This window comes from Ochrobactrum sp. CGA5 (genome assembly GCF_006345815.1).
Taxonomy (GTDB): Bacteria; Pseudomonadota; Alphaproteobacteria; order Rhizobiales; family Rhizobiaceae; genus Brucella.
In genome coordinates this window covers 1-45,552 of sequence record NZ_VCIG01000010.1, presented here as the reverse complement: position 1 = coordinate 45,552, position 45,552 = coordinate 1, and the positions used below count along the sequence as shown (strand labels likewise).

Here is a 45,552-nt window from a genome sequence, read left to right as displayed (position 1 = left end):
GCTCGCCAGGACGTGTTCGACTACATCGAAATGTTCTACAACCCGAAACGCAAGCACGTCAGAAACGGGATGCTGTCGCCCGTCGAGTTCGAGAAGCAGCAGAGAACCTAACCCGAGGGTGTCTACAAAACTCGGGGCTATTCAAGACGATATCGAAATTCAGGAACCTGATGTCGACGTAGAGGAACCCGAAGTCGAGCTGGAAAAGCCTGACGTCGATACCGAAGAAACGGAAATCGAGACTGAAGCAGAGGCAGCCGTCGAAGTTGAAACCGAACAGCCAGATCATGACATCAAGACTGCTGAGGTAGATGCCTCCAGACCTGCATCTGAAATTGAGGATACGAGTGCTGCCAGCGATGTTGACGATTTAAATCGCCAGGCTGAATCTGAGGCATCGGCCATCGATGACAGGATTACGTCTGATTTTAAGCAGGCATCAGTCAGCGCGGATCAGCAATACGAGCAAGCCACGGAATCTGGTGACATTGATGCGATCCTGGAGGCTGAGGATAGGAAGATGGCAATCAACCAGGAATTCAACGATTACATGAATGATCGTAAGGAATTCGACGGCCAGATGTCGGCAGTTCGTGAAGCGGCGGCCGACTACGCCAAAGCGGAAACCAGTGAGGACAAGACGAAGGCCGCTGATAAATATGCTGAAGCCCATGATCAGGCACAGGCAACCGTTTCCAAAGCTAAGGCTGGCGATAAGAGCTACTCGGACACCATGGAACTACAATTCAATGCCGAGGTGGCAGACCAGATGGCAGCGATCCGCAAGTCGGAACCCGATGCTGAAATGACGGGCATCGAGAGGGCTGTTGAAGAGAGACAATCTGAGGGTCATTCCGTCCGCGTGACAATGCAAGACGTCGAAGAAACCAAGGCTATTGCCGCCCATTCTCAGTCTCAGGTAGCTCAGCAGGTAAGCACGTCGTCAGCGACAGGATGACTCTGGGATTTAACATGCTGAGCGATTGCTTCGCTGAGTTAACTTGAAGTTGAACCAAACCGACAAAGATTGGTGGGAATGTTAGGGCATTTCCCACTGACATTCACGGCAATGGTGCTTGTGACGTCAGACAATTTTTGATGTACTGGCACTTGATATTGGTAAAATTCGCGGCTGTCTCATTGACTAGGGAGACGTTCTGAATTTATCGCTTGCGAAGGCATAAATCACGCAGAATGACAAAATTTATGATTACTGAACAACGTCTATATTGAGGGTGGTTATGGGGGAGGCTAAGCGAATGCAATTAACGCACGCACAAATCATAGAGCGCGCGACAGGCTGTATATACTGTAATAAGTTTAGCAAATTCTCTATCGAGCATATGCCTCCCAGGAACATGTTCAAGAATGTTCGACCTAACGGCTGGGTATTTGCGTGTTGCAATACTTGTAATCAAGGTTCTAGTGGAGCTGACGCGCTTGCTGGCATGATGGCACACTTAGAGGCTGTAGCAGATGATAAGTGGAAGGTAGATCGTATAAGAGACCTACTTCGCTCGGCAAAAAAAAAGAATACCGGGTATTGAGCACGAAATATTCGGTACAGATCTTGAGGATTCATACGTCTTACACAACGGATTATTGCGACCCATAAAAAAAATAAGAGCGAACGGTCCCTTAACGAGAAAATACCTAAATATTTTCTCCGCAAAACTAGCGATGGCAGGTTTCTCACATTTCACAGACCGCCCGATTAAGCAGACGGGACTGATTCACACTGAGTGGTATTTAAATGGCGGTATATCTGAGGCTACATACAGGCATATAATTTCAGTAATGCCGGGATACGCTCAACTTGTTCAGGGGGTACAACAGTCAGGAAAACAATTCCATTTGAGATTTAACACCAATAAAACTGACATAGTCGCCGCAATGGTGTCATTTAATGACGCCTTTTTTGTTACCTTCATTGCGACAGACAATGTCGAATTCCTGCAGCCCTTACGACAAATGTTCGGAAGAATATCGAAAAGTGATAGGCCAACGGTGAACCTGACGACGCCAGGTCTTCCTGAGATAGAAGAACAAGGCCTATAGAATTTCTTATAATAGGGCCAAATATTGCGAATATTGTCGAAGATTAAACCGCGTTAATCGAAATTATATGACCTCAAGCCACTCTACTCTATCAACTCCAATAAATATGCGGCAACTGTGTGGGCGCTATGGATTGCCAAACGGGCATGTCGGGGTTTGATTATGTATATTTTAGCCTGCTCTGCAGACCTCCCATGTGCAGCACTCTTCCTGTTGCGAATATACATGATCCCTGTAACAATGTTTGACAGGCCGGATCCTATCAGTTTTAAGTCTTTATCATTCCATTCCTCTGAATTCAGCCCCATTTGATCCGACGCCATTTTCCATAGCGTTGAGAGCGTGTCTTTGTCTGTGAAGGGCACATGCTTATTGTCCAGATAAGCTTTGATTGTGGCCTCTAAGACGTTTCCGGCATAATGTGCAGCAGCATGTGGGTCTTGTTCTATTTGGGCAAGTGCACGTTGAATTTCTATCTCGACAGAAGCGAAACCATGCCTCTTGACGTTCTCATAGAGTGAGACCGTGGAGCTGGTTCCTGCTTTATTGATTGAGCCACCTTTTACGTAGGAAAGCCCTTCTCTGTTAAGTGTTTCACGGATGTTCGTCTTATATTTTTCCAGTGCAATTTCATGCTCAGTCGGTGTAGCTGAGTCCCATGTGTGAATTTCGTGGATTTGCTTTTCCATAAAGTCATCTAGGATTATTCCCAGCACCTTCAACGGAAACTCATTTTCGATATTAGTCGCCCTTAAACTGGACTGTACGGCCATCATTTTATTGACGTCTGGAGAGCTGGGAGGTGTCCCAGCATATAGAAACAGCGCATTAATTTGAGCGCGAGTGTAATAATCGGGTATTATCTTTGAAAGCAATCCAATCAAGCTTGTCGGAATTTTATCATCATCTATCATATCGCCCCCTATAATATTCAAGTATACCGATTTCCCCGAGTTCAAAACGGGAGAAGTCAATGAATCCAAGCATATTTGGGTCAATGCCTGGTTTCAAGTTTCATAGCTACATACTACTGAGAAAAAATCACTTTCAATTGAGAGCGCTATCTTTCTGACTAAAGCTGGTGCCTTGCGCCGACAAGTGGTAACAACTATAATTATGCTTAATTGCATATTATGCTATTTGTTAAAGGAGATAGGCACAATGAAATTATTAAAAGTAGCTACACTTATATTAATGGCATCGGCGGTCAGTGTATCGTCGGTGCCAAGTGCGTTTGCTGGAGGTGGCGGTTGCGCCATTGGTGGAGCCGTGGGAGCCATAGCAGGATCGTTTGTTGGCGGTAACGCACGCAAGTTCGCTCAAATCGGGGGCGGTCTTGTCGGTTGTGGTGCTGGTTATGTCATTCAAAATAAATCCAAGCAGAAGTCTGCAGAGTCAAAAGCGAAACAGAAGGCTCCGGCATCACGTAATAGTGGCAAGGCAACGTCGGTTGCGAAGTCGAATACAGGTAAAGCGGGAGCCGTCGCAGGTGCGGCCGTTGTCGCAAACCAAGCTGTTAAACCTGTCGCCGATCCATCTATCCTGACTGCGCAGGAGCACTTGGTAGCTCTCGGATACAATCAAGTTGGAAAGCCTGACGGTTTTGTAGGCAAGGCGACTTCTGCTGCTGTTGTCGCATTCCAGAAAGACAAAGGACTTCCTGAAACCGGTGCTTTGGACGCCACAATGATCGCGTTGATCGCTCAGGCGGCGACAAAGGATGAGTCCGGTAGTCAATTGGCGTTGAAGCCTGTTGATGCGGGGATCGAGAAGGAGATAGGCAAGAATTCTGTCAGTGAAGTGACCGAGACGGCAAATGCCAGCGTAGAAGATACTGCGGCTGATGAAATGTCACACGAAGAATACGTGGAGGCAGAACGCGCTGCAGGACCAATTGTCGACGAAGTAGAGCCTGAGATCGCACCTGTTCAGAAATCGGTGCCTTCAAGTGAGACCTCGGTAGCCTCGATAACAACGACTGCATCCAATCCGAAAGACATATCGCCAGCCGCACCAACAGAAGCGAAAGCAGACGTTAGTTCACACGTTGACGACAGTTTCTAAGGAGGGATGTCAGTGATGATGCCACAAGGAAAACCGTTATCAAAGTCACAGATAAATAGTATAGCAGCAGGTATTGGATTCCTTTTTGCTGTTGCCATATTCCATCTTCCGCTGATAATCGCCGAACTCGTCTATTATACCTATTTCGGCAGCGATGGTATATCTGTAAGAGGGCCTATGCTTACCATATTGGGTAGCGAGAAAGGTGGATTCGTCTACTATTTCATACTCTTAGCTGTCCTCGTCTATAATGTGCCGAATAGAAATGGATGGAGTGAAGCAATAAGGAACAGCGGTCGCACCTACAGCAAGACAAGGCGTCGCATCACCATTGCCGTCACTATTCTGCTTTGGTATGCGATTGTGTGGTTGCTGAGCTGGGCGTTTATTTCTGGCTTTAGCGCTCTATCCGTGCATTTGCCGCCATATACCTAATACAGACATGACATTTGAACTCGATGCCAAACCCCACTCAATAGTGGGGTTTTCGTTGTCTCACTCGGTTTCCTTATCAGTAATTGTCTTAAGCTGATCAGGTGAAAAATCGGCACCATATTTGGCAACCTTCGCCGCCCGTTTCTCTGCCCTCGCAGCCTTTACCAACCTCGTTGCCTCTTCCAACTCATCGAGTTCTGCAATCTTGGGGTCATCATCAGATTTTGATGTCATAACAAGCCTCCTGGTGACGACCTGAACATCATGGCCGCCAGCTTCCGATAATATTTATCAATTCGGCTTCTTCAGAAATGAGAAGTCGACAGTCTCATCGGCTTCGGAATTGGTTTCCTGCATGGTTGACAGCCCATGTGTCTGCAGGGCATCTCTGAGTTGCCGTGAATCGAGGTCGAGCACGATTTTAGCGGTGGCCTCACCAATGTTGCCACTGACGTACCGCTTCAGAACCTCGTCGACGGGTGGTGTGCGAAATCCACCAATCTGGAGGGCTGCGTAGACTCTTTCAGTTTCGGTAGTCAGTCGGCGAGCGACTTCTTTGGCTTTGCCATCTTGGAATTCTCGCACCTGGGCATTCAGGGCATCGAGGAATGGCAAAAAGGAATCCAATTCGTCGTAAGATAGCCAACCTTTGATGGCTGGAGTCATCTTCATCGAGTTAAGTGTCGCCGCCCAGTTAAGCATGCGAATTCGTTGCACCACATCGCAGATGTCTGTGTAGTCGATGGGCGGAAAGATTTCATTCACATCGGTCATTTGAAGCCCTTCAATTCCCGATACCGCTTAAGCATCGCCTCGGTCTTGTCTGCGAGATCACGATATACCTTGATGGCATCCGACATTGCACCCTCAGCTGGGAGCGAGAGTTGTCCCCACGTCTCGGTTTCGATCAGTCGGATTTCCTTGGTGTCATTCAGGCGCACGATGGCAAAATATCCGGCTCCGGTGTTGCCCCAATCGAGCCTTTTGACGGCATAAAGCACCGTTACATCATCGAGTTCATGTTGCTCTCGCAGGTTTCTATGAATTGCCCGGACTTCCAGATCCGTAAGGCCTTCGACTTTCTCAAGAATGCTTGGGACTTCGACCATTTCATCTTTGTTTGGATCGTATTTCAGTCGTCGGCCGTCAATGCGTATGATGGAATGGTTATCGACGACGTCGGCAATTTGGCCGTCTTTTTTTGTCGCGTGCTCGTCGCAAGCGGTGAAATAGTAGCCATCACGAACGCGTAAACGCCCAGGTTGTCCGCAACGCTCGCAGACGAAATACGACCGCTGTTCCGCAAGGGTTTTTGCCATCTGGAGTTCCAGTTCCCAACGTTCCAGCTTCCGAGGTTGATGACTGACTATGACGTCATCGTCCGCCTGTTTTGTCTTCATTTGCGGAAGAACTGGTTGGCAATAAAGACGGAGACCTCCGAATTTCTCTTTGATCTGCACTACCTTGAAACCAACGTGTTCGGGAACGACGTGGTCAACCACGTCGAAATATCTATCAACGAGGCCAATCCAGCCAACACCGATCTCCCATCCGTGGAGCCTAGGTCGCGACAGGCGAGGGTGCTTGCGGATTAGCTTGGCAAACTGCGGGCGCTCAAAAATCTGATAGGCAGCCCCACTAATACGCATCGTGTCCATGAAATCTTCTTCCATGTCGCCATAGTCGGATGTCCGGATCGGCACGCCGTATTGGTCACCAATCTGTTTTGCTCGTTCGATGGCCTGTTCGCGCTCGGGGTCATCGAAATCCACGACTACCCATAGCTGATCCTGCGGCGGTCGATCATCCAGCGAGCGGACATCCATTAGAATAAAGCTGCCATCAAGGTTTTCAGCCACGATACCGAGTTCGCCCGCGATTTTGTGCAATTTTCCAGACATTCATTTATCTCTTCAATGAGATTACGCCTGAGGCAGGAAGGGCGAAGGGTTGCGTGGATAACGAACGAAAGTGGGGCGTTCACCAGTCACTGTGATGATCCAGTTTTCTGTCCAGGCAACGAATGGATGAAATCCGGTCTCATATGGCTGGAAGTTGTAATCCAGATATTGGCGAGCTTCATCCAGCGATAACGGCGTATCCGCTTTCTCTTTTGGAAGTGCAGGAAGATTGTCGGGCAAAGATGCAAGGTTCATAGAGACCAGGTTCATCGCCGCCCATGACAGCACAATAGCTTGCACAGTCTCACCATTCGCGAGCCACTGGATCTCCCTGAAAGCGTTCAGTGCATCAGATTTCACAGCTATTGTTCTTCCTGCAGATCGACCACAAGATTGTCTTTGAACCCGTTGCCTGACCGCTGTTCCCACCAGTAGCCGAGCGGATTGCAGACCACATGCGTGCGCCCAATCTGGATGTCGATTGCATGGTGGGTGTGACCGCATATCCATAAAGCTGGGGCATGTTCACTTTCAAAGATGTCGCCAAATGCTTCCGCCGAGGATGCGAACAGGTAATTGGCCTCTGAGCCTCTATAGATTTCCGGCGTGCATGCTTCATGCGGCAAGTGATGACTGACAACCACCGTTTTGCCATCGAAAGGCTTGGCCAGCTCGCGCCGTATATATTCCGCATTCGAATGATGAAGTTCCAGCATGTCAGAAGGCTCGAAGCGTAGTCCGCTGCGCATACGAATGGATTCAAAGTCATTGAGCATATGGGTGGCCTGTCTCATCCGCGTTGGCAACAGGTTTTTGTCTTTCAGCGACATCAGGAAATCCACCCAGAGAGTTGCCCCGATGAACCTTACGCCATCGATGATGACCGTATCTTCATCCAAGACATACAGGCGGTGATCCCATACTTTCGATTTGGCTTCAGCAAGCTTCAGGATTAGCTGATCGGTTTCAAACGCTGAGCGACGCCCCAAGCTGTCATAGAATTCGTGATTGCCAGCGACATAGACTACTGTCATCTGAAATCGCTCAATGAATGCCTTCGCCGTCTCTTCCAGTTTATCAGCATGCGTCCAATCACCAGCCATGACGGCCAGATCAGCATCAGGCTTCCGGTCTGGAAAATCTCTGACCGTTCCTAACTCTTCATGCAAATCGCTGAAAATCCAAAGGCGCATCACAAGCTCCTGCTGGGTTGGGGGCGGAGATCGTCAGTGTCGATGACCTTGTCCCATGTGAAGCCATTTGTGTAAGCTTCGTGGTCGTATCCGTGCGGATTGCAGACGATCCGCGTCCGGCCTACCTCGATGTCGAAGGCTTCATGCGTATGGCCACAAATCCAAAGATCGGGTGCCATATCGCTATGAAACAGTTCACCGAATGGCTTCTCTGATGACGCAAACAGGTAGTTGTGCTTGTTATTCTTATACATTTCTGGAGTGCAATCCGGATGGGGCATGTGGTGCGTCAACACGATGGTGTTGCCATCGAACGGCTCCTCAATCTTTGACAGAATGTGATTTCGGTCTTCTTGGTGAAGCTGAAGCATTCTTTCCGGACTGAACACAAAAGGAGCTAACCTTCTCCAAATCATCTTGAAATCATTCAGAATATGCGGAGCCTCATGGAAACGATGAGCGATCTCCTTCTCGAATTCGGTATCATCAAGGCCTTCTAGACCGTATGCAAAATCGACCCATCCCGTGGCACCGACAAAACGAACGTCGCCCAATACAAGGGTCTTGCGCTGGAGCACATAAACAGGGTGAGCCCAGTCTTCGTCAATCGAGCGTTGAGCGACGTCAAGCATCAGATGAAGCGCACTCTCGAATGAATCCTGAGAATAGTATTCGTGGTTTCCAGGAACAATCAGCAAAGGTATGTCAAACTTCTCCACTATATGCCTTGTAAGACGAGGATAGTGGCTTGCCCAAGCAAGGTCGCCCGCACAGACGATGATGTCTGCGTCAGCAGGCGGTACAATATCGTCGAGAGTTCTAAAATCGGAAGAACTGAACTCAAGGTGCAGGTCAGACCATACCCATAGTTTCATCTGCTGCTCCTAAAAGTTGGTACTGGGCTTGCAGACGGGATATCAATCAGACCGCCCTGCCAGCTGAAATTCGGATTGCCAGTGCCTTTCGGATGGCAATAAATGCGTGTTTTGCCGACCTGATAATCGTATGTCTCGTGAACGTGCCCGTGGATCCAGAGCTCTGGTTTGAAACCTTCGATGATGTCAGTCAGGTCAGATACAAACCCCGGCGTCAGATTATTGCGACCGTGAAAGGTCGATATCGAATTGGGATGCGGTGCATGGTGAGTTACTACAACTGTCGTTTTATAAAACGGCTTTGATAATTCCTCTTTCAGATACCTACGGCTATCGAGATGAAGCCAGTAAGCATCCTTGGGCGACATCAGTTTGGGAATAACGCCACCAACGGCTTCGTTGACATAGACTGCCTGATATTCCGGCATCGCGCCTTTCATATTGGCCAACGCTTGGTTTCTGTATTTCTCAACAGTATCGGCATCGGCATTGTCAGGCGCGAGGATAGCGAAATCCGTCCATAACGTGCTTCCAATGAAACGTACGCCGTCAATGACTAGGGTCTCGTTATCCAGTACATGGATTGGATGCCGTCCGTGTGCATTACCGCTACAATGCGCTGCAATACTCTGCGCTTCAGGCACGGTACCGGTGAGACTTCGACCGATGAAGTCGTGATTTCCTGGCACAAAGATGACAGGCATGTGTGTGGCAATAATCGTTGCCACCCATTGCAGACCAGCTTCGAGGTCATCACAGATATCACCTGCGAGCACGCAAATGTCAGCCTCTGGAATTCGAAGTTTTGATCCAAATTCGGAAGGCTCTGTTTTCAACAAATGAAGGTCGGAAATCACCCATAATCTCATTATACCGTTTCTCCTTTTCTGGTATTGGTCCCGACTAGGCTGAACTGTCGGCTTGCATACCACCAGGGGTTAAGGGCGGAATGGACTTGAGGACTCCTCTTCATTGATGCGACGGCGGTTTTGTTTGATGGCCTTCGCCTGTTCTTTCCAGACGTCTGTAAGGCCAATCAGGCGGTCGGAAATGGTATTCACGATTTCCTCGGCATTGATGATGCTTTCTTCGGCCTGCCTGATGAATTCTTCGACCGAGATCGGGCGCAGACTCTGATTGTCGACACCGACGTCGATAGTTCCAGGCATGCCCAGAACCTGACCATGACTATGGCCAAAAGCTGCATATGCACCCCGATGAGCTTGATTCCAGACGTAAGGGGCGTAGTGGCTCAGCATGATCCTCTGGCCGTCATGCTTGATTTCCGCAAAATGGGAAACCGAGACCCAATCCAGTCGCGACAGGGCAGGGAGCAGATCTCCCTTCTTATCGACATCATGATTGCCAATGATCAGGTACTTGCGGCCGTTGAGCGCGTGCCAGATTTCGGATACCCGACGCTGTTCGTGCTTCATTGAGAAGTCGCCGAGGTGCCAAACGGTGTCCTTTGGATGAACTACGGCATTCCAAGCGGAAATCATGGCCTCATCCATCTCGTCCACGTGAGGGTAAGGCCTGTTTAGCGCGGTCAACATCAATGGGTGACCAAAATGCGTGTCGGCAGTCAAAAATGTACTCATCCGTCATCTCCTTTTTGCAATCGGAGATGAAAGAGAATGCGCCCCCACTGCGATTACGTTGCTATCCTTATAATTCATAATTGCTTATTGTCAAGTCGTTTTGAAACTGATACGAGGAGCCCAATCCTCTCTCCTCCCAATCTTGATTGGCGCATGGCAGATGAGGTGAAAAGGGGTTTCCAATGGTTAAGAAGGCAGACGAAAAGCTAGGGCAGAATGAGGTCCTCGATCCCTCTATCTGGCTTGCAGATCCAGAAGATCCGTCTCGTGCGATGGAAATCGCAAGCGTGCTCAGTATGGAAATTACGGATGGAGCCTCCGCTTTCAACATGGCGAAGGTCCACCTTGCTGAATCCCTGATTTGTGACAGCGATTGCAAGGCTGAGGCATTGACTTCTTATGCTCGTTTCCTGCTGTGGGTCGCTGCCTGCTTCGGAAATACTGAGGCGCTCTCGCTGTATCTGAGCGAAATCAACGCTTTCTTTCAGATCTGGAAAAAATCAGATGCCAAAGTCGGTCTGCAAATGGTGCCAGACTTCACCAACACCATCAGGCGTTGGAAGGATAAGGAACGGGAATTGGCAAAAGGAATCCGACTGCGGCCAACACATCGCGTCGTTCATGATAGACACGACGAGTCCGTGGAGGCAATTCTGGCGGCAATGGATTTCAATGAGAACCCTTTAAAGCCCAAGCGTCGCCCAATTAGGAAATCATATAAAAGTTCGCCGCAGAAGCATCGCGAAGTCTGTGTTGTGAGGGACATCGGAGATGCCGACTCAGGTGAAGGTAAAAGTATTCATAAGCGTTTTGTCAAAACAATCGGGATTCCGCTTCCATTGAAGGGATCAATGCCAGAAAGAGGTGCATTCCAGGCTGCAATTGAGAGGGAGTGGCCATGGGCATCAAAAATCGCAGAGACCATTGAGGTTGCCCTCGAACTGCAGAGATCGCTTGGTGTGTCTGTTCCAAAGCTGAAGCCGATGCTGTTTGTTGGCGAACCAGGTACCGGAAAAACGTCGCTGGCTCGTCGTGTCGGCGAAATTTTTGGCCACAAGCCAACTCTGATTTCAGTTGGGGGAAGTGCAGATAGCGCAGGCATTGCGCCCGTAAATCGCGGTTGGGCGGCATCGCGGCCGTCTGCACCATTTCTTGCTATCCATGCTAGCGAAAGCGCGGATGCCTGCCTTATCATCGATGAAATCGACAAAGGGGTTCGCGTCGGCGGTCAAAATGGATCGGCAGCGGGTGCCTTGCTCAGTATGCTCAGTAATCCAGAAATGTGTTTCGACGGCTGTCTGATGGCTAATGTCGATCTCTCTCATGTCACCTGGATTGCGACGGCGAATAGTCTGGATGGCCTACCAGAGGCATTGATCGACCGCTTCCAAATCTTCGTCGTTCCGAGGTTATCTGTCGAACACTTCAACATGATTTTGATGTCAATGCGGAAGAGGCTGGCAATCGAAATGGCAACGGTACCGGAGTTCCTACCAACACTGGATGGCGACGAATATCGCGCTTTGGAGAACTTCTTCACGGCCAAGGGCGGCTCCCTGCGCCAGTTTGACCGCATGTATCGGTTCATTTTAGGCGAAGCCATGAAGCGCGAAAATATGAATTCGATGGTGATGTGAAGGGGAACGGCAATGGATATCGAAAAACTGCTTCAAGAGGCCGTTACCAAGCCATCAGATGAAGTGCTTGCATCCGCTCCGTTTCTCGACGGCTGGTGGATTATTCAGGCAGGCCATTTTTTGCGCGCACGAGGTCAAGTTGATGGGCATCCTTCTATCGATGATCCCTATGTCACAACAAGTCCGATAATGGGCTTCAATGCTACTGAAGGCTGGATGCGCACCAGATCCCGTTATTACCGCCTCGGTACACCTATCGACCTCGAAAAGCTCAGGCTGGTCAGGGCTATTCCAATACCAGTTGCCGACCATATTCTGGAGCAGATGAGATCGGGGCTATGGAAGGAAATCACGGACGAGAAAGGAAAGGGTCGACTGCATTAGCTATTGGAGCTTGAATTATCTCCCTTCAATGAAATAATGACGGCCGACATAGCGGTAATCTTGGGAGGAAACCGAAATGCTTGGACCACGGAAAGAGGGAGACTATCCAGACCGCGATATTGACTGCCAAGAAGCCGTCTCTCATGGGATTTCCGACTTAATCGAACAGGCGACCCTGTCTGGCGGATCGGAAGCTGAAGCAGCTGCCGCGCTGTCTGGGACGGATATTCCTGGAATCCGAGATTTGATCAATGATGCTGTCGAAGCTGGATGGTCGGCCGACGAAGCGGCAAGGGCGGTCGCTGAAGTCGCAAAAGGATTGGAAGTCGGGTATGCGGGTACCGATCCGAACGAATAGCTGATCATTTGGGGGCAGGGTCATGTTGGGGTTGATTTTGGCGGCATCGGTCGTGGCTTGGCAGCCGCCTGCTGAGCAGGTATCGCGACCAGTCATGCAGATATCAGACAGATGTCGCGGTTGCGGCTGCAAGGGCGGCCCCGGCTGGCGTATTCATGCCACGGGACGTTGCGCTAGCAATCGAAATCTAGCACAGAACTGTGGTTCTCCACCTTCGGAAACACTTTGCACATATGAACTCGGCGGTGCGAAGGCCAGAGGAACTCCCTCGTCGTCGTTTTATGCACCTTCAGACACCAAGACTGTTGCAAAGCCCTCGAAACCCCGTGGTTCGATAGCGGGACGCGCATCTGTCATCGATGCCGATACAATTGAAATTCATGGGCAACGCATCCGCATTTGGGGCATCGACGCGCCTGAAGGTGGGCAAACCTGTCAAGATGCATCCGGCAGTGAGTATCGTTGCGGGCAAATCGGTGCGATGAAGCTGGCCAACTACATCAACGATGCACAGCCAATTATTTGTGCGCAACGTGATGTCGATCAATATAGTCGGATCGTTGCATCATGCGTGAATACCTTCGGTCAGGATCTCGCGACATGGCTCGTCCGGAATGGGCATGCATTGGATTGGCCAATGTATTCAAAGGGAGCGTATTCAGGCGCTCAAAAGGATGCGCAAAGTCGGAAGACAGGTATTTGGCAGGGCACCTTTGTCGAGCCGTGGGAGTGGCGGAAATTGAGCAAGGGCGCGATGTGATGAGGAACTGCTGGGCAACGTTCATACCCTTCGCTTTGGCCATCACGTCCCTCGGGATCAGTACGAACGCTATCGGAGCCGAAATTGGGAAGGCAAACGATCCACTATGCCTCATGGAACTTCATGGAGAGATCGTGAAGGGCGATCTCCAGCAGTTTAACACTTTGGCTGACGAAATTCTTCCAGGTTCTGACGGCGAGACAACGTGGAAGAACACGATTTGTCTGAATTCGCCTGGTGGCAATTTGGCCGAGGGAACAGCACTCGCAGGTGAGATATACAAGCGAGGCATTACGACCATCATAAGGGACGGTGAAGCCTGTTATTCGGCATGCGCTATCATGTTTATGATGGGAGTCGCACAAGGTGGCGAGATGGGCTGGGCAAGCCGAAAGATGCACAAGAACGCGCAACTTGGCTTCCATAGACCATATCTGGATATCGATTCTGACGAGAAGGTCTCTATCAAGGCCTTGGCAGTCGGTTTCGACGAGGCTCAGAACGCTCTCCTACAGATTTTTAATCTGGCGAATAGTCCCACGGGGCCGTTTACCACGCGGCCGATGATGAAACCTGATCTGGTTCAAGCCATGATCTCGCATGTCGGTAATGACTTCTTCATGGTCGATGATGTGAACAGGGCAGGGCGCTTTGACATCGAAATTTTCGGATTTCAAGAACCCACTGACATTGATGCTCAAACAGCGTTCATTGCATGCGACAATGCTTTCTACTGGGAAACCCGATTGATGGAACCTGGTTCCGTCGATTATCTGCACAAAGCTTACACCGACAAGGATGCGGTAGAGCGCCAGTCCAAACCTGTGAATTCCTCGTACGGCAAGAATTATCATGTCGTCAGCAACGACGCAGGCTATGCCGACGCCGAATGTAATGTGCGGCTATACAAGGACAAGCTGAACGTTTGCGGAACGAATAACACTTACGATACCCAACTGGGTAGCGGTGTCTGCGATCCTAGCCTGGAATACGGCGTCCTGAATTCGGTCTCGAAAATTGCGCTTTGGCCTGCTTATTCAAAATTAGCGAACCTGCCCTCAAAAATCGACGCTACCAATGCCTTGAAAGGCCCTCGATATAGGTGTGTTGTAAAGGCGGAAGATAATCAAACTGTCGATGAAGAAATTTGCGTTCAGGGACCGGGTTCGACCGCAAATGGATTCCTGAACATAGACTTTGTGTGGCCGAGCGGCAGCAAAACGGTCATCTCAATCGGTAAAACAGCTCTCAAAATCAACGGCGATCCGGCACAGCGTAAGTACGAGCCGAATAACACCACATGTTTCCAGAACGAGCGTACCAGAAAATGGTTCTGCGCGACCAAGCTGACAACCACAGAAAAGGACGGGTGATAAAATTGAACAGCAGCAGGTTTTTATTAATAATATCAATATCTTAGTGGCATAAGATAGGTTATGGAACTTAATGTTATGTCCGGTAATATCAACGAAATCGCACCAGGTTAGATCGATATGTCTCGCTTCCATAGATCAGGCCATACCCGTACCAATGCGCATGGCACAACGTTTTCGGTGCGAGGTCACGATGTAAACCGTGGTGAATGGCATCACACCGTCGTCAACCAACAGACAATTTCGTTCAAACACGGACCACAATACGGGATCACTTACCCGAATGCGAAATGCCCAGTTTGCGGTAACCCCATTTTCTTCTTTCAAGCGTACAACGGAGGTCGGGTGTTTTTCGATCCTCCGTTAGGGCCGCCGTGGGATAAGCATCCATGCACGATTAAAGAACCTGAACGGGCTAATAATGCCAAAGTCGAAACATCGATTAACGTGGATGAATTCGATATATCGAGGAATAGTGCGGCCTATACATATTCATTATTACCACGTCCTAAAGGTACCATTGTTGAGATTTATGGTGAAGAAGATACGGTTACCTATATAACGCCGCTAAAGCTCAATAAAAGGCTTCTGGATCACGTATGGCCAATCAAAGGTGACGACGGTAAACCTGTCGGATTGTCATTTCTGTCAGTAGACTTTGAGCCTGTAGAAGTACCCGTTAGACTGCGACGAGAAGCATCCCCGTTGACCCTACGCATTCGGCGGGAACTCTCTCTTATAGCTTCTGAGAAGCTGGCGGGTGTAGTTCAACGCATAAACGGCGTAAATGGAAAACTCTTGCTGAGCGAAACCGAGTTTGGCGCTTTCGGTATTGTTGAAGCAGAGGCCTCCAAAATTATACTTATTCCGGTTCCCGTGAACCATAGGATTTTCCCAGACAATGATGAAATTGAATCTCTGCAGCAATATATGGCGGTCGCAGCCGATGCTGCTATTGAGATGTCACTGTCAGTCCATCCCACGCCAACTAACGACTTGTATGTAAATCGGATTATTTACGTTTTTGATGACGTGATCGGCCGCATCTCAGACAACATCGAGTCAGACCTTGGATTCGAGAATGGGATTTTTAGCTCTCTGTGGATGTCAAACCCATTAGAAGAACTACGTGCGAGATTGATTTGGGTCGATACATTCGATGTCACAATCATTCAATTGCCGGACTGCGCATTAACACTCGAAGAAGCCTATGAAGATGAGGCCGAATTCTGCGCAACAGTATGGCCTGAAGGGACTGACGGTCGAAGGCTGAAGATTCAGAACATGATCGGTGCTCTTGGCTTTACCAAGCTATTCGAGATCGTCACATCCGAGCTTAAACGCCTTGGATGGCTCATGAATTTTACCAATGAACATTATGGAAAATTCACACACGAAATCGAGTATTTACAGCCAGACAAAGACCCTCATGATGACGACGCTGTCAAAATTCGCTTTCTGTTTTCCAGGTCGGACAATGAAAACGGTCTAGCTATGGCGATAGGTCAGTTATCTGACCAGACATACCTGAAAGATGTTCTGTATAAAGTAGCTGGAGTAGACGACATCGAAACTTTCGCTGGACATCTCCAAAAATTGACTACACCCCCGAAAGCAGGTTCTGAAAAGAAATAAGAAGACCAAGCAAAGTTCTCAAGGATAGTGTGTTAAACTTCGTCTCCACCGATTGGAAACAAATCTCCATCACATCCACTGGCGTGCACCCTGATATGGTGTTGGCGACAGAGCCATCGTACCTGGAGCGGAGTTGAGTAATCATCATGGTGGGCGTCCACAGACGGATTCCCACAGATCTCACATGATCCTTTGACCAGCTCACCGCTCCCCAATGCACGTTGAACGGCAACATGCGCGAGATACTTCTGAGGATTCTGACGCCGCCAATTTGCCTGTCGCGTGTCGGTTTTCAGATTTAGCTCGTCCATACTGCATTCTCCAAATGATAAGAAAGCAAGTGCCGCGCATAGACCTTCAAATGAAGTTTGACAGACGATTCTAGGTCGACAGTTTCAGGGGCAAACTAACATTATCTCTTCAAATTGACCAGAACGTCCATCAGCTCAGAACCCGTCTGAAAAACCTTCGAATTCGCTGTGTAGCTACGTTGGGCTTCGATCATGTCTGTCAGTTCCTGCGCAATATCGACGTTCGAATTTTCCAACGCCCCAGTCCTGATTTTGCCGTTTCCGTTCGATGCTGCGGTTCCAATGATGACGTCGCCAGATTCAGCAGAAGGAGAGAATACGTTGCCGCTGATGACGGTCATTTTGTCCGGACTTGCGACGTTAGCTATCGCGAGTTGATAACGCGCGAGCATGTCGCCCGTTGCAGAGCGATCATATACGATACCGTCTTCTCCAATAACGGTATCGACGGTTGCGCTTGGCGCTTGTCCGTTCAGTTCAGCCGCAGATATCTGATAATCGCCTGCAAGCTGTGTTGATGCTGCAAGATCAAGCGTCATGGTCTGACCGTTGGGTATTGCTATCTCAAGCGTACCACCTTCCAGAAGCCTGCCATTTTGGGGATCAAACCGCATCAGCGACGTGGCAAGAGGCGCGCTACCCGGAGCGCCATAAGGAAATCCGCCCGATGGTGACGCATCGTCGCGATTGAAGACGGCCACCTCCCAGTTGAAATCTGCACCCTTGGTGAAATAGACATCCAGCGTCACGGCTCGTCCCTGATCATCGTATGCGATTAAGGATGTCTTATGCGAATAGGCGCTGCTCGCCATATTGTCGGCAGGCGTATTGCCTAACACCGAAGGCTTGATGACTGGATCAGTCGCGGGAAGGTTTAGCGCCGCAAATACCCCCTCATTATCCATCAGGCTGGGGTCGGCCAAAGACATGCTATCGCTGAAATCGATTGGCCAAGTCTCTCCACTCGGAAGCGTGACATTGAGACTGCCGCCGCTGATCAGAGCGCCCGTTGCAAGATCGAATTGCAGTATTGTCTGGCCGAGTGGAGCGCTGCTGTAAGGAAACGGAGCGCTAGCCCCGGTATTTGTCGCGTCAGCCGCGTTATAGACAGCCACTTCCCACGTGTCAGGTCCAGTGCGCGTATAATAAACGTCCAGCCCGACATTGCTTGGGAAACCTGCATATCCTCGCAGGCTCATCCGTTCTGTCGGGCGGCTTGCGGTACTGTTCGCGGATGCTGGCATCTCACCTGCTGCCGTGTCGAGGATCGGTGCCAGCGTGGACAGATTCGTATTGATCTTAGCAGCGGGCGTCGAACCACCCGCTATTGCCTGCGTGAAGCCGGATAGATCGACAAGGAAGGGATCATTCGGATCGAATCCAACAATCGGATTGCTACCGATCAGATCCCCCGTCACCGGGTCGAAGTCGAGCTGGATCGAACGCAATTCAACATTGCCGCCCGTCAGGTCGTAGGGAAAACCTGTCGAAGGAGCGCCATCCGTTTCAACAATGGTCACCTCCCAGCGGTTATCAGCAATCTTGGTGAAATAGGTTTCCGTGGTCACGAATTCGCCAGCGCTATTCAGGCTAGCCGTCGTCAGCTTGCGGTTCCACGCGCTATACGGGCTGTTCTCCGATGGTGGAACATTGACAATTGCTTGCCCTACGTCTGGACCATTCGCAGGCAGATTCACGGTGAAAGTGCCGTTGGTGGTCGGCTCTGCAGGAAAGCTGCTCTGTCCCAGTGTGATAGGCACCATGCCATCGAAACCGTTACCCGCACCAGTGAACGGATAGGGATAGCCCATCAGCGTAAAGCCAGCCACGTTCACCAGATCTCCATTCTTGTCGGGAACGAACGATCCAGCCCGCGTCAGATAAGGCATGCCACTGGCGTCCTGCACAACGAAGAAGCCATTGCCATCCAGAGCCAGATCTGTCGTTGAACTCGTTGATGTTAATCCGCCCTGCGCACCGATGTTGTGACGCACCTGCGTCAGGACACTGCCGGAATTGTAGTTGCCAGACGTTGATGGCAGCACCAGAGACGAAAACTCAGTCGATCCGCGCTTATAACCATTTGTGCTGGCATTCGCGATATTGTCTGCCACCGCACTCAGTTTATTTGCCTGAGCGTTCATCCCTGAAACGCCCGTACGCATCATTCCGTACAAACCCATAGCTACCCCCGAAGCATCAATTCTCACCATAAGGACCGAGGCTTGCATGAACCTTGTGTCAGGAACTGCTCCTCCTCCCCTTCAATTAAAATTTGGCCACCGCTGGCTTCTCTTTCTCAGCAGCGCGTTCGGCCTCTCTACGTAAGCGTTCCCGTTCTGCGGCCGCCCTCTCCTGCGCCTTGGTGTCAGCTTCACGAACCTTGGTTTCAATCGTGCCAGCCGGACGTCCAAATGGTCTGGCGGCATCTGGACGGCGTTTCTCAGGTTCTGGGCGCGTAAATGTCTTAACAGGCGTCGGAGTTGTTGTCTTGGAGACGTCTATCTCAACAGGCTTTTTGAAATCAGGCTTGGTGAAAGCAGGCGTCTGAGCCGTCTTCTTTTCCGAATTCCGAATGGCATCGGCGAGCCTGCGCTGATCAGCGACGGCCTCTTTCTGCTTATCCATGACTTCCTGACGTCTGGACTGGATAAATGAAATCTGCTTGTCGCTGAATCCGGTATCCCTGAAACTTTCAGGCTCCCATTGACGAATGTTCTCTCTTGAAATCCCGACCTTCTCGTAAGCGGCATTCCGCATTTCATCGAAGTGTGGATGTGCTGCCTTGAATTCCTTGGCGGCTGCGACGATGTTTTCGGTCTTGTAACGGTCGAGATCGGCGTCAGATACCTTAAGCAACTCATGCGGCCGATCAGTTGCCATCGTCATGACCTTCTGCACGATGTCTTTATCGATATCAGCAGGCCAGCGAACGGTGCCGTTAAGCTTTCCAGCATCAGCTTTTACCGAGTCATTCCAGTCCTTGTAGAACACTGAGAGAGTTGCGTCTTTAGCTTCGGCCTGTTGGTTTCCACGTTGGATGGCCGATATAGCTTTGTCTCGGAAGCCATATCCTGCAATATCGTTATCCATGGCGACCGTGAATTTCGCATTCGGATTCTTTTTCGCCAAGATTTCAATAGCTTCCTCGGCGACATTGGACATTCCACCCGATACTGACAGGTACAAGGTTTTGTTCTTCTCGCACCATCCATCGGAGAACTGGTTTCGCTCTTTGATTGTCCAGTCTTTGGCTTCAGCAGGCAAATTATTCTTCTGCCAATGAGATAAGGAATCGACACCGGACTCGCAGATGATTACATGCTCGATATCAGGCGACTTCTTATACCCCATCATGGCGACACCCTTGCCGCCGAATTGAGAGAAGCTTGAAGTCATAGCATCCTGACCGCTGCGAGTGGTAGCCGGAGGCAGTTTTGTCTCGATGCCAGTCACTGTGCCAAAACGGATGACGTCACGGTGAGCGAAAGACAGGCCGTCTTTCCAGTCGTTGGAACTGTGGTCGTAAAAAGCAGAACGACGAACATCGTTTTTGAAAACCAGCATCGTCGTGCGGTCGAGAGCGCGCTCTTTCGGGTATTTATCGGTGATACGGGATTCTTCGAGGACGTGTTTCCACTCGTACTCAAACATGGTCTTGCCAGCATTGATCATCTCAAGGGCGGCATCCGCACGTTTGATTTCTTTCTCGGTAGCATCGGGTTTCTGGCCTGCAACCAGCACCCGATTCCACTTTTCTGCAATCTTGGCCCTCTTTTCGACATCGCCGAATGCCCCAGATAGCTTACCTTCTTCTATTGCCTGCTGAAGCTTTTCAAGGCCATCCATGTCGCCATATCCGGGCTTGAAAGAGCAGACCGATGTCTGCTGCTTGATAGAATGCTCATAAGCCGCCCAAATTTCCTTCGGCTTTGGATCCTGCACAATGCGCATGGCAAGCGCCTCACTCTTCATCTGCCCGTTGCGGACGGCATGAAGTGGGAATTGTTCTGAAAGCAATGCCTCGGCGGCCAAGTAGTCTTTTACGACGCCTTTTTTGATCAGCCAGGTTTCCAGACGACCACTCTGACCGGAATCATTCCACTGGTTGTAGATCCAGTTTCCATCCTTCATGCGGGACATATTCCAGACATTGTTGGGTTTCCCGTTCGTTACGCCATCGCAGAATGCCAACGACGACGCCGTCGATTTCTGCTTGGGATTTGGAACCGCACCGTGTTCAATCATGAACATTTCCAGTTCATTCCGATATCTGGTCTCCAGATCGACATCCCATTTTATAATCGATGACGGGATATCCAGTTTCATTTTCTCTAGCGTCAGTTCACTCACATTATATCTCCTCTTAAGGTCGTTCAGCTCCTCCGTGGTTGGCTGATTGATAGTGATTGAATTCGTGTTTTTAGAATCGTTTGCAGCAACGTCATTTACAAACGGTTTTGCATAATCTTGCTTAGCGTTATCGCTTGAAGACAGTGGGGTGCCGTTCGTCAAATTCTGGATCTCTTCTTTTGACAGAGATCCCGAAACCGATGCCGCTTTTCTCATGCTGTCAAGACGGGCTTTATTGTCGATGATACGGCGTTCCAAATCGGCTTCGGTTAGCCTGCCCTGCTCCCGCAGTTTTTCGATATGGGTCTGGAATCTGTTTGTGTCTGCCAGAAAAGCTTCAAGCCCGTCTTTGGTCTTGTAAAAGCTGAGGTCAGAAAAGTTCGATTTGCTCTCAGATGAAGATGCTTCGAAGATCAAGCGGTTCATATAGTCATCCTCAGTGAACTTGTACTCATCCTCTGGTATGACGATGTCTTCTTTGTCCTCCGGGTGTGGAATAATTAGATTCCCGTTTTCCTCGCGGATAATCAAACCGTCCTTCACGAGAGCGTTGATTTCCATACGGCCTATGTTGACGACCATCTCGGCATCATGACGATGACGGGTGAGACCAACATAGGCGAGACGATAATCGATGCCATTGACGTTGGCGACAATGCAGCGGTTGGTAGTGGTTCCTTGAGCGGCATGTACAGTGACTGCATAAGCGTGCTGCAATACGGGTAGAGGCTTGCGATCAGCGAAACGGTCTTCGGCTGCCAATTGTGAAGGGGTCACAGTCACCAGAATTTCGCGATGGGATTCAGTTTTATCGAAACGCAGGGTGATAAGCGGTTCCTGACCTTTACGCGGGGTTACCCTCTCGACCGTTGCCATATCGGAGTTGTTGACCATCAATCCGCTGGCGGCATTCACAGTGAACTGCTTACCACCAAAAATAACACGCTCACCTGCCCTCAATTTCAGCTTATGGCCGACTGTGTCCTCTTTCTCATCGCGTCGATAAGCATCAAACTCGACTTCCACATCTCCGAAGTGGCTTGCTTTTATCATTGCACGGCGGATGTTCTGATTCAGAGCATGGACGTCCTTGTTACGATTACTGACGACCAGGCATTCTTTAAGATTTCCCTTTTCCAAATGAGCATTCCGCAAATAGCGCTGCGCGACTTCGTTGTATGCATCTCCCGCCGTTTTCGAGAAAATGATACGGCCTTCCTCTTGGTAAATTCCGAGAGCTTTGGCGATATGGGGGTCGCCTTTGTGTTTCGCAGGCTTCTTATTTGGGTCGTCGGCGTTGTCTCTGGAGCCTTCGGGATTCTTATTATTGAGGCCTTCGAGGCCGGACTTTACGAATTCACCGGATGCCTCACGCATACGAGCCGTCAGACGCTTGGTCTCCTCATTTGTGTTGTCGGTTTGTCTGACGATATTGTTGAGGCGGTAGCCGCCGTTGAGGCGCATCGCAAGCGTGAGTGGATCACCCGCTGCCACTGGCGATAGCTGCATGGTATCACCTTGAAGAATAAGACGGCCACCAACTGCTTTAACTGCTTCCAGAATGTACTGCGCGTCTTCGATACCCATCATACCTGCTTCGTCGACAACGATGACGGTGTTTGCATCGATCTTGACCTTGCCAGCCCGGTGTTCTGCAATAAACTTGGCGGTCGCAAAAAATGCATCATTGCCAAGTGAAATGTCATCGCGCAAAATGTTCGCGGCCTTCCATGATGGGCTAAGTCCAAGCATACGTCTTCCAGCGGTTTTCACAGCTTCGTGGACTGTGGACATCGAAAACGTCTTGCCAGTGCCCGCACTGCCTTCTACGCAGACCAGCTGTTGTTTGCTCGACAGTACATATTTATACATCCCAACCTGCTCTTCATTGAGCATCTTATTGTTTTTTGGGTCGGCATCATGCTTGGCCTGCATCTCGGCTAAGGCATCTTCGATTTCCTGATCTGAACGCATCGGTTTCATTTCTGGAACATTCTTGATGTCGAGCAGGAACTGGGTTTCCTTCTCAGCGAGATGCTTGACCGCCCATTGGATACGCTGATCGGCGTCTGGTTCGGCAATGTAAAGGTGCTTCTCTTTCACATGTCGGACGATCTCTTGCACTTCTTCGAACTTGAATTCTGACACACACGCACGAGCCGTCTCGGCCAGCACGTCGACTTCGCTAACAATGGTGCGATGCCCACCAAGACGTGCGATGGCATTCTGAGCGACGCGTTCGATCTTCTCTTCGCGGGTTTCCTGTCGGACTTCTTTCTTCGACAGGATCGACATTAGATCGGTGTCGCCAAGCAGCTTATCGAAATCGCGCTTCCAGTCCTTTTCGAGTTCCTCGATTGGTGGCTGGTCGTCTTTCGAGCCTCTGGTGCTCTTAGCGGCTATCTCAGCGGCCTCCCGGTTTGCACGGCATAGGCCTCGCTCTTCCAAGGCGGCGTCGATTTCACGCTTCCGATTGCTGAAATTGTCGACGATGATGTCAAACAATGCTTGATCGCCAGCCTTGATCTTGATGCCTTTATCGCCCATCTCGAAGTCCAGATCGCGGAACTCATCCATCTTCTGTAGGCCTTCGATAACGGCGTTCTTAAAGAGGGCGTCCATAACTGGGCGCATGAGTACAAGAGCGTTATTCTCTATAGCACCAATCGTGCCATCCTGTCTTATTGACGATTTCATGATCAAGGCATGCACGTGTAAATTAGGGTCGCCACGTGATGTGCCATCCCCTGTAGGACGAGCCGTTTGGTGGAGGTACAGGGCAGCAGTGAAGTCCGTCACAGGCTCCATCCATTCGATGTTCTCAGTCTTCTGCTTTCCTGTCTTCTCATTGATGACAGGCTGGCCATTCGCGTCGAACATTGGTTTCTTGATAACGCGACGGGTCTGAATCTGTCCGGCATCGTACATTGCCTGAAGAGACTTCGCCGCTGACTGCTCGATGACATTTTCAATCTTTTTGGTAAGCTCGTGATTGCCTTTAAGACGCGCCCATGCCCAGATAACAGATATCTGCTTATCGATGGAGAATGTGACATCCTCGCCGACGCGTGGCAGTTTCTTTGGATTGCCGTCCTTGTCGACCATCTTCTCTGGATGGCGGCGCAAGTCATCGAAATATTTGGCCGTCTTGGTGGCCAGCACTTCATTTGTAACGGGATCTCTCCCTTCTGCCAGCCTACGAACAACAGCAGATGACAGCTTACTCCCAGACTCTACGCCGTCCAGAATACGAAGACCGTTGCCGACCTTCGGTTTCGTGCCTTCCTTGACTTCCATGATGCTGGCTAATGCCTGATCGGTCAGCGCAGGTCGGAAAAAGGTGCCGCCATTGGAATCCGAGGTACCTGCCGAATAATAGTCGCTGCCTGTCTGATTGAGTGAAGCCGACTTCGTAAGAGCCTGGATGTCCTGATTGATGATATCAGTCTGCTGATCAAAATCGATCACTTCATCCGCGCGCGTTACATCGGTCTCCTCGCTCGGATTTTTGGTCAGATAACCAATGAAGTTTACCGGATTAACCCCGACTGCCATATTAGCGACTCCGAGTTTTCTTGCGCTTGTCGACCGCTTCCAGTGCCAATTCAAGGCAACTATCGAAGAGTTCGGTGGCCAGTAGATATGTGCCGGAATCCTCCAGGTCTTTCGCAAGCGTTGCGTCTATACGAAAGCGGATTTCGAAGAGTGGGCCATTCTTGAATTTGACCATTTCGAAACTCGTGCCTTCCGGTGTGGCGGCATAAAGCGTCTCGAATGCAGCATCAATGAAATCCTGAAACAGGATTTGTGCGACGACGATATTGACGAGTTGCACTCTCCGGAAGCGCTCATAGTAGCTCCCGTTATTGGAAAAAACGGCAATCCATTCCGGCGCATCATGGTTGCTGTTTCTGTTGTAGATCGTGATCATTATTATCTCCTTTTGAAACTCAATTGTTTGCAATTATGCATCGATTAGTTCACAGAATGCCGCTTCTTCATGAAATTGCGTTCTACCCGTTTACTGCCTGCAACGGTCCCAATACCGCGATGGTGTAGACCTGTCTGCGAACCCGTTTCGCCGTCATTTGAGGTCTTGATCTGGGAAAACATCGAGATCAGACTGAGATCATCAACGGCATCGGTATCATCACGGGATGAAATCGAATGCTGATTGGAAGCGGAACCGTTAGCCTCATTGTAGTAACGAATGACCGCATCAGGGTCGCCACGAAATGCTATCAGCTTCAGCACTGTTTTAATCTCGGATAACGACTGCTCGACCGAAAACATGGAATCTGACAGTTCATGGATGCGGGACCGCATGCTATCGGTTTCGTCTTCGTTACGTTGAGCATTGCGGATCAAATGCATAAACGCATCGCCCTTACTGACGCCACGTAGGGCACCCCAGTTGGAAAGATATTCGTCGGCGATCTCTTTATCGTCAGGTCTCAGCTTCAAACCAAGCGTTGACCACTTGTCTCCTGTGTTTGATATCGGTTTCTTCATAGTATTGTCTCCTGATGCGCTACAGTTGGACATCAGGTTGAACAATTTTATATAAATAAAATGAGGTTGAAACCGGATACCAATAAGTATTTAACGCTTATATTCTTAATGTTGGCCACCGGCGGCAATAAAGTCAAGGTGTTAACACTAAGTTTTCGACCACAAAGTCTAGGTTTTCGACCCCAAAAGCCCGCCGCAGGCGACACAGGCACGTCGCAGTCGCGTCCTGTGTAAAGCTTCAATGCCCAAACGGGCATCCATCCATTTCAACCCCGATGTCGATATGAATCTCATGGGAAATCATGAAGAAAATATCGGACATCGAACTTCATCAAACCCGACATCAAAAACTACCATCACCGATGTCAAAAATTATCAACACCGACACCGACAAAACCCCATCGACACCGAGAGACAAATCACGGAAACCAATAACCAGAAATCGACATCAAACACTGGCACATCATGACGACAGAAATCATAGATACCTGGAACGCAAAGACCTTCACTGAAGACATCACTGAATTCCTGAAAGAGCATTCAGAAACGATCATCCGATTTCATCGTTACGAACAGCAAACCAACGAAGATCTGGAACACCTCCAGCGATATGAACGTCGAAATCGAAATCCCTTCGCGGACAATTACAATCGAATTCGCGAAGAGCTGGCAGCCTTGATGTCGAGCAAGACAATTCGCGCGTTCCACTACACTCGAATGATTGACGCCGAAGTTGAGAATGTGTTGGCCAATGGATTTTTTGCACCGACTTCTGCGACAGCTTTTGCGCATTTGTCGGATCGCGTTGGACGTCTGGTAAAATCGGGTATGCTTTCCATTCAAGAAGGCGACCGCATCTTTTCTTCGTCGCCTCTGATGCATCCCGATCAGTTGTATGCACGGGAGGGTTTCTGGATGACGTCGACTCCGTACCATCCTGCAGATCGGTCAGTTATTTTACTGGTCAATCATTGGGGCGGCGAGGTCGGGTATTTCTGGATAGACGAAAGCCAAGATCCTGATCTGTTGAACCGCGTGCAGTCAATCGGTCGAGGTCGAGTATTCGAATTGGCAGTCCCGTTGTTAGATAACGAAAGACGCCCGATAATGGGTTGCTGGTCAGCAGCGAATACCGTGTTGAACCTTTTCGCTCGCGACATTGGCTTCCAAACCGACAGGCTCGGCTTCGATCTATGCGTAAAAAGCCCCCTGCCCGCTTCCGCCATTCTTGCTGTCCACACTGAGGGAGATGAAAGCTATACGACATTCGGAGACGACTATCCTGATCGGGACCTTGCGGAATAATCCAATGTTGACACCAAGGTATGACGAATTCGGCAGCTGATCGCTCAACAGGAAGCCGTCATCATAATTCCCGTTGAAGCCATGAGAAATTAGCGCTATCCAAATTTCCGGGGATGGGGTGTCGCATGGCAGTGTTACAAAAAATTCGACAGGGTTATCGGGCGGCAAGCGCGGTCTGCTTGATTGCGTCGGCGGTGGCCTTCTATTCGTCTTCGCAGTTTGCTGCTGTAAAACTGGCATTCAATTACTGGGATCCGCTTTCGATAACGGAATATCGTCTGAATCAGCTGACGACCAACGACTTCATTACTGAGATCGAGGCCTCACTCGCGGAAGACGATGTCGCTGAGGCTGGCAATCTTGTTGCTCTTGCCCAGGAACGCGGCCATGAAATCCCTGCTGAACTCGTAGAAAAGAGCAAGGAATCCGTATTCCAGTTTGGACTTCGCAATATAAAAGATTTCATCAACGGCGCGACAACAGGGGAAGTGACCTCCGTGCCTTCAATTGGAGGTGTGTTAGCAGCGGATTACTTCCAGGTCGGTGATGCGCGAGACGTTGTCATTCAAGGTGGCCAATTTATTCAAGGTCAAGATTACGACAGGATCACCCTCGGACTGGCGCTTTTTGGTCTCATTTTGACAAATCCGCCGGGAGCGGGAGCTGTAGATATCGGCGCATCCGTTGTCAAAACGGCTAATAAGGCTGGCAAGCTCTCGAAACCACTTCGAAACCGAGTAGGAAAACTGGCATCAGAATTGGTCGATGTGAGCGCACTCCGGAAGGGACTTTCTGAAGTCAAGCTGCCAACTTTCAGAACACCAGCTATCCGTGAAGTACGGTCAACCGTTTCGAATTTAAAATGGTCTGACGTCATGAAGGGCGATTTCTCGGGTTTCGGTGCCTTGATCAGGAGCATGATGCCAATTGATGTCGACGCTGCCAAAATGAGCTTCAAGGGAGCAGTTAAGCCGAATGTCGCTTCCGAAGTTGGAACGCTTGCCAGCAATGCCACTGTGATCACCAAGGTAGGCGGGGTAAAGACAACGTTTCGCGTGCTGGAGCATGCCGACGATGCCAAGGATCTTTCGCGGTTTACAAAGCTGACATCCAGGTTTGGAGAAAAGACATCTGCTGTCGTCAAAATACTTGGCAAAACGGCTATCAAACTGGGCAAACTGGCATACTGGCTAGCAACACTGATGATTGGCGTTCTGGGGTGGGTTTTGTGGGCGGCGTGGCTGTTGTTTTCCCTCACCAGAGGTACGACGCGATTGTTTGTCAGAAAAGCAGGTAAGGCATGAAGTTCGGTAAAAACAAATCGACATTAGCTTTGATCGCGACTGGTGTCGGGGGAGCCGCTGTTGCGGGCTTCGGGCTTTCGGTGGGACGTGATATTTACAAGGGCACGAAAAAGAATGGCGGCAACCTGCTACTGTTGCTCGCTGTCATCTTTTGCCCTTTCATTGGCGGCCGAGGTCTGGTCAGAGGACATGACCGTGGCGTCCTGGGCACCCTCTTTCTGACTTACATCGGCAGCATTCTATTGATTGCGATTGGCTTCGTTGCCGCTTCAATTCTCGCATTTGAAGGTCTCGCCACCACCTCAAAAGAAAGCGAAGCGGGTGGCACGATCATGCTGGCTGTCATGATTGGCGCTGCTGTCACCGCGTTTCTCGCAGGAATTGGCATGCTGACTGGATTGTATCAGCGACCCAGGCGGCTCCGTGCATTCGCCATCAATCGCCATAACGAGCGCTTTCTAAGCGATAACGGGTTCACCGAGACCGAAGGCAAGGACATCACGCATTACGCGCCAGACGGCCAAGCTTTGCGGTTTCTGGAGGCTCATCCAGGTAAGCTGGTTTTTATGGCTGTTGGCAAACGCGGCAAACGTGCTTTCATCGACCTCGATGAAGACGGTAGGATGACGTCGTATACGGGCGTTGTCTGATCGAGTGGTTCGGAACTGAAAGAGCATTTCATGGATTTCGAACACTCGTCAAAGACGACGCCCAAACCCATCCAAAACTGTTGCACTTCCGCCACACGGAATCTTTTTGACAAAAAGGTGTAAATATCTCGGCGTTTGAAATGTATCTACATTGGCGAGCGATCCTGCCCGCGATTTCGATCAGGAGTATCCATATTTGGATCGTATCAAACGCCCTTTCGTAAGCCTGCCCTATCGCAAGCGCCGCGATGCCTTCATTCGCTGGCGATGGCGGATTTTGCTCGATACTCCGATTTATGGAGGCCATTTCACCAGCCAGTTACGTTTGGATGAACATGATGAAGCCTCGGATTGGTTCGATTTTCTGTTTGTTGGCTCTGACGGTCAAACCGTTTGGAATGCCTTCATTATAACCGCTCGAGCTGCATTTCTCGATGCGGACAGGTTCGAGCTTCCAATCAACACCGAAATTCACGAGTGTTTTAAGATCAACCGCAGCTTTCCCAATGAAGTCGGCTTGGACATCGTTGTCAACGAACCTTTCATTGACCGGAAAGTCATTGAAAATGCCATCCTTCACTTCCGGACGTTAGGCGAGGTCGAATGGATTAATTCCGTCCCAGTGCCGCAAGAACATCTACTGCCTGAAAGGGGAATTCAGCATGGATGAAATCAGCGTCGGCAAAGTGGGTATCTTCTGGTTTGTGCAGTGGCAGAACCGCGTCAGGCTTTTGTCTGCTTCCTGCCCGATTGCAGAAGGCGAGCCATATGGCGATATGATCACCTACGGCACCGGGCATTATACTACCTGGAACCGATGGCGGAAATCCAAGGTAGCGCCATTGGAACGAGGCATTGCTAACGTCTTCGAATATGAGGAATGGCCACGCGGCCGCGTCTCATATTGTCGAAACACGCGCAGATTTCTCCTTCTGTGCGATGGGAAGATCATGCGTGAAGATTTGTTGTCCATGATAATGGGCGCGTTCGAGCTGCCCGAAGATCAAGTTTCAATTGATGGCGACCCGCATTATCGGAGCGTTGAAAACTTGGCTTGACTGACAATCGAAACACATGATCGATATAGCAGGGATATTGGGGGAAACATGAAAATCTGCATTCATCGCGGTAGCGATCAAATTGGCGGCTCTTGCGTCGAATTGGAGCACGACGGAGCAAGAATTCTCGTTGATCTGGGGCAACCGCTCGATGTCGAATATGAGGACGCCGAACTACCTGCCATTTCCGATATTCAAAACGTTCAGGGCGTCGTTCTCAGTCATGGGCATCGGGATCATTGGGGATTGTTGCCAAAGGTAGATAAGCAGATTCCTGTCTATCTGGGGCAGAAAACCCTATCCATTTTAAAGGCTGCCGAACCATTTGTGCCAGGCGGCTATGCCCCGCCGAATGCCATCACCTATTCACATAAAAAAACCTTTGATATTGGGCCATTCCAGATCACACCGCATCTCATGGATCACTCGGGTTTTGATGCCTACAGCCTGGTTGTAGAAGCTGGGGGAAAACGCGTTCTCTATTCAGGCGATGTGCGCGGACATGGTCGGAAAGCCCGGATGTTTGAAGGCTTCATCGACAATCCACCTAAAGCCATTGACGTGATGCTGATGGAAGGATCCAGCCTTGGGCGATTGACCGCATCAGAAAGATTTGAAACCGAAACCGAGATTGAAGAGCGCCTGCGAGAAGCGATTACGAGAACGTCCGGGATGCTGTTGGTTGCGTGTTCCGTCCAGAATATCGACCGCGTGGTGAGCGTCTATCGAGCAGCTAAACGGAATGGTCGTCAGCTACTGGTTGATGCATACGGAGCCGAAGTTCTGAAGGCAACAGAGACCGCGTCTATTCCAAAGCCATCAGATGGCTGGGACGATGTGAAGGTTTTCATTCCGCAATTTCAACGACGCCATCTTGTTCGCAACGGGATCGCCCATTTGGTCGACGGCTACAAAGGTCGCCGGATTTATCCCGAAGGGCTGACGAATATCGCTTCGAGCTCAGTAATGATCGTTCGTCCGTGGATGATGACCGAACTGTCTCAGATCGGCGCTCTGGAAGGCGCGCGAGCTATCTGGTCGCAATGGGACGGATACTTGCAGGAGGAATCCGGAACAAAGTTTATCGCTACTTGCAAAGCATTAGGTGTTCCTATGGAGACAATCCACACATCGGGCCATGCCGATATTCAGGATTTGCAGCGATATGCAATTGCCGTTTCCCCGAAGAGGCTGGTTCCTATTCATACGTTCTTCCCGGAGCGGTTTTCCGAACTCTTCGAGAATGTCGTTCCCTCAAAGGACGGTGAATGGCTGCAAGTGTAACAATCAATGTACAATGTTGGTGAAACATCCAAATATGGGGGCTGAAATGCGCATTATAATTCCATGTCTACTGGGGTCCATGGTAATCTTTTCGAGCGCCGCGTTCGCCGCTCCGATATCCCTTAAAGGTTTGGATTGGTCGATGGACTATTCTGATATGATCAACCAGTTAAATTCCGATGGCTACCAGTGCATTGGCGAGACAAACAGTTTATTTAAGAAAGGGACACCGGAGGGAGATAGTATAAGAGCTTATCTTTGCACAAAGGGTTCCGCTCAAGTTCGGATTTCTACAACTGAGATTAGATTTAATTGCTCCGCATTTGATATGTGTGAACATCCTGCCGACGATGTTGCTCAACGATTGGTCAACACCGGTAAAATAGATGAATTATCTCCGAGCATGAACCAGGACGAGGTAATGTCCATATTAGATCCGACAAACAGTGTATCCACTCAGTGGTGTGGAGTTGGTAACGACGGAGACGGAGTTTGTGTGAGTGAAAACCCACGCGACGGAAATCTACGCTATGTCACCCTCAAAAAAGGTTCCATCGGCAAAAGCCTGAGCTTTGATTGAATCAAGAAACTGAGCTTGTACATACCCAAGAAATCTAAGAAGAGAAGCAGAGAATGAGTTCAAATAAACGCGAAGCTTTCAGACGATTTATAAAACCTGAGAATATGGAAATCCTCCATCGCCTAGCAACAGCAGGTGATGATAATTGGTTCAAAGATGCTCTTCAGGACAGTGACGTTTTCTTTGCATTGCGCGACAACCGTGTAGATGCCTATGCAAAGGGAGCGCTAGTGCACCGTATTGAGTTCAAGAATGGCAAAGCAATTCCCCATACCCATGTCAAATATTTGATCAAGGAACCCCAAAAATCACGGTCATACATATCTCTTGAAAATGAGGAATTTCGGTATACCCCCGCCGAAAGCATGCAGACGAAGTATGTGCCAGGCGAAACACTTAAATCTATCAAAGCGGCAGCTTTGTACTATTCTCCGCCATCAAGTGAAAGCTATGGCGTTTCGAGCATTCTCACGAAAAATCCGAACGTCATAGATATCGAATTTTCGCTGAAACAGAGTTCCGATGAATCGGCCGAGCCACCAGTACAGTCGGACAATGGGCCAAAATCAAAGCATGATCGCATTGATATTGTTCATCTGGAGAAATCGAAGGAGATTTACCGACTGGTTTTCTGGGAAGCAAAACTATATGTAAACCCAGACCTGTTCAATAATAAAATTATTGATCAGATAAATAGGTATTCTATTCAGATTAAACGCCATAAGCATAAGATAATAGATGCATACCGTGCCGTCTGCCAATTCCAAAACGATATTAATACAATGCGGTCAACCGAGCGCACCAATTGTGCATTACAGGGTATTGCAGATGGATCGATTGAGTTGGACTTGGACCCTGAACCACGACTAGCTATTTTTACATATGATGGCAGGCAAAAAGAACGCCTAATGGTGAGAGTAGAAATGCTTTCCAACATGCTCGGAAAAAATCGTATAAAAATGCACGGAGACCCGAGTAAGCTGACACTGAGATAAAGGATTCCGACCTTTATCGGCTATATCTATTTATTGAGGTCGACATTCCTCTTCTCTTTCGCGCAATATACCGCCGTGGAACCGACTGGACTCGGTTCTTTCGGCGGTTCAGTCTCGTGGACTGATCTTGCTTGCCAACGCAACCAATTCAGATTGCCTGTTGGTCTTCGTTTTTGAGAAGGCAAACTTCAGGTGTGTTCTCACAGTTTCATAGGACATGTTAGAGCAGTCAGCGATCTCTCTAAGAGACATGCCTCGGCAGAGCTTATTGACGATGTCGGCTTCCTTCGGTGTCAGCTTGAAAACCGTTCTGAGCATTTCGGGCGATGCGACGTTATCGTTATCGGGATCGTCCAGCAGAATTATTCCGATAGCGTTCGCGAAGAAATCCGGTAGGTTCCCGCCCAGGCGCTGTATGCGCAACATCAATGGGCTTTTGCCTTCTCGCTCGATCAGAACACGGCCAATTTGCTTTGGATCCGGTAAAAGCCATTTCTCGTCGACGACGGATTGCATTATTTCGCGTATTCGGGATGTTTCGTTGTGGCGTTGGGATTTCAGTTCGCGATTTGCAACCGACAGGTCCCTGCCCAGCATTGCTTCGGCATCCGATGTCACCTGAGTGACTTTGCCAAAACGGTCAAAGAAGATTGCCGCCACTCCAGCCATCTCATATGCATCGGCCATGCCGCCAAGTCGGCTTTCATGTAGTTGACGCATGAGATCCGCTGACATCATCAATCGCTCCCGCATCCGTGTGAAAATGGCGACTTCGTCTTCGTCGTAGAAATCCAGATCGAGCCGTCTATGCAATGTCAAAACCAGGAGGTCATCTGGAGCAGCATTCCAGCCAATCATGCATGTGCGACCAATGCCATACTTCGCTTGGAATTTGTAATATGCACTTTTCTCAAAGACATCCCTTGGCGTGTATTGCTGATCGCAGGCTGTCCCTCCCCTCTTCAGAAACGGCAAAGCCCGCAACCGCCATTCATTCGCATACCAGCCATCATTGAAATAGTCTTCGAAAGCCGCCGACAAGGATTCCGTATGTATCACCAGATCGGGATTCCGCTTCGATGCTGGAATGATATTCGCACCAAACGATCCCGTGGCATCCGCTATTCCACCAATGACTTCCTTCCACAGCGAGGTGTCAAAGGCAGCTTCAAGTGCTCTGTCGAGGGCGCTATCCAATTTTACAATGTCGATATCCATTCTGACGGTTCCCCAGTCCGTAATGCCCCGACGTACAGAATATATGAAAGTAGGTTGTCACGCACCTCACCCAATTGGGGGAGGAATTAACCATTGTATCCACGTAGACCATAATGCCTGAATGATATGCAAACTCTCAGTCTTCAATCAAAGAATAACAGCAAAATTAAATATTGGGAGGATCTTATGGCCAAAACTAATGTCGTACTTGTTACTGCTGTCTTATCGCTCACTATACAATCTGTATATTCGCAGGAAATTCAAGGATGTTCATTTGATACCCAGTGTAAAGGCGATAGGATTTGTGAACGCGGTATCTGTGTTCCACCATTCAATCCATCGAGAATATCAGTTTTACCCATACCACCAAGCCGTCAAGTACAAACACCAAACCAACAGGTTCAATTGCCGCAATCTGATCCTCAAAGAGAATTTGTTAGAGTACAGATGAAATGGTGCACTACCGATTGGGGTCATAATGAAGGCGCGCAAGAAGCGATCAATTATATTAATTCGGCCGTCTCGGCTGGCTATGCAAATCAAGTAAGTGCTGTAATAGGTATCATAAATAATATACCTATGTTAGGCGCAGGGGTAGCTGGAGAAGTTTTAAAACGTCCTCCAATTATCGACGCAGCCCGAGCACTTGTATTGGTAAACCCAGATATTGCTATAAAACTAGCACTAACCTGTCAGGCCCACAATGCTCCAATTCGCTCCCAACTTAACGCCCAACCGAACTTAGTGGCTGCATTCTTGAGAGGAGAGTTGGGATAACGAATAGGATTTCTTCGTCGCTGCTTCACCTACTTACCGAGATCTTCAATCCTCGTGTCTTTCGGCACAAAATACCACCATGGAACCGACGTCTTCAAAGTTTGAAGTGCGTTTTCCAACTTCGGTTCCTCTGCAACGTCATTTGACCAGAGGATGACTTCGATATCACCGTTGGCACCGTTCTCGGCTCTGAATGCACAGGACGCCGTCTGATAAGGTGTTTCCCAGTCATGAAGCGTGCTGACCCTGATCCAGCTTGCTTTATCGATCTCGATTTTCTCCGAGGTGTTCTTTGAAAACTCGGAGTCTTCTGTTCGGAAATCAGGCGAAGTCGCCGTGTCGGGGTTTATGAAATTGCTACCATAAACACCAAACAGTGTTTCGCATGCATGAGTAATAGCTTCGGGCGATAGTGGAATCTTCTTTGGTTTTGTATCGATTACAATCCCTGCATGAGCTGCATCCTCGACGGTCTGGATGGCTCTCGTTTCCTCGGAGTCAAACAGGATGTAATCGGTCAGGAACCGTCTGGAAATCTTTAACGCTTCCTGATCCGTAATCAGTGAGCTGACAATTCCAAAAGCGGCGCGCGTAAGAGCTGATACGTAATCTGCATCGTATTTTTTGCCGGATTCAAGTTTCACGTAAGGCGCGTGAAATCCAATAACAGCACCGGGCTCCATCATCCTTGACGGATGTCTGAAATCGCCCCATTGGCTACCGCCTAGGAATGCAATGGCGCAGGCCGAATGGCATTGGTCTCCCTTACGAACATAGGTCGCGAAACCATCAGCCATGAATGCATCATATAGCTGCTTGCCAGCCAGATAATTACCGCCAGGGCTATCGAGACAGATGCTATTGCCTGCATCGACGCCATCCCCATTTTTCGCGACGATGGCGTCAATTTTTTCATCGTCTCCCTTCACGATGGGGCCTGACAGCAAATATCTGCATTTTTTGGATTCAACAGGCCGGATATCGGCGGCCATCGCAAACGGAGCTGGCATCAAAATGATAATCGCAATCGTAGTCGCCAGAAATTTGAAACCCGATTTCATTGTCCGCCCCGTCTTGCTATCACCCCAAAGCAATATATGCAGCTTTACATGCTGATGAAAACGAGTTTCTGGGTACTGCACCTCTTCAATGCACGCAGAAGTCACATTGGTGTGATTAAGTATTTTCAGAGGTTGTAATTCAAGATTTGCTGAAGCTAACTGCGTTGGGGCATTATGGGGCGCGAGAGATTGCAATCATTTTTTGAAAAGCGAGTTGATTTCGAAACGCTCATGCGTCACGCTTTGATGTGCGATGACGAACTCGACAGAAGAATCGAAATCAAACAGTTTTATAATGGAAACCTGTCGCCTTCGTATGTAAGGCTCGATGCAGTGGGCCTTGGGGTCGCGAGCCGTATTAAATTGGTCGGCCCTGTCGTTGATGCTTTCGTTCGGCCACGGCTTTCACTTGACGATGATGCTGACCTGGTTTTCTTTTTTGCCATTGATCGGTTGCTAAAAGACAGAAATGAGCTTGAGGATTTCAGCAAGCAGTTCACCCGAGTTCCCGAACGTTCCACCTTGCTGATTGACATCGAAGGCAGGTTTGCGGGAAACATGTCATATTTGCTCATGCTCTTTGATCGGGCAAGCAAGCAACTCGCGAGCGAATGGTGTACGGCTGGCTATGATCCCCGAGTGCTTAATTTGCCATTGCAGACAATACAGGCGGAAAACTCGGACGAAGATGATGCAGACGCCGCATAGGCTCGATTGCGAGCCGACCAATTTCTCGGAGCCACCAACAACAGATGGCTTCCGACTGATGTGACGTCTATCCAAGAAGGTGCGTAACCGCGCGGCCGACGAACATTGCTTCCGGGGCTTCCAACTCCTTCGCAATGGACTTCAGCAAGTCTAACCGGATGTCGGGTTTGTCACCTTTAAAGAAGGCTAATATCCATTCTTTGTCGGCGTCTGGCATCCTCTGCGTGAATTCGAAGATATCTGTGCTGTATCGCCTGCTGATCTCAGAGATGATCTCGCTGAAGGTCATCGATTGATCGAAGACCAGCCCTTCGACGATAGCCTTCTTCTGCCCATCAAGGGCTCCCCCCTTATTTGGAATGAAGCCTCGACGTTTGGTCAGCCAACGCAGAGCTTCAGCCGCATCCAGCTCACTACCATCCAGCTTGAAGCCTTCCTTGCTTAGGGACGCCCTCGCAACTGACTCTGTCATCCCAGCCAGAAGAGAAAGCTCTTTGATATTCAAGCCTCCTCCCTCGACGTTCATTTTGTATCGAGCGAAAAAGGTTTCCAAAACCACGCGAATGGGTGATTCCTCACCCTTCCTCAATGGCGATTCATAATTATGAGTGTAGACTGGCATTGCACCATTCAACAGCATATCTGCTTCGGTCCACGTCTCTACCGTGGCATTTTCGAAACCATTGAGCTGGTACGCGTAGTCATAACACCGTCGCACGATTAAATAGATGCCGTGACGTTTGATGTCGAATGTGTCTTCGTCAGCGTTCTCGTCGCCGAGCATTTCGGAATACGCTTCATTGGTAGTGAAGATGCCGATTGCTTCGATGGCAACCCAGATCGCCTTTCTGATGTCGGATTCGACCTGTTCCCAGGTGTACGGTACGTTTTTGCTCACGCGGCTTCTCCCAGTTTCAGATTTGCGATCTGCTTCTTCAACCTGTCAGCCGCGTGCAGAAGTTTGTCTGAATTCGTTTTAATCGACGCCAACGAAGGCGACTTTCTACCCGTGAATACCGCAATACGCTCAGCATTGGCACCGGATGGATGTGGCATGCCAACCAGAATGTTGTTTCGCTTCAGGTGACCTTGACCCGCGACATGAAGAACAGCTTCCTCGGCGAGTGGTCCAAGTGGCAACCAGATGGCGTTTGGCAATAGTTTGGCTTCCTCTGCCAGATGGGTTTCAACCATGCTCCGAAGCAATTGCGTTTTAAGCATCGACGGATTGCCCGCATAATTCTTATCGTCAACGAAGACGGGATACCGCAACGCAGACGTGAAGTGCATGTCTGTAGAGCCGAATTCAAACAATGACGCTGTTGATTGAATGTGCAGGAGATCTGCTACTCCAACGAAATCCAGCATCTCAACCAGGTTGGAGCGCATAGCTCCGCTAAAGCTGGCCGTCATCTTTGCGGTGCGGAGTGCTTCCTCAATGGATGTGCCTGCCAGCTTTGCATCACTCAGGGCATTCAAGGCGTTTACCGCCTGCGTCATACCAGGAGTGATGCCCACGATTACCAGACGAGCAGACTTCTCGATGTGGTCGAATGGCGAATAGCAGACCTGAATATTGCCATCTCTTTCAATGGAAAGCTTGGGATCGGTCAGAATGTTGTTGGCGCTCTGGCCATCAATTTTGTCGAAAAATGCGCGTGCGATTGAGAGATCCTGAGCCAAGATCGTGTTCTCCAGTTTGTATGATGATAGATGATGATTAGTGATTTAGGCGGCGTTTACGGCGGGCAACGGTAACGATTTGACCGCTATCCCCGACAATCACGTAAGCGCCGCGATACCGTTCCAGTTCGATTGCGAGACGATTATCAACTTCGGCAGCCATGCGTAGCGCTCGCCTGTCCAGCATGATGCTCTCAGCACCCCGAACAATTTGGCCAGCTCCGTATTGAACGATGGCTTCAACTACATGTCGTGGGAATGCCCTCTGTTGCATTCTGGCGCTTGCGTGGTCTGTCAGGTTCATGTCGTCCTCCGTTTGGTTGATTTCGGTATATAACCCTGAAACCATGATGGCAAGCGTAAAGTGCGATAGTTATATAACTTTCTATCTTTTTACAGTGGACCAGATACTGTTTCCGCCGACAAGCCTCTGAAATCCCAATGTTTTCGGTCTTAAGCGGTCTACTCGCTCACCAGATTTGACACATGCTCAAACTCCCAACAGCATAATTGACAATTATGCTTGTTGAAGGAGTAACACATGGCATTCAAAGAATTCGAAAATCTATATATCGCTGAGAAACCTAATCTGGCTGAAGCGTTGGCAACCGCGCGGGGTAAGATGCTGGGCATCAAGCCCGAAAAATCCAAAGGCCATTGGATAGTCGGCAACGATGCTATTACGTGGCTCTACGGACATATGTACGGCTTGGTTTCGCCTGAAGCTTACGATCCCGACCTAAAGAAATGGTCGATGTCCACGTTGCCAATCGTGCCTGAAAAGTGGCAGCGAACGCCGCATACGCTATCTCAGAGCGTCCTCGACAAGAATGCTGAAGCCAAAAAGAGACAGGCATCCAAGCTTGCTCATCTTGCCCACGTAGTTAGCCTGCTGCCGAAAGCAAAGCGGATCATCAACGCAGGCGACGCTGAACGCGAAGGGCAGTTGTTGGTCGACGAACTGCTGGAAGAAAACGGCATTGACCCGTTTGGCTCGGAAATCGGCCGAGTATGGGTGTCCTCATTTGCCGAGAAAGACGTAATCAAAGCCATTGAAGGCATGTTCCCGAACGCTGAGAAGAGAAATCTATTCAACGCCGCTGTCGCTCGCTCGAAAGCCGATTGGCTCCATGGCATGAACATGACTCGCTTCTCAACCATTGAAGGGAGAAAGTCAGGCGCTGACGGGGTCGTCAACATTGGCCGCGTCCAGACTCCAACACTGAAACTGGTTGTCGACCGTGACCGCGAGATCGCGAATTTCAAGGCTGTTGACCATTACCTGCCTCGGGCGACCTTCAAACATGCCAACGGCGACTTCTCGGCGAACTACGTGATCCCCGAGGATTTGAGCGGCCTCGATAGCGAAGGCCGTCTGATCGACAAATCTGAAGCAGAAGCCATCACCAACAAGATTTTAGGAAAATCAGGTCGTGTCATCGAATTCACGAGATCCGCCAAGTCGAAGTCCGCCCCTCTTCCATATTCGCTCTCAGCGTTGCAGTCCGAATGCTCCAGTAAGCTCGGATTGACGGCTCAGGAAACGCTCGATGTCGCACAGTCTTTATATGAGAGACAAAAAGCTACGACATATCCGCGTTCCGACAGTCGCTATCTGCCGAAATCGATTTTAGATGGCGAGGCTCCGCAGATCATGCAGAACCTGGCTGCCATCATGGAGCACAAAGACGCCGCATCCGCTGCCAACATGTCTTTGAAATCGAAAGCTTGGGACGACAGCAAGGTCAGTGACCACCACGGTATTATCCCCACGATGGAAGCCACGGCATCCGTTATTGCAAAAATGACGCCGATGGAACGTTCTGTCTTCGCACTTATCGCCAAAGCCTTCATTGCCCAGTTTCATCCCGATCACCAATACAACGCGCTATCCGCAACCGTCGAAGTCGAAGGCGAGAAATTCAAGGCGACAGGCAAGCAGATTACCAATGCAGGTTGGAAGGTCGTCTATGGTGCAAACGCGGTCGACGAAGATGAAGAGGAAGGCGACAACGATGCGCAAGCGCTGCCAGCCATGACCAAAGCGGATTCCGTTTCTGTTTCTGCATCCCATGTCACATCAAAACGGACGACACCACCGTCTGCCTTTAATGATGGCACGCTCATCGGCGCAATGGCAGCGGTGCACAAGTTTGTCACCGATCCGGCTGTCAAAAAGATGCTCAAAGAGACATCGGGCATCGGCACGGAAGCTACGCGTGCAAACATAATTGAAGGCCTTCTGAAAAATGGTCTTCTGGTGCGCGCGGGAAAAACAAAGCTGACTTCCACCAGCAAGGGCGGTGCTCTGATCGATCAGGCGTCGAAACTGAGTTCAGACATCGTCTCGCCTGGTTTGACGGCCGCTTGGGAAGAACGCCTGAAGGCGATTTCAGAGGGTGCTGACGACGCCGACATGTTTATTGATGAACTCGTCCAGAGCTTGAAGACGATCATTGAGACGAAAAAAACGGCGGGCGGTTCGTCTTCGGGTGTCAAGATCGAGCCGATTGAAGGCCATGGTGAGACCTGTCCGAAGTGTAAGAAGGGTAAGATGATGACCCGACAGACCAAGGCGGGCAAACCCTTCCTGAGCTGTTCGCAATATTTTGGTAAAGACAATCCAAAGAACTGCGGTCTGCGATCTGGCCGAAAGAGGAAGAGGATGTCACGGGCCTTGATTGCCCAAAGTGCAAGAAAGGCAAACTGGTGTATCGAAAGACCAGAGACGGCCGTGATTTCCAATCCTGCAATCAGTATTTCGGTAAAGACGATCCGAAAAATTGCGGATACGCGGTATGGCCGAAGGCTGACATCCCTGAGCCTGACGTCAAGGGTGACAATAGCGCACCTACGCCAAACTGCACGAAATGCGGTAAAGGTTTCATGGTAGAACGGACGTCGAAAACGTCGGGCAAGAAATTCCTTGCATGCAACAATTGGCGCAAGAACGACCCTCTATCTTGCGATGCTGTTCAATGGCTCAGCGAACCGTCATATCGACCTCCACGTCCCAAGTTTGGATGACCGTTAAAACGAAACCAAATCCCCTTTTATCTGGTTATAACGGCCAGCGTCCCTGACGACTTTCAAAGTTTTCGCAATGCACGAACACGACCGGAAGAATTCTCCATTTCCCAGATAATTCTTATTGGCAATGCGCCAATGGATTGGTAATCCATTAATAATACTGGCTGTATGGGGTTCATGGGGGAAACATGAAGTTTAAGGGCGCAGCACTGATTCCGTTGGCGTTTATGCTAGCGGGATGTTTCGATATGCAGCAATCGATGTCGATCAACGAGGACGGCACGACTACACTTGATATCGATCTTTCGGTAATGAAATCCGCACTGTCATTCGCGGAACAAACACCGGAAGGTTTCTGTTCAGGTTTGGCCAGTCAAAAGGCATTAAACGGCATTTCAATGAAAAATGACATGCAGGTCAGTGACAATACAGTAACCTGCAAATGGCATATTGAAGGCGATACGGATCAATTGATCGCTGCTATGAACGCTAAGCCATCTACACCTGAAGAAGGCGGTATGCTTCCTCATTTAAAGAAAGAGGGAGAAAATATAGTTGCTCAGGTCTGGGTATCAATGAAGGGCAACAATAAAACGAATGCTAGCGATCCGGACGTGGATCGAATGCTTTCCAAGTCGCTTCATGGCCACACGCTTACGTGGAAAATTTCTGGGCCGAAAATCATTTCTTCATCAGGCCCAATTTCTGACGATCAGAAAAACACCACTTTTGCCGTGCCTCTAAGAGATGTGATGGGAGGCAAACGGGTTGAGTATGTATTCAGTGCCGTTATTGAAGATAAACGCTCAATTTTTGCGAGAATCCGGTCGTGGTTTAGTTAATCCTATGAATAATCTCTCCATCGCGAGTTACAACATTTCAAATTAAAACTGAATATTTCTATTGGAATATACAGTAGGTAAATTTATTTTCGGTTTATCAGGGGGGCCTGTATGCAATCGAAGTCCTTGTGGATCGCATGTAAGTCATGCGGCAAACAGATATCTATTGAAGCTAAGATGTGCCCAAACTGCGGCGCACGGCGGTCCCGTTATAAAGCCATTAAATGGCTTGGGGGCGGTTTATTGGCAATTGTGGTAATTGCGGCCATTGCGTCGCCAAAAAAGTCCACAGACAAAGCTGGCAGCATGAGACATACATCATCGCCCCAAACTGCTTTAGCTCTGCCTATAAGTCAGAAGAACTTTATTTCGGCCGTAGATGAATTCTCACAACGATTTCGTTCGACGGCGAACGAGCTCCAGCAAAGTAGCCTTCGTGATGAGCGTCGTGTTGCGCTTATGTCGTCACTGGATTCGAGTTTAACGGTTAAAGGCTGGAAGGGAACGCTGACCAGACTTGAAACGAATACAGATGGCCACGCAATCATCTCAGTACGTCTCTCTCCAGCAGTTGAAGTCGTCACATGGAATAACGCTCTCTCGGACCTGGTGGACAACACCATGATCAAAAAAGGCACTCCGCTTTACGGCCAACTATCAAAAATGACGCTTGGGGATGCCGTTGAGATATCGGGAAGTTTCCTTCGCTCGGAACAAGACGGAATCCGTGAAACTAGCCTAACAATCAGGGGAGCTATGACTGATCCTGAGTTCCTTTTCCATTTCAGCGATATATCAAAACAGCAGTAGGAGAGACTTAATATGGCAATGATTAAATGTCCGGAGTGTAGCAAGGATGTTAGTGATAGCGCCTTCAAATGCCCTAGTTGCGGTGTAGCATTGCGCAAACCACGTCGTGGTTTCATGGGCAAGCTTTTCAAATGGTCATTTATAGCTTTCAATCTCCTGATGGCACTCTGGTTCATCACCGGTATGAATAATGCAAGTCAGGGCATGAGCGGATTGTCTGGCGCTGAGCAAGCAGGTGCCGCCATTGGCACGGGGATCGGCGCAATGCTCATCCTGAGTATTTGGGTAATCGGCGATATTATTTTGGGGCTATTTGTCCTCTTCACACGCCCAAAGACGTCGTAATTTCCATTAACAGGTACTGAAGCCATACTTAGCCGGATGGCTTCAGCCCGTTTTAATTGCATAACCTGAAATCGTGTTTTTATTTCAACCTGCTGCTCACGATAAGGTACCTCTGGTTTCATGCTTGTACTTCCAGAATAATGATCTTGATATCGTTAGGAGAATAAATATGAAGTTTCCAGTTGGAGAAATACCTGACCCAGAAATACCTGAACCTGAATTCGATGAATTCGGAGACCGGATTATCCACGCTATAATTTCTCGTGAGTACGTCGACGAAGGAGGTAGAACTATCCAGATTGTTGATAACCTGCACGAATGGACGACTTACACTAAGCAGCTTTCCCGAAATCGCGATGCTCGAATGCTGGAACGCGGTGAAATTGACCAAGCTGGCTTACGGAGAAAGAACGACGCTTTCCATGGCGTGGACTTCAGCAAAGTCCGGATCGTGTCCATCGGGGGCAAGCCCTATGAGGACATCGATTGATCGCTAGCATCCCAATTATCAATTTCTGATTAGCATTCTCGCTCCGAGTTATATCGGTTGATTTCTCATCGTTGATTTTGTTAATGACGCTTGAATTTTGGCATGGGGCATACAGTTGGCTAAGGGATATAGATCTGCATCAGGTAAGGCGGCCAAGCAGGCATCTGGAGTTGTAACGAACTGTTCATCGCGCGTGGCAATGAACGGAAGCCAAGCTCACAGTTTCACTATTGGTCGCAACACTTTCACCATCTTTTCAAACGACAACTTGTCTCCTGTGATAAATGGAGATCGAGTCCGTTTCGATTATCAAGTCCGTCGACTTCGGTCTGGAAGCCGCAGTGAATACCTTGCAATTATTCCTGAAAGCTTAATAGTCGAAGCGCCGACCGAGCTTGATGCCGTCGTAAGTGGCCAGGTTTATATCCTGAGCAACACCTCTATGCCTGGATTACTGAAAATCGGCTTCACAACAGGAACAGCTTCAGATCGAGCTGCGGCTCTTTCCGGTGTCACAGGTGTGCCAACGGGTTTCAAGGTCGAATGGGCGTTGCCCGTAATAGGCAGCCCACTGGCAGTTGAACAGCGCGCTCATGCAATTCTTGCCAAATGCCGTCAGGGTAAGGAATTTTTCCGGGTATCGCTTGAAGATGCAAAAAGCGCATGCATTCAGAGTTTTGCAGAACTTTATCCAGACCGCGCGTCTGCAATGGACGACGCCTTTGCCAAAAGAGCCAGTGAAGAATTGGCACGTCGCGAGGAGCTAGCACGAATTCAAGCTCAGAGAGATAAAGAGCGTGAAGAGCAACAAGCACGGGAAGCCTTTAGCCAAACCAGGGAAGGCAAGTGGCTGAATGAAGGCAATTGCTACGTTGAACTACACGCATTCTCGTACGAGCCGAACTGGAATCTTCCTTCCTTTTTCAGCAAGCTATTCGGAGCTAAGTACCACGACTACCTCAAGCTAACGATAACCGCCACCCAACACGAAACTGATCTCTTCTGGAGTTTTGACGTTGAAGGACGGATCAATGAAAAACCTCACTACGAACGAAAACGGTTCGAGGTATTGGATGAGGCAATCAGTTTCGCAAAAAACTATCCGGAGAACCGAAGGGTTGATAACTTCTCCATTAAAGTACTAATCCCAACTATTTTTATCGACAACCCGCCGGAATTACCTCCATCCCATAGACCGAGCGAAGCTCTCAAAGTCGCTAGTTTCGATGATTTGGTCGTTAGGCCTGCTCGTTATATGCAAATAGGCAGGCACAAGCGATTAGTAAGATGAGATAATACCCGTCAGCAGCCTGGCGCAGATACGATTGGTGTCTGCGCCACTATAATCTACTCATCTTCATCTCTGTCGAACTTTCCGTCACCATTTAACTCGCCGTGATAGAGTTCGTCGACAACAAGTCCCGCAGGGCTATTGCGTGCTTCATCCAGCGCTTTCTGCCAATCAGCGGGATCTTCCTCAGTCAGAGTAACCGTGTTTCGCTGATCGCCATCCCAAAACGTGATTAGTATCTGGTCGCCGCGAACATGCAGATCAACATGCGCATCAGGAACCTTGATGTTAACGTTGCTTGGCCTCGGTTTTAATTCGAGACCGAAAAACCCGGCACCGTGATCGTCGAGAAGAATGAGATGGCGGTTCCGATCTTCGCCCTTACGATATACAGCCTTCACCATTTCTGGCACGTCTTCATCGGTTTCGTCGGCTATCATCTTCCAGTCAGTCGAAGCTACATCTGCTTTCTCGACTACCGAAAGGATCGCTTCGACCTGCTCGGGCGTTTGGTAAAACCGAAGGTTGGTCTGCCCCCTGAAAAGTGGTCCTCCCTGAAGTAGGCTATTGAGCCGTAGGAGGACGTTGGAATGCCCCAGAAGAAGCACAAACCCGAAGAGATCGTCGCGAAGCTGCGCCAGGTCGATGTTCTGCTGTCGCAAGGAAAATCG

At 49.5% G+C, this 45,552-nt stretch carries 46 protein-coding genes; 26 read left to right on the top strand and 20 right to left on the bottom strand.

Annotated features, from left to right (window positions below; translation table 11 throughout):
* A partial coding sequence (locus tag FJQ48_RS10900) for an IS3 family transposase (protein ID WP_139973699.1) occupies positions 1–111 on the top strand: 111 nt, incomplete at its 5' end.
* 7 nt (positions 112–118) lie between these two features.
* Positions 119–958 (top strand): hypothetical protein, encoded by an 840-nt coding sequence (locus tag FJQ48_RS10895; RefSeq protein WP_139975150.1) that lies wholly within the window; start codon positions 119–121, stop codon positions 956–958.
* A gap of 1,183 nt (positions 959–2,141) precedes the next feature.
* On the opposite strand, the gene FJQ48_RS10890 is transcribed toward FJQ48_RS10895, so the two are convergent.
* Complete coding sequence (locus FJQ48_RS10890) at positions 2,142–2,972, bottom strand: abortive infection family protein (protein ID WP_139975149.1); 831 nt, start codon at positions 2,970–2,972, stop codon at positions 2,142–2,144.
* Between the two features lie 247 nt (positions 2,973–3,219).
* On the opposite strand from FJQ48_RS10890, the gene FJQ48_RS10885 reads away from it, so the two are divergent.
* Both FJQ48_RS10885 and FJQ48_RS10880 read left to right on the top strand, forming a co-directional pair.
* Positions 3,220–4,122, top strand: a complete 903-nt coding sequence (locus tag FJQ48_RS10885) for a peptidoglycan-binding domain-containing protein (RefSeq protein ID WP_180350183.1) — start codon at positions 3,220–3,222, stop codon at positions 4,120–4,122.
* A gap of 12 nt (positions 4,123–4,134) precedes the next feature.
* Complete coding sequence (locus FJQ48_RS10880) at positions 4,135–4,557, top strand: hypothetical protein (RefSeq protein ID WP_139975147.1); 423 nt, start codon at positions 4,135–4,137, stop codon at positions 4,555–4,557.
* 60 nt (positions 4,558–4,617) lie between these two features.
* Here FJQ48_RS10880 and FJQ48_RS22365 read toward each other — a convergent pair whose 3' ends face one another.
* From FJQ48_RS22365 to FJQ48_RS10845, 8 genes are all read right to left on the bottom strand, one after another.
* A complete protein-coding gene (locus FJQ48_RS22365) occupies positions 4,618–4,791 on the bottom strand; it encodes a hypothetical protein (protein WP_180350182.1) in 174 nt (57 codons plus the stop codon).
* Between the two features lie 57 nt (positions 4,792–4,848).
* Entirely contained in the window at positions 4,849–5,331 is a 483-nt protein-coding gene (locus FJQ48_RS10875; RefSeq protein WP_139975146.1) for a hypothetical protein, read from the bottom strand.
* Positions 5,328–6,458 (bottom strand): hypothetical protein, encoded by a 1,131-nt coding sequence (locus tag FJQ48_RS10870; protein ID WP_139975145.1) that lies wholly within the window; start codon positions 6,456–6,458, stop codon positions 5,328–5,330. The genes FJQ48_RS10875 and FJQ48_RS10870 overlap by 4 nt, the downstream gene beginning before the upstream one ends.
* 21 nt (positions 6,459–6,479) lie before the next feature.
* Positions 6,480–6,818: a hypothetical protein gene (locus FJQ48_RS10865; protein ID WP_139975144.1), complete on the bottom strand. Its 339-nt coding sequence runs from the start codon at positions 6,816–6,818 to the stop codon at positions 6,480–6,482.
* Positions 6,819–6,820: 2 nt separating this feature from the next.
* Positions 6,821–7,651 carry a metallophosphoesterase gene (locus tag FJQ48_RS10860; protein ID WP_139975143.1) on the bottom strand — a complete coding sequence of 277 codons (831 nt, stop codon included), beginning with the start codon at positions 7,649–7,651 and terminating at the stop codon, positions 6,821–6,823.
* Positions 7,651–8,526, bottom strand: a complete 876-nt coding sequence (locus FJQ48_RS10855; RefSeq protein WP_139975142.1) for a metallophosphoesterase — start codon at positions 8,524–8,526, stop codon at positions 7,651–7,653. Before FJQ48_RS10855 ends, FJQ48_RS10860 begins: the two co-directional genes overlap by 1 nt.
* The gene (locus FJQ48_RS10850; RefSeq protein ID WP_139975141.1) at positions 8,523–9,395 is read right to left on the bottom strand and encodes a metallophosphoesterase; all 873 of its coding nucleotides are present in this window, start codon (positions 9,393–9,395) and stop codon (positions 8,523–8,525) included. Before FJQ48_RS10850 ends, FJQ48_RS10855 begins: the two co-directional genes overlap by 4 nt.
* 69 nt (positions 9,396–9,464) lie before the next feature.
* On the bottom strand, positions 9,465–10,127 hold the full coding sequence (locus FJQ48_RS10845) for a metallophosphoesterase family protein (RefSeq protein WP_139975140.1): 663 nt from the start codon (positions 10,125–10,127) through the stop codon (positions 9,465–9,467).
* 182 nt (positions 10,128–10,309) lie between these two features.
* Between FJQ48_RS10845 and FJQ48_RS10840 the strand changes: the two genes are divergently transcribed.
* The 6 genes from FJQ48_RS10840 to FJQ48_RS10815 all read left to right on the top strand — a co-directional run bounded on the left by FJQ48_RS10840 (position 10,310) and on the right by FJQ48_RS10815 (position 16,274).
* On the top strand, positions 10,310–11,764 hold the full coding sequence (locus FJQ48_RS10840; protein WP_139975139.1) for an AAA family ATPase: 1,455 nt from the start codon (positions 10,310–10,312) through the stop codon (positions 11,762–11,764).
* Positions 11,765–11,776: 12 nt separating this feature from the next.
* Positions 11,777–12,148, top strand: coding sequence for a DUF6634 family protein (locus tag FJQ48_RS10835; protein WP_139975138.1), 372 nt, complete (start codon positions 11,777–11,779; stop codon positions 12,146–12,148).
* Positions 12,149–12,224: 76 nt separating this feature from the next.
* Positions 12,225–12,506, top strand: coding sequence for a hypothetical protein (locus FJQ48_RS10830; protein WP_139975137.1), 282 nt, complete (start codon positions 12,225–12,227; stop codon positions 12,504–12,506).
* A 22-nt stretch (positions 12,507–12,528) separates the two neighbouring features.
* Positions 12,529–13,266 (top strand): thermonuclease family protein, encoded by a 738-nt coding sequence (locus FJQ48_RS22705; RefSeq protein WP_247870352.1) that lies wholly within the window; start codon positions 12,529–12,531, stop codon positions 13,264–13,266.
* A 134-nt stretch (positions 13,267–13,400) separates the two neighbouring features.
* The gene (locus FJQ48_RS10820; RefSeq protein ID WP_139975136.1) at positions 13,401–14,639 is read left to right on the top strand and encodes a hypothetical protein; all 1,239 of its coding nucleotides are present in this window, start codon (positions 13,401–13,403) and stop codon (positions 14,637–14,639) included.
* Positions 14,640–14,759: 120 nt separating this feature from the next.
* Complete coding sequence (locus tag FJQ48_RS10815) at positions 14,760–16,274, top strand: hypothetical protein (protein ID WP_139975135.1); 1,515 nt, start codon at positions 14,760–14,762, stop codon at positions 16,272–16,274.
* 32 nt (positions 16,275–16,306) lie between these two features.
* Here FJQ48_RS10815 and FJQ48_RS22700 read toward each other — a convergent pair whose 3' ends face one another.
* The 5 genes from FJQ48_RS22700 to FJQ48_RS10790 all read right to left on the bottom strand — a co-directional run bounded on the left by FJQ48_RS22700 (position 16,307) and on the right by FJQ48_RS10790 (position 25,450).
* Entirely contained in the window at positions 16,307–16,585 is a 279-nt protein-coding gene (locus tag FJQ48_RS22700; RefSeq protein ID WP_139975134.1) for a hypothetical protein, read from the bottom strand.
* A 101-nt stretch (positions 16,586–16,686) separates the two neighbouring features.
* Positions 16,687–18,768, bottom strand: coding sequence for a flagellar hook-basal body complex protein (locus FJQ48_RS10805; protein WP_180350181.1), 2,082 nt, complete (start codon positions 18,766–18,768; stop codon positions 16,687–16,689).
* An 85-nt stretch (positions 18,769–18,853) separates the two neighbouring features.
* The gene (locus FJQ48_RS10800) at positions 18,854–24,235 is read right to left on the bottom strand and encodes an AAA family ATPase (RefSeq protein ID WP_180350180.1); all 5,382 of its coding nucleotides are present in this window, start codon (positions 24,233–24,235) and stop codon (positions 18,854–18,856) included.
* A gap of 259 nt (positions 24,236–24,494) precedes the next feature.
* Entirely contained in the window at positions 24,495–24,869 is a 375-nt protein-coding gene (locus FJQ48_RS10795; protein WP_139975130.1) for a hypothetical protein, read from the bottom strand.
* Between the two features lie 44 nt (positions 24,870–24,913).
* Entirely contained in the window at positions 24,914–25,450 is a 537-nt protein-coding gene (locus FJQ48_RS10790; protein WP_139975129.1) for a hypothetical protein, read from the bottom strand.
* 465 nt (positions 25,451–25,915) lie between these two features.
* Here FJQ48_RS10790 and FJQ48_RS10785 point away from each other — a divergent pair, with 465 nt between their 5' ends.
* The 8 genes from FJQ48_RS10785 to FJQ48_RS10750 all read left to right on the top strand — a co-directional run bounded on the left by FJQ48_RS10785 (position 25,916) and on the right by FJQ48_RS10750 (position 32,626).
* Positions 25,916–26,755 (top strand): hypothetical protein, encoded by an 840-nt coding sequence (locus FJQ48_RS10785; RefSeq protein ID WP_139975128.1) that lies wholly within the window; start codon positions 25,916–25,918, stop codon positions 26,753–26,755.
* Positions 26,756–26,880: 125 nt separating this feature from the next.
* Complete coding sequence (locus FJQ48_RS10780; protein WP_139975127.1) at positions 26,881–28,059, top strand: hypothetical protein; 1,179 nt, start codon at positions 26,881–26,883, stop codon at positions 28,057–28,059.
* Positions 28,056–28,709, top strand: a complete 654-nt coding sequence (locus FJQ48_RS10775) for a hypothetical protein (protein WP_139975126.1) — start codon at positions 28,056–28,058, stop codon at positions 28,707–28,709. Before FJQ48_RS10780 ends, FJQ48_RS10775 begins: the two co-directional genes overlap by 4 nt.
* A 196-nt stretch (positions 28,710–28,905) precedes the next feature.
* Positions 28,906–29,379, top strand: a complete 474-nt coding sequence (locus FJQ48_RS10770; RefSeq protein WP_139975125.1) for a hypothetical protein — start codon at positions 28,906–28,908, stop codon at positions 29,377–29,379.
* Positions 29,372–29,767: a hypothetical protein gene (locus FJQ48_RS10765; protein WP_139975124.1), complete on the top strand. Its 396-nt coding sequence runs from the start codon at positions 29,372–29,374 to the stop codon at positions 29,765–29,767. Before FJQ48_RS10770 ends, FJQ48_RS10765 begins: the two co-directional genes overlap by 8 nt.
* A 48-nt stretch (positions 29,768–29,815) precedes the next feature.
* A complete protein-coding gene (locus FJQ48_RS10760) occupies positions 29,816–31,051 on the top strand; it encodes an MBL fold metallo-hydrolase (RefSeq protein ID WP_139975123.1) in 1,236 nt (411 codons plus the stop codon).
* 142 nt (positions 31,052–31,193) lie between these two features.
* Positions 31,194–31,631, top strand: coding sequence for a hypothetical protein (locus FJQ48_RS10755; protein WP_139975122.1), 438 nt, complete (start codon positions 31,194–31,196; stop codon positions 31,629–31,631).
* Between the two features lie 53 nt (positions 31,632–31,684).
* The gene (locus FJQ48_RS10750; protein ID WP_139975121.1) at positions 31,685–32,626 is read left to right on the top strand and encodes a hypothetical protein; all 942 of its coding nucleotides are present in this window, start codon (positions 31,685–31,687) and stop codon (positions 32,624–32,626) included.
* A gap of 108 nt (positions 32,627–32,734) precedes the next feature.
* On the opposite strand, the gene FJQ48_RS10745 is transcribed toward FJQ48_RS10750, so the two are convergent.
* On the bottom strand, positions 32,735–33,844 hold the full coding sequence (locus FJQ48_RS10745; RefSeq protein WP_139975120.1) for a helix-turn-helix transcriptional regulator: 1,110 nt from the start codon (positions 33,842–33,844) through the stop codon (positions 32,735–32,737).
* A 186-nt stretch (positions 33,845–34,030) separates the two neighbouring features.
* Between FJQ48_RS10745 and FJQ48_RS10740 the strand changes: the two genes are divergently transcribed.
* The gene (locus FJQ48_RS10740; RefSeq protein WP_139975119.1) at positions 34,031–34,621 is read left to right on the top strand and encodes a hypothetical protein; all 591 of its coding nucleotides are present in this window, start codon (positions 34,031–34,033) and stop codon (positions 34,619–34,621) included.
* Between the two features lie 29 nt (positions 34,622–34,650).
* Here FJQ48_RS10740 and FJQ48_RS10735 read toward each other — a convergent pair whose 3' ends face one another.
* Positions 34,651–35,682, bottom strand: a complete 1,032-nt coding sequence (locus FJQ48_RS10735) for a hypothetical protein (protein WP_139975118.1) — start codon at positions 35,680–35,682, stop codon at positions 34,651–34,653.
* Positions 35,683–35,871: 189 nt separating this feature from the next.
* Here FJQ48_RS10735 and FJQ48_RS10730 point away from each other — a divergent pair, with 189 nt between their 5' ends.
* A complete protein-coding gene (locus FJQ48_RS10730) occupies positions 35,872–36,390 on the top strand; it encodes a hypothetical protein (protein ID WP_139975117.1) in 519 nt (172 codons plus the stop codon).
* A 67-nt stretch (positions 36,391–36,457) separates the two neighbouring features.
* Here the strand turns inward: FJQ48_RS10730 and FJQ48_RS10725 are convergent, their stop codons facing one another.
* Genes FJQ48_RS10725 through FJQ48_RS10715 form a run of 3 tightly spaced genes read right to left on the bottom strand, consistent with a single transcriptional unit; the run spans position 36,458 to position 38,377 of the window.
* Positions 36,458–37,288 (bottom strand): hypothetical protein, encoded by an 831-nt coding sequence (locus tag FJQ48_RS10725; protein WP_139975116.1) that lies wholly within the window; start codon positions 37,286–37,288, stop codon positions 36,458–36,460.
* Positions 37,285–38,073, bottom strand: a complete 789-nt coding sequence (locus FJQ48_RS10720; RefSeq protein WP_180350179.1) for a hypothetical protein — start codon at positions 38,071–38,073, stop codon at positions 37,285–37,287. Before FJQ48_RS10720 ends, FJQ48_RS10725 begins: the two co-directional genes overlap by 4 nt.
* Positions 38,074–38,110: 37 nt before the next feature.
* A complete protein-coding gene (locus FJQ48_RS10715; RefSeq protein WP_139975114.1) occupies positions 38,111–38,377 on the bottom strand; it encodes a hypothetical protein in 267 nt (88 codons plus the stop codon).
* Between the two features lie 237 nt (positions 38,378–38,614).
* Between FJQ48_RS10715 and FJQ48_RS22695 the strand changes: the two genes are divergently transcribed.
* The 6 genes from FJQ48_RS22695 to FJQ48_RS10680 all read left to right on the top strand — a co-directional run bounded on the left by FJQ48_RS22695 (position 38,615) and on the right by FJQ48_RS10680 (position 44,881).
* Positions 38,615–40,966 carry a DNA topoisomerase 3 gene (locus FJQ48_RS22695; protein ID WP_139975113.1) on the top strand — a complete coding sequence of 784 codons (2,352 nt, stop codon included), beginning with the start codon at positions 38,615–38,617 and terminating at the stop codon, positions 40,964–40,966.
* Positions 40,967–41,291: 325 nt separating this feature from the next.
* Positions 41,292–41,945 (top strand): hypothetical protein, encoded by a 654-nt coding sequence (locus tag FJQ48_RS10700; RefSeq protein ID WP_139975112.1) that lies wholly within the window; start codon positions 41,292–41,294, stop codon positions 41,943–41,945.
* A gap of 111 nt (positions 41,946–42,056) precedes the next feature.
* Entirely contained in the window at positions 42,057–42,755 is a 699-nt protein-coding gene (locus FJQ48_RS10695) for a zinc ribbon domain-containing protein (protein ID WP_139975111.1), read from the top strand.
* 12 nt (positions 42,756–42,767) lie between these two features.
* Entirely contained in the window at positions 42,768–43,100 is a 333-nt protein-coding gene (locus FJQ48_RS10690) for a hypothetical protein (protein WP_139975110.1), read from the top strand.
* A 169-nt stretch (positions 43,101–43,269) separates the two neighbouring features.
* Positions 43,270–43,590 carry a hypothetical protein gene (locus FJQ48_RS10685; RefSeq protein WP_139975109.1) on the top strand — a complete coding sequence of 107 codons (321 nt, stop codon included), beginning with the start codon at positions 43,270–43,272 and terminating at the stop codon, positions 43,588–43,590.
* 115 nt (positions 43,591–43,705) lie between these two features.
* Positions 43,706–44,881, top strand: coding sequence for a GIY-YIG nuclease family protein (locus tag FJQ48_RS10680; RefSeq protein WP_139975108.1), 1,176 nt, complete (start codon positions 43,706–43,708; stop codon positions 44,879–44,881).
* Positions 44,882–44,937: 56 nt separating this feature from the next.
* Here FJQ48_RS10680 and FJQ48_RS22355 read toward each other — a convergent pair.
* Positions 44,938–45,552: hypothetical protein (locus FJQ48_RS22355; protein WP_180350177.1), on the bottom strand; the 615-nt coding region annotated here is incomplete at its 5' end.

Bases quoted from the DNA above. Each gene is read 5' to 3' on its own strand.
- FJQ48_RS10890 (WP_139975149.1), bottom strand. From the start codon at position 2,972: ATGATAGATGATGATAAAATTCCGACAAGCTTGATTGGATTGCTTTCA.
- FJQ48_RS10885 (WP_180350183.1), top strand. From the start codon at position 3,220: ATGAAATTATTAAAAGTAGCTACACTTATATTAATGGCATCGGCGGTC.
- FJQ48_RS22365 (WP_180350182.1), bottom strand. From the start codon at position 4,791: ATGACATCAAAATCTGATGATGACCCCAAGATTGCAGAACTCGATGAG.
- FJQ48_RS10875 (WP_139975146.1), bottom strand. From the start codon at position 5,331: ATGACCGATGTGAATGAAATCTTTCCGCCCATCGACTACACAGACATC.
- FJQ48_RS10870 (WP_139975145.1), bottom strand. From the start codon at position 6,458: ATGTCTGGAAAATTGCACAAAATCGCGGGCGAACTCGGTATCGTGGCT.
- FJQ48_RS10860 (WP_139975143.1), bottom strand. From the start codon at position 7,651: ATGCGCCTTTGGATTTTCAGCGATTTGCATGAAGAGTTAGGAACGGTC.
- FJQ48_RS10855 (WP_139975142.1), bottom strand. From the start codon at position 8,526: ATGAAACTATGGGTATGGTCTGACCTGCACCTTGAGTTCAGTTCTTCC.
- FJQ48_RS10850 (WP_139975141.1), bottom strand. From the start codon at position 9,395: ATGAGATTATGGGTGATTTCCGACCTTCATTTGTTGAAAACAGAGCCT.
- FJQ48_RS10845 (WP_139975140.1), bottom strand. From the start codon at position 10,127: ATGAGTACATTTTTGACTGCCGACACGCATTTTGGTCACCCATTGATG.
- FJQ48_RS10840 (WP_139975139.1), top strand. From the start codon at position 10,310: ATGGTTAAGAAGGCAGACGAAAAGCTAGGGCAGAATGAGGTCCTCGAT.
- FJQ48_RS10835 (WP_139975138.1), top strand. From the start codon at position 11,777: ATGGATATCGAAAAACTGCTTCAAGAGGCCGTTACCAAGCCATCAGAT.
- FJQ48_RS10830 (WP_139975137.1), top strand. From the start codon at position 12,225: ATGCTTGGACCACGGAAAGAGGGAGACTATCCAGACCGCGATATTGAC.
- FJQ48_RS22705 (WP_247870352.1), top strand. From the start codon at position 12,529: ATGTTGGGGTTGATTTTGGCGGCATCGGTCGTGGCTTGGCAGCCGCCT.
- FJQ48_RS10815 (WP_139975135.1), top strand. From the start codon at position 14,760: ATGTCTCGCTTCCATAGATCAGGCCATACCCGTACCAATGCGCATGGC.
- FJQ48_RS22700 (WP_139975134.1), bottom strand. From the start codon at position 16,585: ATGGACGAGCTAAATCTGAAAACCGACACGCGACAGGCAAATTGGCGG.
- FJQ48_RS10805 (WP_180350181.1), bottom strand. From the start codon at position 18,768: ATGGGTTTGTACGGAATGATGCGTACGGGCGTTTCAGGGATGAACGCT.
- FJQ48_RS10800 (WP_180350180.1), bottom strand. From the start codon at position 24,235: ATGGAAGTCAAGGAAGGCACGAAACCGAAGGTCGGCAACGGTCTTCGT.
- FJQ48_RS10795 (WP_139975130.1), bottom strand. From the start codon at position 24,869: ATGATCACGATCTACAACAGAAACAGCAACCATGATGCGCCGGAATGG.
- FJQ48_RS10790 (WP_139975129.1), bottom strand. From the start codon at position 25,450: ATGAAGAAACCGATATCAAACACAGGAGACAAGTGGTCAACGCTTGGT.
- FJQ48_RS10785 (WP_139975128.1), top strand. From the start codon at position 25,916: ATGACGACAGAAATCATAGATACCTGGAACGCAAAGACCTTCACTGAA.
- FJQ48_RS10780 (WP_139975127.1), top strand. From the start codon at position 26,881: ATGGCAGTGTTACAAAAAATTCGACAGGGTTATCGGGCGGCAAGCGCG.
- FJQ48_RS10775 (WP_139975126.1), top strand. From the start codon at position 28,056: ATGAAGTTCGGTAAAAACAAATCGACATTAGCTTTGATCGCGACTGGT.
- FJQ48_RS10765 (WP_139975124.1), top strand. From the start codon at position 29,372: ATGGATGAAATCAGCGTCGGCAAAGTGGGTATCTTCTGGTTTGTGCAG.
- FJQ48_RS10760 (WP_139975123.1), top strand. From the start codon at position 29,816: ATGAAAATCTGCATTCATCGCGGTAGCGATCAAATTGGCGGCTCTTGC.
- FJQ48_RS10755 (WP_139975122.1), top strand. From the start codon at position 31,194: ATGGACTATTCTGATATGATCAACCAGTTAAATTCCGATGGCTACCAG.
- FJQ48_RS10750 (WP_139975121.1), top strand. From the start codon at position 31,685: ATGAGTTCAAATAAACGCGAAGCTTTCAGACGATTTATAAAACCTGAG.
- FJQ48_RS10745 (WP_139975120.1), bottom strand. From the start codon at position 33,844: ATGGATATCGACATTGTAAAATTGGATAGCGCCCTCGACAGAGCACTT.
- FJQ48_RS10740 (WP_139975119.1), top strand. From the start codon at position 34,031: ATGGCCAAAACTAATGTCGTACTTGTTACTGCTGTCTTATCGCTCACT.
- FJQ48_RS10735 (WP_139975118.1), bottom strand. From the start codon at position 35,682: ATGAAATCGGGTTTCAAATTTCTGGCGACTACGATTGCGATTATCATT.
- FJQ48_RS10715 (WP_139975114.1), bottom strand. From the start codon at position 38,377: ATGAACCTGACAGACCACGCAAGCGCCAGAATGCAACAGAGGGCATTC.
- FJQ48_RS22695 (WP_139975113.1), top strand. From the start codon at position 38,615: ATGGCATTCAAAGAATTCGAAAATCTATATATCGCTGAGAAACCTAAT.
- FJQ48_RS10700 (WP_139975112.1), top strand. From the start codon at position 41,292: ATGAAGTTTAAGGGCGCAGCACTGATTCCGTTGGCGTTTATGCTAGCG.
- FJQ48_RS10695 (WP_139975111.1), top strand. From the start codon at position 42,057: ATGCAATCGAAGTCCTTGTGGATCGCATGTAAGTCATGCGGCAAACAG.
- FJQ48_RS10690 (WP_139975110.1), top strand. From the start codon at position 42,768: ATGGCAATGATTAAATGTCCGGAGTGTAGCAAGGATGTTAGTGATAGC.
- FJQ48_RS10685 (WP_139975109.1), top strand. From the start codon at position 43,270: ATGAAGTTTCCAGTTGGAGAAATACCTGACCCAGAAATACCTGAACCT.